The 57319-nt window shown below is 58.4% G+C and carries 53 protein-coding genes and 2 pseudogenes; 37 read left to right on the forward strand and 18 right to left on the reverse strand.

The window, feature by feature from the left end:
• The first annotated feature begins 125 nt into the window (after positions 1-125).
• The 7 genes from ACOZK4_RS03835 (at position 126) to ACOZK4_RS03865 (ending at position 6006) form a co-directional block, all read left to right on the forward strand.
• Positions 126-437: a DUF736 domain-containing protein gene (locus ACOZK4_RS03835; protein ID WP_421590518.1), complete on the forward strand. Its 312-nt coding sequence runs from the start codon at positions 126-128 to the stop codon at positions 435-437.
• 316 nt (positions 438-753) lie between these two features.
• Positions 754-921 (forward strand): hypothetical protein, encoded by a 168-nt coding sequence (locus ACOZK4_RS03840; protein WP_421590519.1) that lies wholly within the window; start codon positions 754-756, stop codon positions 919-921.
• A 279-nt stretch (positions 922-1200) separates the two neighbouring features.
• Positions 1201-2397, forward strand: coding sequence for a plasmid partitioning protein RepA (gene repA, locus ACOZK4_RS03845; RefSeq protein WP_421590521.1), 1197 nt, complete (start codon positions 1201-1203; stop codon positions 2395-2397).
• A 75-nt stretch (positions 2398-2472) separates the two neighbouring features.
• On the forward strand, positions 2473-3453 hold the full coding sequence (gene repB / locus ACOZK4_RS03850; protein WP_313523036.1) for a plasmid partitioning protein RepB: 981 nt from the start codon (positions 2473-2475) through the stop codon (positions 3451-3453).
• A 158-nt stretch (positions 3454-3611) separates the two neighbouring features.
• The gene (gene repC / locus ACOZK4_RS03855; protein WP_421590522.1) at positions 3612-4922 is read left to right on the forward strand and encodes a plasmid replication protein RepC; all 1311 of its coding nucleotides are present in this window, start codon (positions 3612-3614) and stop codon (positions 4920-4922) included.
• Positions 4923-4992: 70 nt separating this feature from the next.
• On the forward strand, positions 4993-5409 hold the full coding sequence (locus ACOZK4_RS03860) for a hypothetical protein (RefSeq protein WP_421590523.1): 417 nt from the start codon (positions 4993-4995) through the stop codon (positions 5407-5409).
• A gap of 87 nt (positions 5410-5496) precedes the next feature.
• Complete coding sequence (locus ACOZK4_RS03865; protein WP_421590524.1) at positions 5497-6006, forward strand: hypothetical protein; 510 nt, start codon at positions 5497-5499, stop codon at positions 6004-6006.
• Positions 6007-6052: 46 nt separating this feature from the next.
• On the opposite strand, the gene ACOZK4_RS03870 is transcribed toward ACOZK4_RS03865, so the two are convergent.
• Both ACOZK4_RS03870 and ACOZK4_RS03875 read right to left on the reverse strand, forming a co-directional pair.
• The gene (locus ACOZK4_RS03870; protein ID WP_421590526.1) at positions 6053-6433 is read right to left on the reverse strand and encodes a hypothetical protein; all 381 of its coding nucleotides are present in this window, start codon (positions 6431-6433) and stop codon (positions 6053-6055) included.
• The gene (locus ACOZK4_RS03875) at positions 6430-7113 is read right to left on the reverse strand and encodes a ParA family protein (RefSeq protein ID WP_313523045.1); all 684 of its coding nucleotides are present in this window, start codon (positions 7111-7113) and stop codon (positions 6430-6432) included. The genes ACOZK4_RS03870 and ACOZK4_RS03875 overlap by 4 nt, the downstream gene beginning before the upstream one ends.
• A gap of 488 nt (positions 7114-7601) precedes the next feature.
• On the opposite strand from ACOZK4_RS03875, the gene mobC reads away from it, so the two are divergent.
• Entirely contained in the window at positions 7602-7970 is a 369-nt protein-coding gene (gene mobC / locus ACOZK4_RS03880) for a plasmid mobilization relaxosome protein MobC (protein ID WP_313523047.1), read from the forward strand.
• The gene (locus tag ACOZK4_RS03885; RefSeq protein WP_421590528.1) at positions 7960-10533 is read left to right on the forward strand and encodes a relaxase/mobilization nuclease domain-containing protein; all 2574 of its coding nucleotides are present in this window, start codon (positions 7960-7962) and stop codon (positions 10531-10533) included. The genes mobC and ACOZK4_RS03885 overlap by 11 nt, the downstream gene beginning before the upstream one ends.
• Before the next feature lie 8 nt (positions 10534-10541).
• Here the strand turns inward: ACOZK4_RS03885 and ACOZK4_RS03890 are convergent, their stop codons facing one another.
• Entirely contained in the window at positions 10542-10748 is a 207-nt protein-coding gene (locus tag ACOZK4_RS03890) for a hypothetical protein (RefSeq protein ID WP_313523051.1), read from the reverse strand.
• 227 nt (positions 10749-10975) lie between these two features.
• On the opposite strand from ACOZK4_RS03890, the gene ACOZK4_RS03895 reads away from it, so the two are divergent.
• Entirely contained in the window at positions 10976-11194 is a 219-nt protein-coding gene (locus ACOZK4_RS03895) for a hypothetical protein (RefSeq protein WP_313523156.1), read from the forward strand.
• A gap of 21 nt (positions 11195-11215) precedes the next feature.
• Here the strand turns inward: ACOZK4_RS03895 and ACOZK4_RS03900 are convergent, their stop codons facing one another.
• The 3 genes from ACOZK4_RS03900 to ACOZK4_RS03910 all read right to left on the reverse strand — a co-directional run bounded on the left by ACOZK4_RS03900 (position 11216) and on the right by ACOZK4_RS03910 (position 13066).
• Positions 11216-11497, reverse strand: a complete 282-nt coding sequence (locus ACOZK4_RS03900) for a hypothetical protein (protein ID WP_313523052.1) — start codon at positions 11495-11497, stop codon at positions 11216-11218.
• A 12-nt stretch (positions 11498-11509) separates the two neighbouring features.
• Positions 11510-12061 (reverse strand): hypothetical protein, encoded by a 552-nt coding sequence (locus ACOZK4_RS03905; RefSeq protein WP_313523053.1) that lies wholly within the window; start codon positions 12059-12061, stop codon positions 11510-11512.
• A 510-nt stretch (positions 12062-12571) separates the two neighbouring features.
• Positions 12572-13066 (reverse strand): GyrI-like domain-containing protein, encoded by a 495-nt coding sequence (locus tag ACOZK4_RS03910; RefSeq protein WP_313523055.1) that lies wholly within the window; start codon positions 13064-13066, stop codon positions 12572-12574.
• A 169-nt stretch (positions 13067-13235) separates the two neighbouring features.
• On the opposite strand from ACOZK4_RS03910, the gene ACOZK4_RS03915 reads away from it, so the two are divergent.
• On the forward strand, positions 13236-13496 hold the full coding sequence (locus ACOZK4_RS03915) for a hypothetical protein (RefSeq protein ID WP_313523057.1): 261 nt from the start codon (positions 13236-13238) through the stop codon (positions 13494-13496).
• 319 nt (positions 13497-13815) lie between these two features.
• On the opposite strand, the gene ACOZK4_RS03920 is transcribed toward ACOZK4_RS03915, so the two are convergent.
• On the reverse strand, positions 13816-14958 hold the full coding sequence (locus ACOZK4_RS03920; RefSeq protein ID WP_313523059.1) for a site-specific integrase: 1143 nt from the start codon (positions 14956-14958) through the stop codon (positions 13816-13818).
• Between the two features lie 190 nt (positions 14959-15148).
• On the opposite strand from ACOZK4_RS03920, the gene ACOZK4_RS03925 reads away from it, so the two are divergent.
• The 4 genes from ACOZK4_RS03925 (at position 15149) to ACOZK4_RS03940 (ending at position 20132) form a co-directional block, all read left to right on the forward strand.
• Positions 15149-16288 carry an RHE_PE00001 family protein gene (locus ACOZK4_RS03925; RefSeq protein ID WP_421590531.1) on the forward strand — a complete coding sequence of 380 codons (1140 nt, stop codon included), beginning with the start codon at positions 15149-15151 and terminating at the stop codon, positions 16286-16288.
• A 72-nt stretch (positions 16289-16360) separates the two neighbouring features.
• Positions 16361-16633, forward strand: a complete 273-nt coding sequence (locus tag ACOZK4_RS03930; RefSeq protein WP_421590533.1) for a hypothetical protein — start codon at positions 16361-16363, stop codon at positions 16631-16633.
• A gap of 58 nt (positions 16634-16691) precedes the next feature.
• The gene (locus tag ACOZK4_RS03935) at positions 16692-18830 is read left to right on the forward strand and encodes an ATP-binding protein (RefSeq protein WP_421590534.1); all 2139 of its coding nucleotides are present in this window, start codon (positions 16692-16694) and stop codon (positions 18828-18830) included.
• The gene (locus ACOZK4_RS03940) at positions 18831-20132 is read left to right on the forward strand and encodes a hypothetical protein (protein WP_421590536.1); all 1302 of its coding nucleotides are present in this window, start codon (positions 18831-18833) and stop codon (positions 20130-20132) included.
• Positions 20133-20135: 3 nt separating this feature from the next.
• Here the strand turns inward: ACOZK4_RS03940 and ACOZK4_RS03945 are convergent, their stop codons facing one another.
• From ACOZK4_RS03945 to ACOZK4_RS03955, 3 genes are all read right to left on the reverse strand, one after another.
• Positions 20136-21017, reverse strand: a complete 882-nt coding sequence (locus ACOZK4_RS03945) for a nucleotidyl transferase AbiEii/AbiGii toxin family protein (protein WP_421590538.1) — start codon at positions 21015-21017, stop codon at positions 20136-20138.
• Complete coding sequence (locus ACOZK4_RS03950; RefSeq protein WP_421590540.1) at positions 21010-21624, reverse strand: type IV toxin-antitoxin system AbiEi family antitoxin domain-containing protein; 615 nt, start codon at positions 21622-21624, stop codon at positions 21010-21012. Before ACOZK4_RS03950 ends, ACOZK4_RS03945 begins: the two co-directional genes overlap by 8 nt.
• Before the next feature lie 82 nt (positions 21625-21706).
• Positions 21707-22204 carry a very short patch repair endonuclease gene (locus ACOZK4_RS03955; RefSeq protein WP_421590541.1) on the reverse strand — a complete coding sequence of 166 codons (498 nt, stop codon included), beginning with the start codon at positions 22202-22204 and terminating at the stop codon, positions 21707-21709.
• A 76-nt stretch (positions 22205-22280) separates the two neighbouring features.
• On the opposite strand from ACOZK4_RS03955, the gene ACOZK4_RS03960 reads away from it, so the two are divergent.
• The 7 genes from ACOZK4_RS03960 to ACOZK4_RS03990 are packed head-to-tail and all read left to right on the forward strand — an operon-like array spanning position 22281 to position 33955.
• On the forward strand, positions 22281-23891 hold the full coding sequence (locus tag ACOZK4_RS03960; RefSeq protein ID WP_421590543.1) for a DNA cytosine methyltransferase: 1611 nt from the start codon (positions 22281-22283) through the stop codon (positions 23889-23891).
• A complete protein-coding gene (locus ACOZK4_RS03965; RefSeq protein ID WP_421590545.1) occupies positions 23881-25392 on the forward strand; it encodes an ATP-binding protein in 1512 nt (503 codons plus the stop codon). Before ACOZK4_RS03960 ends, ACOZK4_RS03965 begins: the two co-directional genes overlap by 11 nt.
• 18 nt (positions 25393-25410) lie before the next feature.
• The gene (locus ACOZK4_RS03970) at positions 25411-28152 is read left to right on the forward strand and encodes a Z1 domain-containing protein (RefSeq protein ID WP_421590547.1); all 2742 of its coding nucleotides are present in this window, start codon (positions 25411-25413) and stop codon (positions 28150-28152) included.
• Positions 28149-29162 carry a PD-(D/E)XK motif protein gene (locus ACOZK4_RS03975; protein WP_421590548.1) on the forward strand — a complete coding sequence of 338 codons (1014 nt, stop codon included), beginning with the start codon at positions 28149-28151 and terminating at the stop codon, positions 29160-29162. The genes ACOZK4_RS03970 and ACOZK4_RS03975 overlap by 4 nt, the downstream gene beginning before the upstream one ends.
• Entirely contained in the window at positions 29155-31200 is a 2046-nt protein-coding gene (locus ACOZK4_RS03980; protein WP_421590550.1) for an AIPR family protein, read from the forward strand. Before ACOZK4_RS03975 ends, ACOZK4_RS03980 begins: the two co-directional genes overlap by 8 nt.
• A gap of 44 nt (positions 31201-31244) precedes the next feature.
• Entirely contained in the window at positions 31245-32765 is a 1521-nt protein-coding gene (locus ACOZK4_RS03985) for a hypothetical protein (protein ID WP_421590551.1), read from the forward strand.
• The gene (locus ACOZK4_RS03990; RefSeq protein ID WP_421590552.1) at positions 32762-33955 is read left to right on the forward strand and encodes a hypothetical protein; all 1194 of its coding nucleotides are present in this window, start codon (positions 32762-32764) and stop codon (positions 33953-33955) included. The genes ACOZK4_RS03985 and ACOZK4_RS03990 overlap by 4 nt, the downstream gene beginning before the upstream one ends.
• 99 nt (positions 33956-34054) lie before the next feature.
• Here ACOZK4_RS03990 and ACOZK4_RS03995 read toward each other — a convergent pair whose 3' ends face one another.
• The 3 genes from ACOZK4_RS03995 to ACOZK4_RS04005 all read right to left on the reverse strand — a co-directional run bounded on the left by ACOZK4_RS03995 (position 34055) and on the right by ACOZK4_RS04005 (position 37216).
• The gene (locus ACOZK4_RS03995; RefSeq protein ID WP_421590553.1) at positions 34055-34411 is read right to left on the reverse strand and encodes a hypothetical protein; all 357 of its coding nucleotides are present in this window, start codon (positions 34409-34411) and stop codon (positions 34055-34057) included.
• Between the two features lie 312 nt (positions 34412-34723).
• The gene (locus tag ACOZK4_RS04000) at positions 34724-34933 is read right to left on the reverse strand and encodes a cold-shock protein (RefSeq protein ID WP_421590661.1); all 210 of its coding nucleotides are present in this window, start codon (positions 34931-34933) and stop codon (positions 34724-34726) included.
• Positions 34934-36226: 1293 nt separating this feature from the next.
• The gene (locus tag ACOZK4_RS04005) at positions 36227-37216 is read right to left on the reverse strand and encodes a hypothetical protein (RefSeq protein ID WP_421590554.1); all 990 of its coding nucleotides are present in this window, start codon (positions 37214-37216) and stop codon (positions 36227-36229) included.
• A gap of 198 nt (positions 37217-37414) precedes the next feature.
• Between ACOZK4_RS04005 and ACOZK4_RS04010 the strand changes: the two genes are divergently transcribed.
• The 4 genes and pseudogenes from ACOZK4_RS04010 (at position 37415) to ACOZK4_RS04025 (ending at position 42578) form a co-directional block, all read left to right on the forward strand.
• A complete protein-coding gene (locus tag ACOZK4_RS04010) occupies positions 37415-37612 on the forward strand; it encodes a hypothetical protein (protein WP_421590555.1) in 198 nt (65 codons plus the stop codon).
• A 27-nt stretch (positions 37613-37639) separates the two neighbouring features.
• Positions 37640-37983: pseudogene (locus ACOZK4_RS04015) on the forward strand (IS6 family transposase); the annotation flags it as partial.
• A gap of 501 nt (positions 37984-38484) precedes the next feature.
• Positions 38485-40257 (forward strand): DUF262 domain-containing protein, encoded by a 1773-nt coding sequence (locus tag ACOZK4_RS04020; RefSeq protein WP_421590556.1) that lies wholly within the window; start codon positions 38485-38487, stop codon positions 40255-40257.
• Entirely contained in the window at positions 40254-42578 is a 2325-nt protein-coding gene (locus tag ACOZK4_RS04025) for a GmrSD restriction endonuclease domain-containing protein (protein WP_421590557.1), read from the forward strand. The genes ACOZK4_RS04020 and ACOZK4_RS04025 overlap by 4 nt, the downstream gene beginning before the upstream one ends.
• A gap of 119 nt (positions 42579-42697) precedes the next feature.
• On the opposite strand, the pseudogene ACOZK4_RS04030 reads toward ACOZK4_RS04025, so the two are convergent.
• Positions 42698-43459, reverse strand: a pseudogene (locus ACOZK4_RS04030) (IS5 family transposase).
• 184 nt (positions 43460-43643) lie between these two features.
• Between ACOZK4_RS04030 and ACOZK4_RS04035 the strand changes: the two are divergent.
• Positions 43644-43826 carry a hypothetical protein gene (locus ACOZK4_RS04035; RefSeq protein ID WP_421590559.1) on the forward strand — a complete coding sequence of 61 codons (183 nt, stop codon included), beginning with the start codon at positions 43644-43646 and terminating at the stop codon, positions 43824-43826.
• A gap of 235 nt (positions 43827-44061) precedes the next feature.
• Complete coding sequence (locus tag ACOZK4_RS04040; RefSeq protein ID WP_421590561.1) at positions 44062-44394, forward strand: hypothetical protein; 333 nt, start codon at positions 44062-44064, stop codon at positions 44392-44394.
• Between the two features lie 74 nt (positions 44395-44468).
• Here the strand turns inward: ACOZK4_RS04040 and ACOZK4_RS04045 are convergent, their stop codons facing one another.
• Together ACOZK4_RS04045 and ACOZK4_RS04050 are read right to left on the reverse strand one after the other, a co-directional pair.
• Complete coding sequence (locus ACOZK4_RS04045) at positions 44469-45086, reverse strand: 4-carboxy-4-hydroxy-2-oxoadipate aldolase/oxaloacetate decarboxylase (protein WP_421590562.1); 618 nt, start codon at positions 45084-45086, stop codon at positions 44469-44471.
• Positions 45086-45481 carry a VOC family protein gene (locus tag ACOZK4_RS04050; protein WP_421590563.1) on the reverse strand — a complete coding sequence of 132 codons (396 nt, stop codon included), beginning with the start codon at positions 45479-45481 and terminating at the stop codon, positions 45086-45088. The genes ACOZK4_RS04045 and ACOZK4_RS04050 overlap by 1 nt, the downstream gene beginning before the upstream one ends.
• Before the next feature lie 232 nt (positions 45482-45713).
• On the opposite strand from ACOZK4_RS04050, the gene ACOZK4_RS04055 reads away from it, so the two are divergent.
• From ACOZK4_RS04055 to ACOZK4_RS04075, 5 genes are all read left to right on the forward strand, one after another.
• Positions 45714-46757 (forward strand): ABC transporter substrate-binding protein, encoded by a 1044-nt coding sequence (locus tag ACOZK4_RS04055; protein ID WP_421590564.1) that lies wholly within the window; start codon positions 45714-45716, stop codon positions 46755-46757.
• A 53-nt stretch (positions 46758-46810) separates the two neighbouring features.
• A complete protein-coding gene (locus ACOZK4_RS04060) occupies positions 46811-47857 on the forward strand; it encodes an ABC transporter ATP-binding protein (protein WP_421590565.1) in 1047 nt (348 codons plus the stop codon).
• 8 nt (positions 47858-47865) lie between these two features.
• Positions 47866-48780 carry an ABC transporter permease gene (locus tag ACOZK4_RS04065; protein WP_421590567.1) on the forward strand — a complete coding sequence of 305 codons (915 nt, stop codon included), beginning with the start codon at positions 47866-47868 and terminating at the stop codon, positions 48778-48780.
• The gene (locus ACOZK4_RS04070; protein ID WP_421590569.1) at positions 48773-49570 is read left to right on the forward strand and encodes an ABC transporter permease; all 798 of its coding nucleotides are present in this window, start codon (positions 48773-48775) and stop codon (positions 49568-49570) included. Before ACOZK4_RS04065 ends, ACOZK4_RS04070 begins: the two co-directional genes overlap by 8 nt.
• 331 nt (positions 49571-49901) lie before the next feature.
• On the forward strand, positions 49902-50702 hold the full coding sequence (locus ACOZK4_RS04075; protein WP_421590570.1) for an IclR family transcriptional regulator: 801 nt from the start codon (positions 49902-49904) through the stop codon (positions 50700-50702).
• Between the two features lie 25 nt (positions 50703-50727).
• Here the strand turns inward: ACOZK4_RS04075 and ACOZK4_RS04080 are convergent, their stop codons facing one another.
• Entirely contained in the window at positions 50728-51243 is a 516-nt protein-coding gene (locus tag ACOZK4_RS04080; protein WP_421590571.1) for a VOC family protein, read from the reverse strand.
• A 156-nt stretch (positions 51244-51399) separates the two neighbouring features.
• On the opposite strand from ACOZK4_RS04080, the gene ACOZK4_RS04085 reads away from it, so the two are divergent.
• Genes ACOZK4_RS04085 through ACOZK4_RS04095 form a run of 3 tightly spaced genes read left to right on the forward strand, consistent with a single transcriptional unit; the run spans position 51400 to position 54940 of the window.
• Positions 51400-52047: a ThuA domain-containing protein gene (locus tag ACOZK4_RS04085; protein ID WP_421590572.1), complete on the forward strand. Its 648-nt coding sequence runs from the start codon at positions 51400-51402 to the stop codon at positions 52045-52047.
• A gap of 40 nt (positions 52048-52087) precedes the next feature.
• Entirely contained in the window at positions 52088-53722 is a 1635-nt protein-coding gene (locus ACOZK4_RS04090; RefSeq protein WP_421590573.1) for a GMC family oxidoreductase, read from the forward strand.
• 33 nt (positions 53723-53755) lie between these two features.
• The gene (locus tag ACOZK4_RS04095; protein WP_421590574.1) at positions 53756-54940 is read left to right on the forward strand and encodes a serine hydrolase domain-containing protein; all 1185 of its coding nucleotides are present in this window, start codon (positions 53756-53758) and stop codon (positions 54938-54940) included.
• 825 nt (positions 54941-55765) lie between these two features.
• Here the strand turns inward: ACOZK4_RS04095 and ACOZK4_RS04100 are convergent.
• Positions 55766-56164, reverse strand: a complete 399-nt coding sequence (locus tag ACOZK4_RS04100; RefSeq protein WP_421590576.1) for a hypothetical protein — start codon at positions 56162-56164, stop codon at positions 55766-55768.
• A 416-nt stretch (positions 56165-56580) separates the two neighbouring features.
• Between ACOZK4_RS04100 and ACOZK4_RS04105 the strand changes: the two genes are divergently transcribed.
• Positions 56581-57213 (forward strand): CatB-related O-acetyltransferase, encoded by a 633-nt coding sequence (locus ACOZK4_RS04105; protein ID WP_421590663.1) that lies wholly within the window; start codon positions 56581-56583, stop codon positions 57211-57213.
• Positions 57214-57319: the final 106 nt, after the last annotated feature.

Genomic DNA, 57319 nt, shown 5'->3' on the forward strand with positions numbered 1-57319 from the left:
CCCCGACTCCGGCCGCCCTCCACTTCGTTCCGGCCCAAAGGGTGCGGTCCGATCGTCCCCGATCCTTTCGACAGCCATCGAGGTCGCGATGGACGCGACCCGAGCAACCCGAAAGGATCTCGAAAATGGCTATCATCGGCAACTTCTCCACCAACGGCAACGCAATCAGCGGCGCAGTCCGCACCCTGACGGTCTCGATGAAGGCCCGCCTGGTTCCGATCGAGCGCACCTCCCGCGACGCTCCCGACTTCCGCGTGATGGCGGGCATGGCCGAGGTCGGCGCAGGCTGGAACGCCACCTCCACCGACGGCGAACCCTACATCTCGGTCAAGCTCGACGACCCGAGCTTCAACGCCCCGATCAACGCGGCCCTGTGGCCGAGCCAGACCGACGGCGACTACGACCTGGTCTGGAACCGCCCGAAGCGCGACGCCTGATCCCGAAAGCCCCGCCTGCCAAGGTGGGGCGCTCCCTCCATAGATGAAGCGGGAAACGGGCATCGAGCCCGCATCCCGCTTTCCGGGTGCCATACGGAGAGGAGAAGTCTGCTCAGTCCGTCCGAGGGTGCCATGGCGACAGCCAGGCCTCAAGGACGAGCGGTCCCCCCAAATTTCAGTCCCGTCCCTTGCGGGCCGCGCCAGAAATTCGGCTCCCCCACTCGCCGGGTCCGCCGGTCGCGTTCCGCGATCCTTGACCCCCGCCTGCCACCATGACCGCGCGCGTCGTCTTTCACAAAACGTCAAGGAGACGACGATGACCTACGACCTCGACCGCACGATCCTCGAACTCGAAGCTGAAGCCCGCAACGCCGATCCGGCCGAGCGCCGCCAGATCGAGGCCGAACTCGGCCTGGCGCGGGCCGAACGGGAAACGATCCTGGCCGAACAGAATGGCCGCATCAGCGCCGAGCCGCCCTTTTAAGGCAGGCCGTGCTCATCCCGCCGGGATAGGACCTGTCGCCTAAAGTTCTGCAAATAAAGCAGATTTCGTTAGTTTTGACGGCAGTCAACGTAACGGTGCAAAACACTTCTCTCCCTATTCCTATGTCATCAGAATCGGCTTCATGTGCTCTCTCGCAATGGGCCAACATACGTTAACCTTTTGTTAACCCTATTTTCCTTGCCGGATTGCGAGAATCGGAGATAATGACGGCATATTATCAAAATCGGTAATTTTACCGGCAGAATGGCCCGAGGCATCATGAACGCGTTCAGTCCGCTCCCGTCTTTTGAGCTCGACGATAAAATTTTGAGGCAGGGTGCCGAAATCTCGCGCAAGCTCAATCAACTGCGCCTTGAGAACTTTCCGCCCTCCGCGAAGAAGACCCTCCGCCAGTTTTCGGTAGCGGAAGTGGCGCACTATCTCGGTGTCACTCCGAGCAATCTGAAACGCTTGTATCTTGATCGCAAGGGGCCGATTCCGACCACCATGTCTGGGAACCGGAAATTCTACACGGCCGAGCAGATGTGGGAGCTACGGCACTACCTCGCTGAAACCGGGAAGAGCGAGGCTAAGAAATACGTCCCGCAGCGAAAACCCGGCGACAAGCTTCAAGTAATTGCCGTCGTTAACTTCAAAGGCGGCTCGGGCAAGACGACCACGGCCGCCCATCTTGCGCAACACTTGGCTCTCACAGGTCATCGCGTCCTCGCAATCGATCTCGATCCGCAAGCTTCGCTTTCGGCTCTTCACGGCTTTCAACCGGAGCTGGATGAGAACCCATCGCTCTACGATACGATCCGCTACGACGATCAGCGGAAGCCCATCGCGGATATCATTCTGCAGACCAACTTCCCCGGCCTCGACATCATCCCGGCCAATTTGGAACTGCAAGAATACGAGTACGACACCCCGCTCGCCATGCAGGCAGGCAGCGAAGGCAAGCGGTTCTTCACCCGCCTCGGCAAAGCCCTCTTGGATGTCAATGACCGCTACGATGTCGTGATCATCGACTGCCCGCCGCAGCTTGGCTATCTTTCCTTGACTGCGTTAACGGCCTCGACGTCGGTCCTGATCACGGTTCACCCGCAGATGCTCGACCTGATGAGCATGTCGCAGTTCCTGCTCATGCTCGGCAACATCACGAAGACGATCAAACAGGCTGGCGCAGACGTCCGCTTGGACTGGCTCCGCTATTTGATCACCCGCTTCGAGCCGCAGGACGTCCCGCAGGTGCAGATGGTCGGCTTCATGCAGTCGATGCTTGCGGAGGAAATTCTGAAGACGCCGATGCTTAAAACCACAGCGATCTCTGACGCGGGCCTGACTAAGCGCAGCCTGTATGAATTGGACCGCTCGAACTTCAACAGGGACACCTACGACCGCGCCATAGAATGCATGGACGGCGTGAATTTCGAGATCCAAGGCCTGATCCATCGGGCATGGGGGAGGATGTGATGGTTTTGACTGCCGTAAAAATCTACTTTCAGCCCAAGACTATCAACCATTTAACTCAATTTCGAGGATAGCGATATGGCTCGGAAAAACCCCTTCATGAACATCATGGGCGACGCAGCGCCCGATGACGACAAGGCAATCCTTCAGTACACGAACAAGGGAGCTTCTAAGTCGCTCATCCACTCTCTCGACGAATTGGCCGCGCAAGCGGATAGGTTGCTCGAAGGGGAGGCGGTGGTCGATCTCGCCCCCGAGATCATCGACGGCTCATTCGTTCGCGACCGTCTCGAAGATGACGAGCAAGACTTCGAAGAGCTCGTCACGGCAATTCGGGATCGGGGACAGGACACGCCGATCTTGGTCCGGCCGCACCCGACGACCACGGGCCGCTACATGGTGGTCTTCGGCCACCGCCGACTACGGGCGGCCAAGGCACTTGGTCGGAAGGTCCGAGCGGTCGTGAAAGACCTCAAGGACAGTGATCACCTGGTTGCGCAGGGCCAAGAGAACTCCGCGCGGGCCAACCTGTCGTTTCTCGAGAAGGCACTATTCGCCGCCGAGATTGCCCGCCGCCAGTTCGATGGCGACAATGCGATTGCGCTTTCCGCTCTCTCCATCGATCGGGCGACCTTCTCGAAAATGCTGGCCGTGGCGACCATACCTAAGCACGTCCTCGATGTCGTCGGCGCGGCTAAGGGCATCGGGCGCGACCGTTGGTATGAGCTGAAGAACCTCTTGGAGAAGCCTTCGTCGCTCGAACAGGCGTCAGCCTTCATCCAGTCCGAAGGCTTTAAGGCAAAAGCCGGGGACGACCGATTCAATTCGCTTCTGGCTTTCGTGAAGAGCCTTGGGAAACAGTCCCGGCCGAAAACCGCCAAGACCAAGAAGTGGGCGTCGGATGACAAGGCCGTGTCGGCCGATATTCGGAACGACGGCAAGACATACACCTTCGCTCTTAAGGCAAAGGATGCAGGAGGCTTTGGCGATTACATCGCAGAGAACCTTGCCGACTTGTATCAGGCCTACCGGAGCAAACAGGATCAACAAGGAGTGTAGCCCGCAAAAGAAAAAGGCCCCCCAAACGTTTCCGTCGTGGAAGCCTTCCTCAGATTTCTAGCAAGATCGAGAATCGCATTTCCACGAATCCCAGTCAAGAGTCTTTGGCACCGTTTTGGTGAGCGGATTTCTTTTGCCTAAACATAGGTGAGAGAACCATGGAGAATGCGTACGTTACGACGCCCTTTGGGCGGCGGGCGATGTCGCTCGGCATGTTGGCAAGCCAACAGATTGCCGAAAACATCGAGCCCGGAATTTCGCGAAACAAGTGGAAGCTGTTCAGGGCGATTTGCGAAGCACGGCCATCGCTGGGGGTGACGGATCGCGCTCTGACCGTCCTCGACGCGCTGCTGACCTTTTATCCAGCCGACGAGCTATCCGAGGAGCGCGGCCTGATCGTCTTCCCGTCGAATGCCCAGCTGTCGATCCGCGCAAGAGGGATGACCCCCGCGACGTTACGGCGGCACTTGGCCGGGCTCGTGGACGCCGGATTGATCCTGAGGAAGGACAGCGCCAACGGAAAGCGTTACGCGCGCCGGGGGAGGGCAGGGGAGGTCGAGGAGGCCTTCGGTTTCTCGCTTGCCCCACTGCTGGCAAGGGCGGCCGAGATCGAGGCCTTGGCGGCCCTTGCAGTAGCCGGCCGCGAGCAGCTGCGGATCACCAAGCAGCGCCTGACGATTTGCCGTCGTGACATTGCCAAGCTGATCGCCGCAGCGATCGGCGAGGGGGTTAGGGGCGAATGGGAGAGGATTTCGCTCATGTTCCGCGAGATGGTCGGCCGACTTCCTCGGACGCCAGGTATTGCAGAGTTGGCTTCCGCGCTCGAAGAGATGGAGATGCTGCGCGAGGAGATCGTCAACCAGCTGGATGCAAACACGAAAACACGAAAAATCGACTCCAATGAGTCTCAAATTGAGCGCCACAAACAGAATTCAAATCCGGATCTCAATCATGAATCTGAACCGGGCTTCGAAACGAAGCTTGGGGCAAACTCGGCGGATACCATCGGGCGGCAGGGTGTGCCGATGACAGACGACAGGGATATCTCGAATTCCGCCGGCGGCGGTGCAGACGAGCAACGCCAGAGACGGAAGGCATCGACCTCTTCTGAGAACGGCCCGTTAAAATCGTTCCCACTTGGACTGGTCCTGAAGGCTTGCCCGGATATTGCCGACTATGCCCCCGGTGGCAAGATTGCCAACTGGCGCGACCTCATGTCGGCCGCCGTCGTCGTCAGATCGATGCTCGGCGTTAGCCCGTCGGCATACGAGGCCGCATGCGTGGCCATGGGACCGGAGAACGCGGCGACCGTCATCGCCTGCATCCTCGAAAGGGGAGGGCATATCAACTCGGCGGGCGGTTACCTCCGCGATCTCACGCGGCGGACCGAGGCCGGGGAGTTCGCAATCGGTCCCATGCTCATGGCGCTTGTTCGAGCCAACAGTTCCGTCAACCGTAAGGCGGGTTGAGAGGGCTTGTTAAACCAAGGCGTTCGGGCCAAATCTTGTCGATAAAACCGGGATCTTATGCAGGGCGGACATGACGCACACGACTTCCGACGGAGAAAACGCGAGGGCATTCCTCGAGAGCCTGAGACGGGGCGACCTGTCGGCGCTGCTTCTGCATGCCCAGATAGACATCGGTGTAACAAGCGAAGGCTACCTGGGAAATCGCATCGTCGTCGTTGTTCGCGCCCCTCAACCGTTTGCCGAGGCGTTGGATAAGCTCGCGCCTCACGACCGGAAGCGTATTGCCGAGGCGGCTCTAAGCAATCGGTCTTATGATGCGATGCCCGCGTCGGATATCAAAGTTAAAGCAGTCGGGGAGACGATGAGCGGTCCTGCGACCATTCTGCCCGATCTCATCATCCATCGGGAAATGATGGTTGCTGTCGCGACGGGCAAACAGCAGATTCAGGAAGTTGACGATCACTACGTCGCTCGGAAGCTCCGATAGACCGAAGGCTGTGCCGCCGCTGGCATCAAATACGATAACCCACACCTATCTCCGTGGGACTGGTTCCATTTTTGGAAGGCGCAGGGCATGGATTCCTATGCCGAGCGCCGGAATTACGTTCGACAGCTTTTCAACGCCCCCGTGCTGTCTGCTGTCGGACGAGTTCACAACCCCAGCCCTGTGGCCGAACGCGAGCCGACAGGGTGGGAGCGCGTGGACCGATCAATGGGCAAGGCGAAGGCGCAGTTCAACGCCGCTTCCACGGTTGAGGAATGGCAGACCGTTGGTCTACTGGGGCGCGAAATCCTGATCAGTCTTGGTCAGGCCGTATACGATCCTGATGTCCACGGCGATACCGACATGGACGGCAAAAAGATCGGCTCGACGGATGCCCGCAGGCAGCTCTTCGCTTGGCTTCATCATCAAATGCCCGGTGGCGACAACAAGGAAATCCGCGCCCACATCAAGGCAGCAATCGATCTTGCGGTCCACCTTCAGCACCGCCCGACTGCCACACGTCAGCTCGCCGCGTTGTGTCTCGAGGCGACTTCTTCAGCGGTGAGCGTGGTGGCGATCATTGCGGGGAGGCCTGCGTAGGGCAGGGGCGAGAACGGAAGCGCGTGATGGCCCTCCCTTTCCCCGCTCAGGAAATATCGGGGATCCGCTCGGCGATTTTTCCGAGATAGTCGTCGATCGCCTCCTCGATGTAGGAGTTGAACTTCCGCCGCTCGATCGCGGCGAGGATCTTCAGCTTCTTGTGGACCTCGGCGCGGATATGGATGCCGGTCGTGACTTTTTCCGTGTCACGGAAGCGTTTGCCGGCGATCGGGTCGCGGCTTTCGCCCTTGGCCACCATGTCGCGGAGCTGGCCGCGCGCCAATGGCAGCTTCGCTGATGGCGCGGACGCCTGGTCGTCGTCAGTGGATTTTGCGGGAGGCACCATCTTTTCGCGAACCGACGGGCGGTCGCGGCCTGTGGAGATAAGTCCGAGGACGAGGTTCTTGCTGTCTGCGCCCTCGCTCATTGCTTTGCCTCACTGGCCTTCGACCGATAGAGGGCGAGCAGCTCGCCAAGGAGCGTTTCCATTTCGGCGATCGCCTTCGGATCAGGCTTTGCTGATGTCTGGAGCGTGCCGGCGGCGCCAATCGATTGATAGGACGCGCGCCGTGCGATCGGATGGCTGGCGAGAGCGACACCGCTTTCGCGCAAAATTTCCCGGAGCGGCTCATGCGCCTTAGCGCGGCCGGTCACCAGATCGTGCTGGTTGATGACGATCATCGTCGGGAGCTCGCGCTTCTGATCCTCCTCGACCACCGGAACATGATTCAGCGCCAGCTGCATGCCGGCAACGACGTCGTCCTGGGTCGTCTGCAGCGGGATCAGGACGATGTCGGCACAGTAGAGGCCAGCGAAGAGGTTTTCGTTGGTCGTGCCCTCGACATCAACGAAGACGATTTTGCCCTCCTGCTGGTGTTGGAGAGCGAGCTTGTAGATCTGGTTGGGATCGAGGCAGCTTTCGGCCTCCAGCCGGTCGGGCCAGACGTGCATCTGCTTCGACATCGTGACCCAGCGCATCGTATTGGCGCGGCTGTCCGCATCGATCAGGAACACGTCGTTACCGGCATGGGCGGCCGTGCCGGAGAGAGCGCGGACGAGAGTGGTCTTGCCGGTTCCGCCCTTCGGGTTGGCGATGGTGACGATCATATTGGCTCCTTCATTCTGCAAATAAACTATAGTTATTTCCTCGCCCCTCTTTTCGCAATGCATTCGTTGCCCATTGCTCGTTCACCGTTGATGATTGTCGATTGATGATTGACCGCCGACAACGGGCAATGACCAACGGGCAATTGCCAATTGCCCGTTGGTAGTGAGCAATAACAACGCGGTTAACTGTCAGTGGTTAATGGGTAATTGGTGATTGCCAGTGATATTGCTGGCAATGGTCGCACGAACAATGGGCAACTGTTAACGGGATCGGGTGGCGTTGGAGGTGAGACCTTGTAGCGGGAGCTTGGGCGAGGCAGTTTGTGTTGCGATGATGGAACTAGAATAAAATATAGTGTAGTTTTAGGTGGCAGGATAGTCAGGTTTGTGGTACAAACTCGACGTCGTCCCGCCTCTGGCAGGCCTCAGGTTCGCGCCGGTGGCGCTCTGGGGTCGCCTCCGGCAACCTGGCAAGAGGAAGGAAAGCGATGCGCAGCGAAGTGGTCAGGGTCCGTCTAAGGCCGGAGGAGCGGCAAGCTCTGGCGGATCTTTGCGGCGACGATCGCACCGCCAGCGACGTGATCCGGCTGTTGTTTCGCGACCAGGCCGGTTTGCCGCTCCCCGTCGGACCGGCCGAAGCTCTGGCCTTGCGCGGCACCAATGAGGAGCTTCGGCGCATCGGCATCAATCTCAACCAGGCCGTCCGCGCGATGAATGAAGGGCGCGTCGGCTATGAACCGCATCTCGATGCCGCGCTGCGCCGCCTTCTCGAAGATGTGTTTCGGCTGCGGGCGGACGTCGATCTGATGCTGCGGATCAGCCGGCAGGAGCGCAGGAGGGGCAGCCATGGTCTATGACTGGTCCGGCCTGCTCGGGGATATAGAGGGCTTTACGGTGCGGCGGGCAAAATCCCTTCTCGACGAGGAAGACGAGCGCCGCCGGCGGGCAGGAGCGATGAGGATCACCTTGACCGCTGAGGCTCCAACACGGCCGTCCATGCCGTCCGGTATCTCCACCAAGCGCCGAAGGTCGTCCATCTCTGCCCGTGAAACGACCATCAACGCCATCCTGCGGCCAGCGCAGGGCGCACCTCGGGAAATCATTGCTTTGGTCGGCGTTCTTGGTGCGGGCGCGAACCCGGAGACCGATGACGAGCTCCGAAGGTCGGGCGGCGGGGGAGGGGGAACGACCAAGGGGGTTGGTATCGTCCCGTCGCTTGCTGTTCGGCCGTCCGCCGCAAAACAGGCGTTGCCCGAGAGCACAAGCCGTGCTGCGATCGCGGCCGGCGCGCAGCCCGTGGTGATCAAGGTCACGTCGACGGTTTCGAGCAGGGCGTCGGCCGCCGGCCTGATGACCTATCTGGGAACGCGCGAGATCGAAAAGGAGAACGGTGAGAAGGGCAAGGCGGATATTCCGATCTTCGACCAGGACGGGGGCGCAATTGCCAGCCGCGAGGAACGCGCCGCCGTCCTTCAGGGCTGGCTATCGGAGTTTCGCGAACCCTATGCCCTGGACGCCGTCGCCACTCTGTCGATCAAACTGGCGGATGCGGCCGGCGACGAGGAACTGCACGACGCCTTGAATGTGGCCTTCGGCGCCAAGCCCTTTCTCTATTCTCGCCATCAGGACGGAAGTGTCTCCGTCTATGCCGTCACAAACTTGCCCGCGAAGAAGATCGCTGGCGCGCTCAGGGCGCGCGAAAAGGATGAAGGGCCGGCCCGCACGCTCGATAAGGCCGAGGCGGATATCGCAAGCAAAATGTCGGACGCCGGTGTCCTGGCCGAGGTGCGGATTGTCGGCGCCGCGGTCTCCGACAAATCGGGCCGGTATTTTCTTGAAAAGTTTCTCCGAACCGAGAAGCATGTGGTCACCAGCGTCGGCGAGGCGGTCAAGCGTGGCGCGGCGGTGAAGGATGTCGCCGACGGGATATGGCGGGGCTGGTCGGCCGATATCCGCACGGTCGAACCGCGCAACGCCTTCCATGTGATTTTCTCCGCCCGAGCCGGCACGGATGCGGATGCCATGAAGCGCGCCGTGCGTGATTTCCTCAGCGAGCAGGTTGCGGGCCATCGCTGGATCACCGCTCATCACCCCGATACCGGTCATGTCCATGTCCACGCGATAATCTCGGCGCGAGACGATGTCGGCAAAGCCCTGCGCCTCACGAAGCCGGAACTTTACGCATGGCGGGAGCGGTTCGCGGCGAAGGCGCGGGAGCATGGAATTGCCATGGTTGCCACACGCCGCGCCGATGTGGCGGCCACGCGGCCTTATAGCCAGGCACAGGCCGGCGCCTATGAGCGCGGCCGATCCGATCCACGCTATCTGAAATCCGCGGCGGTCAATCAGCGTGTCGAGCGCAAGCGGGCAGGCGTTGCAGATCGAGCGACGCTCGCCAACGGCAATCTTGCGCTCGCCCCGAAATGGTGGGCGACGGCCATAGCTCTGAAGCAGTGTGGGGCGAAGCCATCGGTGATCGAAGCCGCAGATCGTTTTGCAGCTGCTGCAGCAGGCCATGCTCAGGAGGCCGCGGCCCGACCCTCAAAGGGGTTCGTCGTCCTGCGGGTCACGGTCAAGCAACCTGCGGATCAGGAAAAGATGGTGGCGGCGATCCAGAGCGCCATCGGTGTTGGTCGAGACGCTATCTCGGTTGATGGCAGCGCGATGACTGTTCTCATGCCGACATTGGCGAGCGTCAGCAAGATCGAGCGGGAGCTGGTGCGGCAGAACGATGAGTTCGGCCCCGGCGCCGAGATGCAGGCGGTGTCTCGTGAGGCTGAAGCACGGCTGTTTCAGGCGGGTCTGAGGGCGGCAGTGACTGTGGAAGCCGCAGGCTCGGGAAAAGATGGAGCGCCGACGGCGTGGTTGCAGAACCGTTTCGATGGGCATCGGCGACAGGCGCAGGTCAAATCGGCGACGCCTTTTGCGGACCTGATGACGACACTGACAGACCTCAAACAGCAGAAGGAAAATGCTATGCCCCTATCGCTCGAACAGTTCGACGAGCGCGTCGCACGCGCCAACAAGTCGATGGATCGCCTCGAAGGGATGGTCGACAGTGGCCCCGAGCGCCAGGCGGTCGAGGAGATGCGCAAGGAAATCTCCGCGCTCTTTGAAGAGCAGCGGCGTGACATCCAAATGCAGCAGATGCCGTCAACCATGCAGGCCGGCGGGGGAGGGGGCACGCCGACAGCGGCGCGCTCCGATGACAACCAGGCACTGGATCGGCCGGCGCCTTCGAATGTCGATCCTGCGATTGCCGCACAGCAGCAGGCGATCGCCGCCGGCCGCGCCGCGCGCGCTGCCCGGGAACAGGCCGGCGCTGCCAAGAATGCACAGGATGAACAGCGCCAGCAGGTTCTCCGGCAAGCCGAGCAGGAACGCCAGCGCGGCAATGACCGGGATGGCGCTGAGCGATAGACCCCGCTTTACTCTTGCGTCAGGCCGTCGAAAACTTCCAGCAGGGCGTCAACGATGGCCTGGCCAAGGGCATTGGCCGCAGCAGCGATCTGCTCGTCACCTTGGTCGCGCGCCGCAAGACAAAGGTTGCCCCCTTCCTCCGCGACGATCGCTTTTGCCCGCTCGATTGCCCATTGTGCCAGATCACTGCGATTTTCGATCGTGACAGTTTCCATTCGGTGGCCTCGTTTACAGTTTGTTGGATACGCTGCGATAGGGTCTGGCGAGCGCATTGAGTTTTGCGTATGCGCTTGTCTCAATCGTCTCTTTCCAGTCGCTAACGGTCTGAGACGATTGGTACCATAGCGATCGGCAGACGATTGTCGTATCCAATGACCTTAAGTCGCTATCGCAGCTGATTTCCATGCCAACAGTCGCTGCCAACGTGACACCTTGTGCCCGAGTGTCCCCCGCGCGCTTCGTTGAATGTCTTATCCTGATCCGCCGGACGCCGATCAATCTCGCCTCGGCCCTGCAATGCGAGCTTTCATGGATTGAGACCATGGAAGCCGGAAACGAGCCGATCCCCGACGAGCTTGAAACCTGGCTCGAGGCGCTGGCTGACGTTCACACGCAATTGCCGCCGCTTCGAAGCTTTCGCGGACGTCGATCGGAGGCATAACCACGCTCGCGGGATCGTAGGCTACCAGTCCATATCCGGATCGATGAGGTAGCCTGGGATACTGGCGTCCGTTCCGCCGGCAGCCTGCAACAAGGCAACGCAGCGGCCACGCTCGTGCTCGATCGCTTCAACGATCATCTTGACCGGATCCTTCTGGCCGCTGGCCAGATGCCTGGCCGCAATCGACCAGGCGGTCCGCTCGGTGCTTGAACCAAATAGGCGCGTTTCCGGATCCAACCGTTTCTCCTCGGCGACATGGGCCGGGACAATGGCAAGCTTGCCTTGCGTCAGCGTTTCCTGCACGCGTCTATACGCTTACGAGAATGGTACGGCATCGACAGCGAGGCAAATGGGACGTGGCGCCATATTGCCGTGGCCATATGGCGTGTAAGTCCCGTCTTCCTGAAAGGGTGGATGAAACCGTGCGCGCTCGAACCTCTGCGCCGCGACCCGAGAGGCTTTTCCGTAAAGATCACGCAGAAGACGACGATCGACTGCTACGCGATCAAACAAGCGGTCGAGACGCGATTGGCACCACCCGTCGTATATGGCTTCCTGACCCAGTACGTTGACTGGTGTGACAGAGATCCGCGCACCGACATCATGCTGGTATTGTGCGAGCAGAGATCCCTGTACCATAAGGTTCCCTCGCGTTTCCGCCCTCGGCTCGGTGGCGATCACCAGTCGGAACGCGCTTACGATCGCGGACTTCGCAAAAAGTAGCGCCGCATCATCGATGATGTCCTCGCCCGGCGGTTCGGCGATGAAAAACTCTCGGATGCTAGAAACGATCTGGTAAGCAGCGTCCAGCACCTCAGCATCTGTTGGTTCGGCAGTCCGCGAGTTGTCTGGATATCCTTTGATCATCGCCACCTCCGCCAGGGAAATGCGAAGCCGGAGATTTCGTTGCAGGCCGCGGCCAAAATCTAGATTCGTGGAAGTCGCCAGAACGAAAAAGCGAGTGTCCGAGGGGGAGGGGACACTCGCTTTTGCACTCACGTAGGGGGCGTTGAGGGCGTCATCATAACTTCCAATATGGATAGTTGTTCCATCGTATCGGCTTTATTTTCGCGTTCAGCACGCGCTTCACGCCGGCGCTGTTCATCTCGCATACCTCGTCTCAACGGCCAGCCAACCAGAGCTTAGGCGAGTTTGGCAAACTCCACTTACATTCTCCAATTACTGCTTGTCGTCCCGGCACATTCGAATACGCTGCGGGCCCCCCGTCTCCGATTGAATCCGGCTATTTGAGCGGGGAGGGGGATGCATTCTTGACCTGTATCTACCTGTTGAGGGTATGGGCCTTGTGCCCTGCTATTCGAGGTGGATGGAAGGACGCGGTTTACGAGGAACCGCGTCCTTTTTCCCACGCCATGTTCACGACACCGCGAGTTTAAACAGCAGGGTCGTGACCAATTTCTCGGGATCTGGCTCGGTGGACGGATTGTTGTCGTGGACCTCGAGCCGGGAAGCGAACACGTCGCCATTCTCCGTGCTCCGGGCGTCCCACTGCAGACCCTTTTCTTTCGCCCATCCGACAAGCATAGCCGTTGCGTCGTAAAGTCCGTCATAGGGACCGGTATATGTCATGCTCACATAGCGGCCGGCGGGAAGCACGCCGTTCACTAGGCGGCCCGATAGAGGGACAGCGGCATCCGTCGTCATTCCCACCTCGATCTCAAGGCGTGGCATGTCGACAACGTTGAATTTGATGAATTCGACACCGTCAGGTTCAACGCCGGCTTGCGCGAACGCCTCGAATAGCTCTTCGAAAGCGGGGTCCACCTCCTGGCCAAATGGGATAACCACGGGCAGCCGGACCGCAACGTAGCTCTTCGGTCCCCACTCAACAGTTTCTGGCATCGTCAGCATGATTGTCTCCTTTCGTCAGCTAAGGACGAAGGCGTGCCCTCTCATCCGACATGGGCGCCGAATTTATCTCATGGCATCTTGGCGCCGTTTGGAGCGGTAGCGCACAATCTCATCTTGCCCTGCATCTTTTTGCCGGTCTGTGCGTTCCGGTGCTTCAAGTAGGGGGAACATGTTCAGCAACCAGATCGCATCAACACACCAGCGTTCCGTGCAAAACGAAACCAATAAGCAGGAGCCGGTAGAAACTGCTCAGGATCGGCCGCCGACTGTCCGTGTCATTCGCACCGCTTCAGAGCGAGAAGCGGTGTTTGAACGAACCTCGGAAATCGCGCGGAAATCCATGGCCGAGGAGCGTCGCCGGTGTCACGAAAGATATGAACGCCTGCGCTTAGCAAGATTGCAGGCCGAGCAACAGCAACGTCAGCTGTGAGCATTCTCTTTGAATGCAAAAGGTTGGGAAAGCAGCCACTGGAGGCCTCAAGGGCCCGCAGCCTTCGAAAGGTTGAAACGGAAGCGGTCACGCCGGCGCTGGTAGTGGCGGTATTTAGACGGAAACATCCACTATCTCAGAACTGTGGCGGCTGGTTTCCCCTCCACACCCATCCGTGACAAAGCCGAGGGTGTCGTGACGTAGGGAGTCCTCGGCTTTTTATTCCCGAAATTCGAATGCCACCATGGGTGGGCGCGATCTGCGTTGAGCGCCTCTAGATATGAGGGTTCATAACGAGCTGAGGGTCTCTTGAAAGATCTTATAACATCCTGGCAGCTCGCCCGGTCCGCCGTGTGGCGCTGTTATAATAGCTGGAAGCCTGCTGCACGGAGCGATGGCGAGACTGCTCCATCGCTTCAGGCAGGGGAACACCGCGGTTCGCCGCCTCGGTCAGGTACCCTGATCGGAGCCCATGCGCCGAGTAGTCTTCCGGCTCCAGTCCTGCCATGGCGACACGCTGCTTAATGATCGCATTGATCGACTGCGGATCGAGCGTGTGGCGCGATACGGTTCCCCATCGGCCAATCGCCCGAAACACGCTGCCACTCTCGATCTTCGCAGCCGCCATCCAGGCATCGAGCGCCTCCACGGGGCGGCCGGTGAGATAGACGATCTCGTCCTCTTCGCCCGTCGTCGTCTTGGTGCGGCCGAGATGGATGGCGAGAGAGGACAGGGGAGGGCCATCGGGCACCACAATCGGCGGTTCGACGGTCAGCTGCTCCCGGCGAAGGCCGGCGATTTCGCTGCGCCGGCGGCCGCCGGACGCGAAGGCGACCATCAGCAGCGCCCGGTCGCGCAGATCGCGCAAGCTGCCGGAAGTGCAGGTCGCCAGTAAGCTGGCCAGCACATCGCCGGTGACCGCCTTGGCACTCTTGCGCCGCCGCGGCCGCGGCACGGCGCGAACGGCGAGACGAATGGCGGATTTCAGGGCAGGGGAGGCGAAGGTGCCGTCGAGGCCGCGCCAATGTGTCAGGGTTGACCAGTTGGCCAGCCGGCGGCGAACGGTCGCCGGCGCGTGCGGACCGACGGCCCTGAGAAACCCTTGGCTCCGAAGGCCTTCGTCGATGTCGGCCGGCATGCCGTGATTGGGATCGGCTTCGCGCCGTTGCGGATCCCACAGATGATGGGCAACGAATTTCAGGAGCAGCGCTTCAGGTGCTGGCCATGGCAGCGATTTTCCCGTCGCCGCCAGCGACCAGGCCTGCAGATAGGCGAGATCAGATGTCAGTGCCCGAAGGGTATTGTCGCCCATGCCCTGATTGACGAGATGGCGCAGCGTCTCGACGTCCTGATCGCTCAACAGCTCGGCGAGCTCGTCGCGGCGCTCGATCGGCAGCACGGCGGCAATCGTGTCAAGTTCTTCTGCGCGCCGTTCGACGGCGGATTTTTGCACAGGCGGCATTTTGGCTCCAAAAACGGGCGGTTCTGTCGTGTTTCACGCCCGTGGCGAAGGCCACTTTCGATGATTTGCGGCTCCAAATCAATCTACCATCGATAATTGGTACTTATCGGGGGTTAGAAAGCCAGCCGCCAATCATACCATGTGGCGAACTCAAATATTCATATAGAGTTCTTTTAAGAAATCATTTACCATGATTTCAATGGCTTACGATATCGCGAAAATCAGCATATCCACCATGATGCGGCCGGCTTTCGACGCCGGCATCGCGCTCGCCCGTCTCGACGAGCGCATTGCGCGATCGCCGGTTGGTGCCGGCTTCCTCGAACGCATGCAATTCGCCGACGCCTGCGCCTCGCTGTGGATCGACGGCGAACTCGTCCACCTTGAAGATCTCGTTCTCCATGACGCCACCCGCGATATTCGCACGCCTAGCCACGAGCTGACAATCGCCCGAGACGTATTGCGCACCCGCCGGCGCATCGCCGCGCAGTCGGCTGACTGGGCCTTGTCCGCAGAGGGTATCCGGTCATTGCGACAGACGTCGGACACCAATTCGGTCGGCGCCGCGGCGTTGGAGCCGGCCAGCGGTGTTCGGCCTGCGGTCGCCATCGATCTGGAAGGGGACGGGGAGGAGGGTGACGACGCCAAAGATCTGCCCGGCGTCGACTATGCCGCCATCGATGCGGTGCTGGCCCGATCGGAGGCCGCGATCGAAAACGCGACGCGGTCCGGCCGCGCCAGCGCGGTAGACAGAGACGCACTGGTCTATGATCTCGACTGGGACGAGGATGCCCGGCTCGACGAATGGCGAGGCGTGCTGCGCCAGGCCGAACACCTGCCGGCGGTGCTGCAGGCCATCATCACCCTCGATGCCTGGAACGAGCTTTCCGTCCTGCAGCATGCGCCCTGGCTCGGCCGGCTGTTCTCCGCCTCCATTTTGCGCCAGGCCGGCATCACCACGGGTGCGCATCTCGCGGCAATCAATCTCGGTCTTAAAACCATCCCCGTCGATCGGCGCCGGCATCGCCATCGCGAAACGCGGCTGCTCGCCATCGCCCAGGGGTTGCTGGCAGCCGCTGAGATCGGCATGAAAGAACATGACCGGCTAGCACTTGCCCGGCAGATGATGGAACGCAAGCTGGCGGGAAGACGAACGTCTTCGAAATTGCCGGAGCTGATCGAGCTCGTCATGGCAAAACCGCTCGTGTCGGCCGGGATGGTGGCCAAGACGCTCGAGGTGACGCCGCAGGCGGCGCGGCGGATCGTTTTGGAACTGGGCTTGCGCGAGATGACGGGGAGGGGGAGGTTTCGGGCATGGGGGATCTTTTGATGTGCGCCACGCTTGACTCTCTGTCGCTCCAAGGTTGAAACCAGTGTCCTCATGGATTTGGGAGGTAGTGTGATGGAGTTTGATCTGCCCGACGGACTTTATCCTTTTATAGATCAACGTCTCCCGCTTGCAGACCTCGCGATGATCGAAGTGCCGCCGGCCCTGGAGCACCTGTTGCGAACTCAGGCTAAGGTGAATGGCGTCGATATACATCGAGGCGCTCCGATCGAGCTCAGATGTCAGTCGGCGGATTTTCCAGATGCTACCTTTCTCGTCTATTGGCCCTACGGAGAAGATCGGCTTCACATGCTGGCCCCGAAACAGTTCGGGGTTGGGCTGGCTTGAATCTCTGCACGCGAGCTGCGGTAACCGATAGACAAGGTCATTCGACTGGGGATCTGATTTGACGGACGAACGGATTTTACAACGCGCTTTCAGGCCACGAGCTCGACTGCTCCAGCTGCTCGGCGACCAGCTGATCGGATCGCCGAGACTGGCGCTCTTCGAACTTGTGAAGAATGCATACGATGCCGATGCGAGCGAGGTGACGATCACCTTTTCTAAGCTGGGGACGCCCGATGCTGCCATCTCGATCAGGGATGATGGCCAAGGCATGTCCCTGGACGTCATCGAGAACATCTGGCTTGTTCCAGGCGACGACCATCGCGAGCGGGAACGTGAGAGTGCCGTCAGATCTCCGAGGTTCAAACGTCTTCCGCTTGGTGAAAAAGGAGTTGGCCGTTTTGCGGTCCACAAGCTCGGCGATACGATTAGGCTCGTGACCAGAGCCGAAGGAGAGCCCGAGTGCGTGGCGGAATTTGACTGGGACAGACTACTTCAGGAAACCTATCTGACCGATGCGGAGATCACTGTCCGCGAGCGGGCACCGCAAGTGTTCTCCTCAGGTACGGGTACACTGATCGAGGTCACGCGACTGAGAAGCGAAGACTGGACGAGGGGCACGATCCGCGACCTCTATCGTCAGGTTACGTCCATTGCCTCGCCGTTCGGAGATCGGGGTGGCAATTTCGAGGTCAAGCTCGAGGTGCCGGAACATCCCGAGTGGCTTGCAACACTCCCTGGACTTCGCCAGCTGCTCGATATGGCCCCGTACCGCTTCGAGTTCGACTTCGACGGCTCGCGCCTTCATTATCGTTACGAGTTCGTCGGCATCCCCGGGGTTAAGCTGGAACGACGCATCTCGGAGCGAGAGGAATTCCACTTTCAGATCCCGCCTGCGGACGAGCCGGACGACCTTGACCCGATCGATGAACCGAGACCTAAACGCCGGGCCCGCATGACCGCCGATTCTTTGACGCTCGAAGGCATTGGCAGGATCTCCGGAAAGTTCCACATCTTCGACCGCGACAAGAAGGTTCTGCCGAACTACGGCGATACCCGCTTTCTCGAGCGATTCTTGAATCAGAATGGCGGTGTGCGTGTCTATCGCGATGGTGTGCGCGTGTACAACTATGGTGAACCCAGTGACGACTGGCTTGGCCTCGATCTGCGTCGCGTCAACGAGCCGACCAAACGCCTCAGTCGGAACATAACGATCGGTGTTGTCGATCTCGGCCTAGCGGAAAGCCAGGGATTGCAGGAAAAGACGAACCGCGAGGGTTTTGTCGAGACGGCTGCTTACGAGCGCCTGCGCCGCGTCGTTCTTGGCGCACTCTGGATACTGCAGGTCGAGCGCAACCTCGACAAGGAGCGGATCCGTGAAGTGACAGGGGGCACAAGCGACGTACCACAGGGACTGGCAGGCCCTCTGACCGAACTTCGCCGTCTTGCACGCGAGAACAGCGTCGGTGACGTTCTTGAGCCGACCATCCGCAGGATCGAGGAAGACTACCAGACCCTGCGAGAAAACTTCGCACGCTCCGGCGTATCGCACGCAGGTCTTGCTGTCATCTTCCACGAGGTCGAGCGTGGTGTGAGAGTTCTGACAGGTTCGATCAATGACCCCAGCATGACGATCGAAAGCCTTCGCGATCAAGCGGGTCAGCTGCAGGGGGTGTTGGAGACCTCCTCGCAGCTGCTTAGAAACACGACGACGAAACCGGGGTCTCTGAGAGACATGGTCCGCACGGCACGCGATCTGAGCCTCCTGCGCTTTCGACTGCATGGCATCAAGCTCGAATGCCCTGCCCTCGAGGACCACGGCCCCGACGCAACCGCAACCTTTGCCTCGGGTCTTGTCCTGGGCGCCCTGACCAACCTGATCGACAATGCGGTGCACTGGGTCAAGGTGCGTCATCCCGAACCAGGCGAACGCAGGATCTACGTCAATGTGATCCCCGACTATGAGGGTGGACCGGCGATTGTGGTGGCCGACAATGGTACCGGTTTCCTTGATGATCCTGCAACGATGGTCAGCCCGTTCTTTACCCGGCGACCGGGGGGCAGCGGTCTTGGGTTGTATTTTGCAAATCTGGTGATGGATCTGAACGAAGGCAGACTTGTATTTCCGACCATGGATCAGGCAGAGGTGCCTGATGGCTATGACGGGGCAGTTGCGGCGCTCGTGTTCGGGAGAGTTTGATTGTTTACCCCTGCACGCTACATCGTCCTTGACGACGAGGTTACGGAGCTCGCAACTCTTGTTGACGCTCTTCATGTTCTGGGCGCGCCCTGCGTCGGAATCCGCTTCGATCCACTGGATCTCCCGAAACCTGAGCACTTCACGGGTCTGCGTGTGCTTTTCAGTGACCTGCACCTCGTGAAGGCTCAGCCAGCCGGCGTGCAGCACTACAACACTCTCGCGAGCCTTCTCGATCGTTGTGTCCCGGAAAGTCACGGCCCCTATCTGCTTGTCCTCTGGACATCGCATGAGCATGAAAGGGCGGCACTTGCAGACCGCTTGGAAGAGATACTGCCGGCCCCCAAGAGGCCGATCGCTGTGCTTGCACTCGACAAGGTTCAGTTTCGACACGGCGCAACATGGGACGCTGCGGGACTGCGTGAGGCAATCGGGGCACGGATTGCCTCCATGCCTCAGCTCCAGGCACTTCTGAACTGGGAACGTGATGTTCTTGCGGCGGCAAACGAGACACTTGCGATCATCGGCGGCCTCGTGCCTGATGATCAGCGGACAATCGCTCAATTTCCCGGCGCGCTTGACAGGGTCCTCAGTCTTGTCGCCATCGCCTCGGCGGGGAGCTCCAATGCGCAAAATGATCGAAAAGGGGCAGTGACCGCTGCCTTGGCACCGTTGCTTTCCGATCGGATATCAAATCGGCCCCAGGATGCCGATGCGAACGCCCTGTGGGAGCAGGCGGTGACCTTCCCTCAGGGACCGGAACTTCAGCCTGCCCAGAAGGCGCGAATGAACAGGATGCTCCATCTCGCCGTGTCGCAGGCGGAACCCGTCAGTCGGCTCGACTGGGGTGCGATCATTCCCCTTGGCGACGCGCAGCTGAACGATGTTGCCATGAATGCGAGGTTTGGCGTCACGGCGGACCTCCTCCGTGATCGGGAATTCAAGCTGAGACATGAACGTAGGACGGAGGGACAACTGGTTGTGGTTCGTGCCGGTGCTGCATGCGACCAGGCCCAGAGTCAGAGTGGACCCATTCCATTGCTTCTCGGTCTTCTGGCTCCGAGCACGGCGCTTTCCCAGAACAAGCGCTCGCCGGCGATCCACGTCTGCGACGAGAAGTTCGAACTCGACGGATATCAGGAGCCGGTCAGTCTTCTGATCCACGCGCGTTTCAGCACGACAACCGTGGCGCAGGAGCTTCAGACCTGGCCGGCGGCCACGCTTCGGCTGCGCGAACAGCTGCTGGCAACGATCCTTGTTCACGTCGCATCGCATGCGATGCGACCGGGGACACTTCGCTTCTAGCAATCAGGGCTCTTTGCCGGAGCCCGATTCAGCAAGGAGGCGGGCGCAGCATGGGCCGACCAAGGCCCAGATCGCGTCCGTGACTTCGCCAAGCGCCAGGTCCGGGACCTGGATCGACCGGGCATAGTTTCGCCACTGCGTCTGCTTGCCGGCGTCCTCGAAGAAAATACTGGACAGACCAAGCGGTCGCGATGACGGGATCGGCGTTCGTCTGCGCTCGAACGTTGCCCTGATCGCTGCATCAAGCTCCCTATCCGGGATGCTGACGACCTGGGGGATCGCCCAGATGTCGAAATAGTCCTTCAACCGGCCGTTGATGACGCCGAGCTGAACCATTGCCTGGAATTTCTCGGCAATGACGACGGCTGGAGGATAGCTGCGGATGCGCGGAGATTCCATGCCGAGCAGGGACGGATAGGAGGTCATCTCGGGTCCCGTCAGAGCATCGCCGAACCCGATGTCGATCGTAACCGGTATTCGTGTGCGCTCCAGCAGGGCCACCGTGCGAAGCCGCACCCCGTTGTATTCCATCTCCTCCCGGATGACCTCCGCCTGCAGCCCGCCGACATCGAACATTAGCCCGTCATCGTATTGAGCTGCCATGATGTCTGCGAAGATCGATTTCAGCGTCTCTCCGTCTGCTTGACCGTATCCAAGGAAATCGACGTCGCGGGTTTCGCGGTTGTCTCCCTCCAGCCAGAGTGTGACGAGCATGCCACCCTTGAGGATGAAACGATCGGCCTTGTCGGATGCCGACAGCCGAAAGAGCAGTCGCTCGAGGGCATATCGAACCATGACAATTTCAAAGACACGCCCTTCACGGCGGGCAAGGTTGCTGAGCTGCTGCTTTATTGAAGCCGCCCTGTTTCTGATTTCCCTAGCCATTCGAGGTCAAAGCCTCCAGATAGGGTTTCATCTTCCTCCAGGCGCCATTCGCCATGGCGGTCTCGGTTATCGCCGCCGGGCTCGCCTTTCGCTTCTGGAGTGCCGCCCGGAGTGCCTCTATCGCGACCGCTCGGTCGACCACCTTGCTTCTGAATACGTCTGCAAGTGTCTTGGTCACTGAGAATATGGGGACCGATACACCGGAAATCCGGTGGTGTTCGATGCCGGTGGTCATGTAGCTGTCTCGGAATTCAATGATCCTGATAAGTGAATTGGCAGGAGCGACAGCCCAATCCTTTTGACTTACGGCCACCCATATCTCGCGAGGGATCTGGTCCGTCAGATCGTGAAATGCCAATGCTGATACCAGTGCAACCACACCTCTGGGTGCAAGCTTGGCTGCCTCCGCCAAGGCCTGAGACGAGTCCATATCACCGACGACATGCTGATACAGGCCTCGGGATATCCGGATCAGTTCCCCGGATTCGACAGCTCTGGATATCGTCGAGGGGGTTATTCCAGCGGCGCGCAATTCGTATGCCCGGGCAATGGGGTGTAAGGCAAGGAAGGCGAGCAGACGCTCACGCTGAGATGTCTCCGGAGTCATTTTTGGTACAGATCCTGGGTGTAACGTAATTTTCTACCCAGGTTCTGTACCATATGCCATGATACATATCCTGGGTAAAATTTCATTTTGTACCCAGGATATGTACCAGCTTCTCCTGATCCGTCGAGCGTGGCCGCACCAGAGCGCTCTCGAAATTTTCAGTTCCCTCCTTGATCCAGCAGGTGACCTCTTCCAGCGTCAGCGAGAGCCACGGGGAGCGTAGGCCGCATTCCCAGACGGTACCCACCCGCCAGCCGGATACGTTCAGCGCATTACGAACCTCCAGGTCGCGGATTATGTTGCGTGCAAACTTCGCGGCCCAGAACTCGGGGTTGGACGCTGGGGTAGTGCACCAATGGCAGCCCTCGTGCCGATGCCAGAAGCAGCCGTGGACAAACACAGCTGCCTTTCGCGACTTGAACAGAAGGTCAGGCCGACCTGTCACATCTGGATCGTGGAGGCGAAATCGAAGGCCGACCGCATGAAGATGACGTCTAAGTGTAAGCTCTGGCTTCGTATTCTTGCCGCGGATGCCAGACATCATCTGCGACCGTTTTTCCGGACTCACCACGTCGATCATGACGTTTTGCCTGTCATTTCCACACGAAGATGATATGCATTGCGAATACTGTCTACAACTGAGAAGTGCGTGATTCTTGTCATCATATTCTGTCGTCGACATCTTTGCAGGACCGGGCGGGCTCGCGGAAGGCTTTTCGAGCGTTCCCGGCACAGGGGATGATCGTGCCTATCAAATTGCTCTTTCCATTGAGAAGGAAAGGGCTGCGCATTCCACTCTTCGTCTAAGAAGTTTCCTGCGACAGTTCAACGGCGAACTCCCTCAGCGATACTATGACTTTCTGACCCGCGGCGGTGATGAACCAGACTGGGCATCCGAATATCCGCGCGAATGGGCAAAGGCCGTAGACGAAGCGTGGCAGCTGGAACTCGGAAAGGAAGATCCACAGAAGCGGCTCAATGGACGCATCGACGAAATCCGCGAGCAAAGCGGCGGGAACTCGATCCTGATCGGCGGTCCACCATGCCAGGCCTATTCGCTCGTTGGCCGCGCTCGAAATCAGGGGAAGAAGGACTACATCGCCAGCGATGACGAGAAGCACTTCCTCTACAAGGAATATATCCGGATTCTCGATCGCCTGCAGCCGGCCGCGTTCGTCATGGAGAACGTCAAGGGTATGCTGTCGTCATCCGTGGATGGCGAGAACCGGATCTTCGACCAGGTCCTTCGCGACCTTCGGGGTGACAGGCCGGGAGCGACTCGATACCGCCTCGTTGCCCTTGACCCCAGATCCCGCCGCCAGCTGGATCTAGACGCCTTCGAACCTCGGGCCTCGGATTTCATCGTCCGAGCAGAGGACTTCGGCGTCCCGCAGGCCCGTCATCGGGTCATTGTCGTAGGATTGCGAGCCGATGTTGCCGAGGGCCTTCCGACGGCAGCCCTCGCCGATCTCATGGTGCGGCATAATCTTAAGACGACCGTACAGCATGTCCTCGACGGAATGCCAAGGCTTAGGAGCGGGCTGAGCCGTGGTATCGATGGTGATGAGGAATGGCGTTCCGTGGTTGAGGACGCCATGGCCCTTGTAGCAGATCTTGACATCGGACTTCCCGATGACCTCCAACTGTCTTTCACCGTCCAGGCACACAAATGCCTTGCCGCCCTCAGAGGAATGAACCAGCTTCCCGGCCGCGAATCCTGGGGGAACGGGATCGCTGTCGAATGCCCCGTCGAACTGCGGGACTGGCTCGTTGACGAAAGACTGTCCAATCTTCCGAACCACGCGACAAGAAGCCATATGCCGAGCGACCTTGCGCGTTACTTTTTTGCGGCAGTGTTTGCGAAGGTGGTCGGTCGGTCGCCCAAGGCGACAGATTTTCCCGAAGCGCTTTCTCCGAACCATGAGAACTGGAAGACCGGCAAGTTTGCAGATCGCTTTCGTGTTCAGATTTCCGGTGGACCCTCGACGACGGTTACAAGCCATATTTCCAAGGACGGCCACTATTTCATCCATCCGGATCCGCTTCAGTGCCGCAGCCTTTCGGTACGAGAAGCAGCCAGACTGCAGACTTTTCCCGACAACTACTTCTTCAAAGGAAATCGGACAGAACAGTACATCCAGGTTGGCAACGCGGTTCCTCCCCTGCTCGCTCGCTGGATCGGCGAGGCGCTTTATTCGATTCTCACCGCACATGCGGGCGCTGCAGAGGAACAGATTGAAAGGACCAGGCTGTCGAATGTCGCTTGACTACGACATTGCCAGTCCAGGAGCAGGGGAACTCTTCGAGTCTCTGCGAGCGTTCGGCTATGATCTTCCAACAGCGCTGGCCGACATCGTTGACAACAGCATCACGGCTCAGGCGCGCAACGTCTGGATCGATATGCTGTGGGCGGGCCGCGCATCGCGCATCGTCGTTCGCGACGACGGACGAGGCATGTCGGAAGGCGAGCTCCGGCAGGCCATGAGGCCGGGAAGCCGCAATCCGCTCGCAATCCGCGACGCGAACGATCTCGGTCGTTTCGGCCTCGGGATGAAGACCGCCTCGATCTCCCAGTGTCGCTGCCTGACTGTCCTTTCCAAGACCCTGCAGTCGCCCGCGGCCCTCCGGCGCTGGGACCTTGACTATATCGAGGGAACGGGCACCAGCGAGTGGCGGCTACTCAAAAGCATGGATCTTCTTGCGGAGAGCGACCACCTGCTGCTCGCGGGTCAGAAGAGCGGAACGATCCTCTTCTGGGACAGACTTGATGCTCTGGTCGGAGACGTCGAGATCTATGACGAGCCCGCCCAGAGGCACTTCCGTGAACGCGCTGAAGCCGTCAAGCTGCATCTTGCGATGGTGTTTCACAGGTTTCTGAAGGGGCGCAATTCCATTCAGCTGCACATCAACGGACGCCCGATCGAGCCGTGGGACCCATTCATGGAGGACACTTCCTTCACGGATCCGATGGCCGCCGAAGAGCTTTTCTGTGAAGGCGAACGCGCGGAAATCAAGCCATTCATACTGCCGCATCACAGTCGCATCAGCGCCGAACAGCACGCATCAGCCGCAGGGCCGCGCGGCTGGAATGCTCACCAAGGCTTCTACATCTATCGGAACAAACGTCTTCTGGTCGCCGGTGACTGGCTGGGTCTGGGAATGCAGAAGGAGGAGCATTTCAAGCTCGCTCGTATCCGCATCGACCTTGACAACACCGCCGATCTTCTCTGGCAGATCGATGTCAAGAAGTCTCGCGCACGGCCGCCAGCTGCACTGCGCCGAGATCTTCAGCGGATTGCGCGCGCGGCGCGAGGACGCGCTTCGAGCATCTACCGGCATCGCGGAAAGGTCATCCAGCGCGCGCTGGGCGACAAGGAGACTTTCCTGTGGACGCACTATACGAAGCACGGGAAGTCCTTCTACCGCATCAATCGCGATCATCCACTTGTCAAGAAGGTGCTGGCCACGGCCGAGGATCGCGGACCGATCCGATCGCTGTTCGACCTTATCGAACAGACGGTTCCTGCGCCTTTGATCGTGATCAACAATGCGGAGACACCGGATGCCTTCAGCCAGCCGTTCGAACACTCTCCAACCGAACTTCGAACGGCGATGGCGGAAGTGTTCGACGCTCTGGTCGAGGAGGGTCGCGAGCATGTAGAGGCCGCAAAGTCGCTGCTGCTGATGGAGCCATTCAACAATTATCCGGAGCTGGTCTCGGCATTTCTTGACGAAGTGGCGCGGAAGGGTCCCGTTCGAAAACGGTAGCGCAAGGGGGGAGAACATATGGCCGGGGGGCTATCGTCCGAAGCACTTCTGAAGAGTGCGTATGGTGTCGCGAACTCACTTCTGGAACTTGAGCCAAGAATCACGCAGGAAGCGCTGGAGTCCGCTGTTGATACAGTCCTCGCCATGCCACGTTTTCTCGGCGTCGACCGTACGCGACTGCTGCGAGACCTCGAGGCGAGAAACAACACACTGGTCAGCGGCTATTCGGTAATCGACGACAAGGATTTCAGTGCGTGGGTCGCAAGGGCGCGGGAGAACCGTCCCTTTGCATTCTGGGATCGCTATCGTCACTGGATGGATCGCGGCAAGCGCTGGGCAGACGGTCCGCTGAGGCAGATGGACCGCCTGACCGATGACATCCTCGATCGCCTGCGAAATCCCGAAACGGCTGGCGCATGGGATCGACGTGGACTTGTCGTCGGGGATGTCCAGTCGGGCAAGACATCCAACTACACCGCGCTGATCTGCAAGGCAGTCGATGCGGGGTTTCCGCTCGTCATCGTGCTCGCGGGCGTTCATAACAGCCTCCGAAGCCAGACGCAGCAGCGCCTCGACGAGGGCTTTCTCGGCTTCGACACCAGGCTCGGTCTCCTTGCCGACGAGCAGGAAAACCAGCGGATCGGTGCAGGCCGAATGCCAAGTGCACCCTTCCTCGTTGCTCACTCGCTGACAAGCAGCTCCGACGGCGGGGATTTCAAGACTGCGACGGCAAACGGAACCCGCCTCATACCGGGCGGCCGTGACCCGATCATCCTTGTGGTCAAGAAGCGGGTCAGCATCCTCGAAAATCTGCTCGCCTGGGTGCTTTCGGTGCGCGCGGTGGAGGATCCCACGGTTCCAGGCGGGAAGATTGTCCGCGACGTGCCCATGCTTGTCATCGATGACGAGGCCGACAACGCCTCCGCGAACACCAATGAATATCGCGACGATGACGGCAGGATTGACGAGGATGCCGATCCGACCAGGACAAACTTCCTCATCCGGCGCCTGCTTACGTCGTTCGAGAAGAGCGCGTATGTCGGCTACACCGCGACGCCGTTTGCGAACGTTTTCATGCACCACGAGGCAAGGCACAAGGTGGCTGGGGAGGACCTGTTTCCTCGCAGCTTTATCATCAATCTTCCCGCGCCATCAAACTACATCGGACCCGAGCGGGTCTTTGGGCTGAACAGACCCGGTCCCGACGGGGAAGCCAGAGGCTTGCCAATGACGAGGCAGGTTCGTGACGCCGAGGCAATCTTCCCGCCAGGTCACAAGAAGGATCTCCAGGTCAGCAAGCTGCCCGAGACACTGAAGGAAGCAATGCTTGCCTTCATCCTTGCCTGTGCCGCACGCCGCGTCCGTGGTGATGTCGATGTTCACAATTCCATGCTGATCCACGTCACAAGGCTGACGGCCGTGCAGGAGAGGGTGGCCACGCTTGTCGACGAGCATCTTGTCGATATCGTCCGTCAGCTGGAATTTCCTGGCACCGGTGGAACCGCTGTTTCCGAACTGGAGGCGCTGTGGCGGCGGGAATTTGCTTCGAAGGCGGAGGAACTGCAAAGCCTTCTGACCGATCATGACCTGCCGCCTGTCAGCTGGGACGAGGTCAGGCCTCAGCTCTTCGATGCCGCCAAGCGAATAGGTGTCCGTCAGGTCAACGGGTCGGCAAAGGATGCTCTGGACTATGTGACCCATCCCGAGGGTCTCTCAGTGATTGCGGTGGGCGGTGACAAGCTGGCGCGCGGACTGACACTGGAAGGCCTCTCAGTCAGCTATTTCATACGCACATCGCGCATGTATGACACGCTCATGCAGATGGGGAGATGGTTTGGCTATCGCCCTCGCTATGCCGATCTGTGCCGTCTCTACACATCGCCGGTACTGGTTCGCTGGTACCGCCATATCGCGACGGCAACGGCCGAACTTCGCGAAGAATTCGACCTGACGTTCGACAAGGGAGAATCTCCGCTCGAGTTCGGACACCGGGTTCGCACTCATCCCGATGGCATGCTGATCACAGCTGCCAACAAAATGCGGGCGGGTACGCGGGTCAGAGCTGGTTTTTCCGGGACGATTTCGGAAACAGTCGCGTTTGATGTCGGGAGCGCCAAGAAGAACATCGACGCCTTCGGTCAGTTTCTCATATCACTTCCCGGCAATGGCGGCACAGGTCGGCAGCGTTGGGTTGACGTGGACGGGTCAAGCGTCCTCGGTCTTCTTCAGCGGCTCGAGACCTCTCGGGAATCATGGAAGGCAAACGCGCGAGCGCTCGCGGACTACGTGGCTGACCGACTTGCCAATGGACGGCTTGCAAAGTGGACGGTCGTGCTTGTCGGCGAGGGTGATTCCGGAATCAAGAGGAAGATTGGCCCTTACGAGGTAACTCTGGCAGATCGAAAAAGTCAGGTGCACGGTGATGGTTCGAGAGTAACAATCGGCCGGCTTGTCAGCCCCTCCGATGAAGTCAGCGATCTCGACAGGCAAGCTCAGGAACGGGCAATGGCGCAGACCGTGGCAGCCTGGGAGAAGAAGGCCGAGCCGAAGCGCGACCGTCCGAAAGCACCCAGCGGTCCTTTCATCCGTCGTCAACGCAGTCCTGACCGCGGGCTGCTGCTGATCTATCCACTCAATGCCGGACCGCCTTCGGTGACACCGCTCGTGGGTTTCGCCGTCAGCTTTCCTTTCGATGAACATGCGCCGCTGATAGATTACGCCGAAAACAGCGTGAAGCAGCTCGAAAGCATCTTCGAATGACGCCCGAGCGCCTGCTTCATATCTGGCAGGAGCTGGGCGAGCAGACGCCGAGCCCAGGCGGCATGCATCGTCGCAGACTCGATACAGTCTCACCGGTCGACATATTTGCATGTGTGTTCTGGCCAGGTCGCCAACCCGGCCTTCTTGTCGAAGGCGCAGGTGTATTCCGCCCTCCAGGCAACAGAATTCCTGCCTGTCACGGGGTTCGGACAGTGCATGAAGTCGCGTCCGTTCCCCGCCCGCGAACCGTCCTGCGCATCCTGCTCGACGATAACGCCCTGCTTGAAATCTTTGCAGTACTCTCTGCAGACCTTGTCCAGGTGATTACGGCAGAAAGCACGACTGGCGCCGGCCTGACGCGATGCATTGATCGGCTCTGCATGTGGCAGATCCTCTTCGATCGGATCCCTGCCGAGGGTCTCTCGGACGAGAGACAGCGCGGTCTCTTCGGAGAGCTCGCCGTGATGGATTCTCTCATGCTCGAAGCTCTGAGTCCTTTTTCAGCCGTAACCTCCTGGGTCGGGCCGGATCCGGCAAATCAGGATTTCATACACGCCGGAACGGCAATTGAGGTCAAGACGAGCCTGGCAAAGCGACACGCGCGTGTCGCGATCAGCAACGAGAAGCAGCTCGACGAGCGACCTCACCAGGCACTTTACCTTGCGCATCTCAGGATGGATGAAAGTGCTGCCCTTGGCTTGTCGCTCGCCTCGATGGTCAGCCGCGTTCGCGCAAGGGCCGAAGTCGATCCGGCGGCTGCGCGGGAGCTGGATGACAGGCTGACGCTGGCCGGCTACCTCGATCTGCACACTCCGATCTACAACAGCAGGAAATGGCTCGTCACATCAACGCGCTTCTTTCGCGTCGAAGGAGCCTTTCCGCGTCTTACGGAGCACAATCTCCCGGTGGGCGTCGGCGACATACGCTATTCCATCATCGCAGATGATCTGGCGCAGTTCGAAGCCAGTGCGGAGCAGGTGTCCAGGCAGCTTGAGGATGACAATGTCTGAAACAGAAGATCTCCAGAGGTTTGCCCGGAACATACAGCAGGACGTCATCGCACGCGCTGACGCGATCGCCGATGGCGGGCTTCGGGCAGAAGTCTTCGCCGAAATGATGTTCGAGCATCTTGCAGATGCGGCCGAGATCGACGACGGCATTGCCTGCAACTTCGAAGCGCGCGGGATGCGCTGCTCGGGCTACTATCTCTCCGAGGACAATGATCGCCTCGATCTGTTTCTTGTGCTGCCGCGTCTCGATGGTCTCGCTGCGAACATTTCGAAGACAGATATCGACACTGGCTTCCGCCGGCTGACGGCCTACCTGGAGAAGGCTGTCGCCGGCCTGTACCGCGAACAGGAAGAGGCGCTTCCTGCCTATGACATGTCGCGCGCCATCTGGGATGCTCGAGATGATCTCAGCCATGTTCGGCTGTTCATCATCACCGATGGTCTCGCCAATGTTGAACAGATGGAGGGTTCTGCTATTGGAACGGTCGAAGTGTCTCGCCATCTCTGGGACCTGCGTCGACTTTATCGGACCGGATCATCCGGTGCGAGCCGGGAACCGATTCATGTGGACTTCGCCGCGATGGGGGGATCTCCACTTCGCTGCATCGTATCAAGCCCTGCGGGAGGAGGCTATCGTTCGCTTCTGACAATGATCCCCGGCAACGTGCTCGTTGAAATGTACAGACTGCACGGTCCGCGGCTTCTGGAACGAAATGTCCGAAGCTTTCTCCAACTGAAGGGCAAGGTCAATCAGAGCATCCGAAGGACGATCATTGACGAACCCCAGATGTTTCTCGCATTCAACAACGGCCTGTCCGTCACTGCAACCAATCTGAGTGTTCGTGATCATGGCGATGGAACGGTCGACCTTCTGACAGCCGGTGACTTCCAGATCGTCAATGGCGGGCAGACCACCGGGTCGATCTTCCGAGCCTCGCGAAAGGACAAGGTGGACGCAAGTCGCCTGCAGGTTCCGGTGAAGATCACCGAGATCCTAGCCGACGGCGATATCGAACAGATCGCGCCGCGAATATCCCAGTCGGCGAACAATCAGAACAAGGTCAACATGGCCGATTTCTCGTCGAACCACGCCTTTCACCGCAAGATGCAGGAGCTTTCGCGATCGATCTGGGCCCCGCCCGCCAGCGGAATGCAGCGGCAGTCGCGCTGGTTCTACGAGCGCGCCAGAGGGCAATATCATGATGCCCTTGCCGAAAATCGGACCGACGGCGAGCGCAAGGCCTGGGAAGCCACCAATCCCCGTAGCCAGCTCATTACCAAGACCGATCTGGCCAAGTTCGAACAGACATGGTCCCAGCTGCCACATATCGTGAGCCGTCATGGCCAGAAGTGCTATCTGGATTTCATGGATCGGCTCGATCAGCGCGGAGGGTTCGAGCCGGATGAAGCATATTTCAAGCGTTGTGTGGCACGAGCTCTTCTCTTCAAGAGGTCTGAACGGATCGTATCGAAACAGGAGTTTGGTGGCTACCGTGCCAATATCGTAACCTACAGCCTCGCCTGGCTTTCCCATCACACGGCGAAGCGCGTTGATCTGGACGCGATCTGGGCCGCGCAGGAGCTCTCACCGAACCTGGCGGAATATATCGCGACGATCAGCGTTCACGCGCACGAGCACATCACGTCTCCTCCTGGCGGACAGGATGTCAAGGAGTGGTGCAAGAAGGACGCCTGCTGGGAGAAGTTTCGCGAACGATCAATTCCCATGCCGGCGTCGGTCGAAGCGGAGCTTGTTTCGCGTGAGAAGGCACACACCAGCGGTTCGGCTCATGCTCTGGAGGAGCAGACAAGCGAGGAAGAGGCCGAGCAGGTCGAACGTATTGCTGCTCTGCCTGCACAGATCTGGTTCGATCTGGCGGCCTGGGCAAAGGATACACAATCGCTGCAGCCATGGCAGCGTTCGCTTTCCTTCAGTCTGGGGAAGCTTGCTGGAAGTGGAAAGCGTCCAAGCCGCAAGCAGGCCATGCACGGAGAAAAGATCATTGGCGAAGCGCGTTCACTTGGCTTTCGAGGCTAGAACCGCGGCATGAAGGGCCGATTTGACGGTCAGCAGGAGAATTTGTGAAACCCCTCGACAACAACGGCCACGAGCTTCGCTCGACCTTCAGTGTAGCCGGCACATATCCGATTTTCAAAATCACCTTTGAATCAGGGGACGGACGCGGACGAAACTCCCAGTATGCGGCCGGTGTCGAAATCGTTCTGGAGAGACTTTCGAACGTTGACGCGACGCTGACGCGAGCGCAGATCACCAGTGACCGGGTAATTAAACTCGTGCTTGAGAAGGGTATCGATCCGAGCTTCGAGCCCCGCGCCTTCCCGTTTCCCTTGCGCCTTCAGAGCGTGGACAGTGTCAAGCTGCGCAAGGCGCTGGGAACGGCGGGTGGCCGGATTGAGAGTGACCAGGCAAGTGGGGGAAACAACACCAGAAAAATGACGCTTTCCGTGACTTTGCCAGGTCCGGTGCGAGGAGCTGCCGATCTGGAGCTGGCCCTGGCAGGCCGCCTCGCAGTTCGGCGTCTTGAAATGATGCCAGAGCTGTCTGATGTCGACGCAGCTCTTGTTGAATGGCTCGAGGCGTTGAGGCAGGGATCACGTCGGGACAGGGGCAACCGGCTTTGGATGAGTGAAGAGATGGTGATGTTGAAGGCATCGGCATCGGCCAAGCGAGCGGGCGTATTCGACGTGCAGCTGGGGGTTCACAGTTCTGGAAAGCCCTGGTCGGTCGAGATCAATGCACCTGCGGAAGCGGCCGATCCCAACGGTCTCGTCAGCGTTGCTACCGACAGGCAGGGCCGCCGCTTTGTCCTCCGTCAGGGTCGGCTTCGTCCAAACCCGGATTCCGGCGGCGAGGTCGAAGGCGCGAAGTTCAGAACGTTGAGCGGACTTGAGCCGGTAATCGTTACCGGCGCGGTCAGCAAGGTCGCACGCGACTGGTATGTGGTTGCAGACATCGACGGTAGCGCCGAGGATATCAGACGGCAGACGGGTGAGTTCGTTCACGCCTGCGCCAGAGCTCGCCTTCTCTCGAAGGGCCTCGTTCTCCCCCACCCCGCGCCTCCGACCTTGGCGTCCGATGAAAAGGGCGGCGTATTCGTCAAGCCGGCGAAGGATGCCACTCCCGAAAAGGAAGTACTGAGACTTCAAGGAGAAGTGTGGCTCGCGCTGCGCCGTGTCGTCGAAAAGGCGGGCCTTGATCTACTGAAACTGAGGCACGAGGCCGGTTACGAAGTTGACGGCATCATCGTTGGCGGATCATCCAGGATTCTGGTGGAAATCAAGACCGGCGCCTCGGCTGCGGATATCTACGAGGGGGTCGGCCAGCTCGTTCTCTACAGCCGCATGCTTGATCTTTCCGATTGCAGGCGGATCCTTCTCCTTCCCGGAGAGCCGAGTGCAACTCTCGTCTCTGCGGTCGAGGCGGAGGGGCTGATGATCTCGACATACAAAGCGACGAAGAGAGGAAAGGGTCTGGATGTGGAGTTTTCGCAGGCATTTGTGTCGCAATGCGGCCCCTCGCCTGCGGCTACGCCTGTAGCTGCCAAACCCCTTGTTTCCACGCTGGCTCTCGGTGTCCTGTGATCGAGGTCGACCAGCTCAACCTATCCTCTCTGAGGGATTCAAACCTTTTTCTGCGTGCCCTCTGGGCAAGCCTGCGCGAACGATTTGGACGCCTCGGGTGGCAGTATACGCCCCGTCGAACCGGGTCGCAGCAGCTGATCCGTTTTGGCTGGATATCCCTTGGCACGAGCGCTCCAACCGGTATTGAGGTGAGCATACGCTACAGACAGGTTGGTGTGATAAGGGCGGTCCAGTTCGATCTTCAGCACGGGGTACAGGACACATACCCCGACATCGAACAGATACTCCGGACCTGCGTGAAGGAGGCTGTCGAACGAAAGGGGCAGCCCGGCGAGCGCCTTCTTTCGACCCAGGTCAGAACACTCCCTCGGATTCCGCTTGCCCACTACCGCGGCAGAAACTGGTACTGCGGGCCGCTCACCAGCGGAGAGACTGAAATCGGCATCTCTGTCAGGGGGTTCGATGACGCCGACATTCGGCACGAATTCGCTGTCCGCCTTGTCCCGTTGATCGATGCGCTCTCGTGCATGACCAATGCAGCGTTCGAACAGGTCCACGACAGGGAGGGTGAAGCGAGCGCAGGGCACGACGATGCAAACCAGTTTCTGGTTGAGGAAGACTCGCTCGATGACTCTCCAGTGCAGGATCATCGGCTTCTGCTCAGCGCAGCTCAACTGCGATACTGCGAGGACCTTCTGGAAGATGAAATCCATGACGAACGCCTGGTACGCGCGGCCAGCATCTTCCACAGGGGCCTTGGCATATACAGGAAGTTACCTGATGCCCATGACCTCGCTCTGGCCCTCTTTGTCTCGTCACTCGAAGCCGTTGATCTTCCCCTGAGCAAGCCTGCCAGTTGCCCGACGTGCAATCAGCCACAGCACAAGATTTCGCAGCGTGTGGTGGATCTGGGCAGGAGGCACCTGGGACATGGTGTGGAGGGCATGTTCAAGGAGAGCTATCAGCGGCGGTCGAAGTATCTGCACGTCGGCAAGGACGTCGCGTCACAGCCCGTGACGGCTCCCTTCATCCCGCAGCTTGACCCAGATGGCATCGAAGGCTGTGCAATGCCATCAGCCGGCAACCCGAAGAACATGATGGAATTCACAAGCTTCGTTATCAGGCGAGAAATGCTCTTGAGCGATCAATCCGTTCACGGCCATGCAGCTGAATCGAACCCGCTCCCCTAGCGAGCGGCGTTCGGCAGACCGGACGCAGACGCCGCGGCTCCTGCTTCATGGGTTCACGCTTTCAATGGCGCCATGCCTTGCTCCCGGCATAATTCATCCTCAGTCTGTCGACGAGCGTCGCTCGGTGCAGATCCGGTCGAGCTGGTCTTCCACCGCCTTCATGTGCGTTTCGAAGCTTTCAGGTGACTGGAGTGCCTCGAATGTTTTCGTGGTGAATTCCGGATTTTCCTTTTCGTAGGTCTGAAGCGCCTTGCACGACTCCTTTCTAAGGATGAGGGCGTTTCGAACCTTTGGCATTATCTGAGCTTCAAGGTAGGCGGCATTGCCTAGGTGGACCGTCTGAAAGCGTCGATAGAGCCTGGAGAAGGCCCGGAAAAGTCCTGCGTGAATGAATTCCGTAAGCTGATCCAGCGTGGCGCCCTGCGACGGCTTCCGCGTCGGCCGGTCGTCGAGCATGCAAGGCCAGGATTCATTTGGAAGGGCATCTGGAGCTTGCGTTCTGGTGGGCTGTCTCACGACAGTTATGCTTGTCGAGGTCTGCAGCCGAGCTCGCGTCTTTGAATCCTCAGGAGCTGGTGTCTCTGTGCGAGGCCCGATCCTCTACGGAAAACCCGTTCGATTCTCTTCCCAAGGCCGCAGGCCCAACTATGCCGGGTGCAAGCCCGGCATTTTTTGGTTTTCCCCGCGGGCGTTGGTTGCGCTGGTATCCTGAGGTTGACGCGAGGTGGCAGCTGCATATGAACTGCGGCAGTGCGGAAGCATCGTCTGTCAGGACCCGATCAGGATGATGTGGCCGGCTTGCTGCTTTCCATTCCGGTCGGCAATCATCTGGAATGACAAACGCTGATTATCTTTCAATCGAGCCAAGCCGATTTCCTCGATCGCACGGATACCAACAAAGATGTCTTTGTCCTGGTTGTCAGGCTTGATAAAGCCATACCCTTTCTTCTGATCGAACCACTTCACGGTCCCGATCAGGCGACTGGTATGAAAATGCCGCCATCGGTCCTCGAGGCAGTGCGCGGCGAAAGTGATCTTTTTCTCACGAATATTCTCTCTCACAATTCCGGACCGGAGCAGGTGCTCCAACGCAGCGAGCAGAGGTTTGGCACGAATGCCTTCGCCAACGATCTGATCGCGCGAGAGAGAAGAGTCTTTCCGGCTTGTCAGGCGATTCAGGATGTCCTGCCGATCTTCCATCGCGCCTTCAGCCTTCGACTTGTCTGCTATAATTGACATCACCAGACGATCGAGGTGAGCGCTGATGTCGTTTCTCTTGAGGGACGTCGCAACCTCTATGGCGAGTTCATAGCCTAGACCTTCCAATGCTTTGCCAGCAGAGTAACAGGTGGCCTTGTCATGACCGAAGACGGCAAGAACATCGCTCACCGCTTCAGCATCAAGAGGGTAGAGATCGACCAGGCATAAGTTTCCCTTGCGCACCTCCGAAGCCAGCGCGGGTGAGGCGTCGAGGCGGAACTTGTTCGTACCGGCTGTCATGACCAGCTGAACTCTGTTTCTACGGGCAGCCCGGAGCAGAAGTGCCATGTCCGACAAACGGAATTGCGAAAGATCATCGATCGCAAGAATGCCACCCTGGTTATTGATGGCGAATGCCTTGATCATCGCGTTTACAAGAGCGCGCTCTGCTTTGCCGGGAACCTCATCGAAGTTCCCGTTCAACTCCTCGCGGCTGGCATATCTTTCCAGCCTGCGCTGATCCACGCCCTCCCAGCCGTGGGACAGTGCCTCCCGACACAGTGTCGCCGCGAGGCCGCCCCTTGATGACCGACGACGCCAATTCTCCCCTATCACGCGCACACACTGGGCACTCTTCGTCAGGAACTGCAGTGCGAAGGTCTTTCCCGAACCCGGCGGTCCAATCAGTACGATACTCTTTCTTGCTCTCAGGAAATCAGCGGCACGCAGCACTTCCGGACGTATCAAGCCGTGTTCCACACGGTAGTCGCGATCGGATAACGGGTGCTCATCCTCTTTAACCTCCACGACGCCCTTTGCCGATCGAGCGGCCTTGCGCTGTTCACGCGAAAGATGGCCGGCGCGGAACCTTGCGCCGTCGAGGACCGCGCCGCGGAAGGAAATTCCCCGCATGTCGGACATGGAGAAATCTACGCTTCTCCAATCGCTGTGCTCGAAGAAGGTATGGGGATCTTCACCAATCTCCAGGAGGCAGGAGATCCAGTCATCGCACCTGGAAGCTTCAAGTCTGCGAAGTTTGGTCTTGAACCGGGTCGGGATATCCATGTCAGGTCAGTCCCAAAGTTTTGCCTGGCAAAGCACGGTGTCTGCGCCATCCTCTGCTTCCAGGCTTCTGCGCAGCGCCTTTTCGAGAAGTCGCCTCCTGATCTGCGACCTGATTTCGTTCGGACCATCGACTGCGCCATGGTCCACCCTTACATTCACGACATCCAGCCCGTTCGGCTGCACACAGATCGTGACCTTGTCCTCAGGATGCATTCTGCCTTCGACATGGCATATTTCTCCAAGCCGCAATTTACCGGCAAGAGTTGCTCCGGGCTCTTCGGCGTTTATGTTCCATGCACACGCGACTCCTTCGCTCCCGGGGCCCATGCAGTTGATCGTCTTTCCGTTGATGGTGGCGATGCCGAGATCGCCGAGGAAGTCGGTCCCATCGACGATCGCGGAGTCCGCGAGATGCAGCTGAAGTGAAGCCGATCTCACCTGCACGCTGCCGGAGTAAGTCCGGCCGTCGGCGGAGTCGGTCCAGTCGTTCAGCGAAGGTCCAAAATAAGCCGTCGTCTCGATCGAGATGGTTTGCTCGACATCGGGGCTGGTAGACAGGGAATTTGACTTTCGCGGATACATCGCCACCTGGAGGTTCGCGAGGTTTCGGGCGAGCGCGGTTGACGTGGCGATTCTACGTGTGGCCTCGTCTGAATGAAACGAACGGGCCAAATGGAAGCACAAGGAATTCTCCGGGACGCCGAGCAGTGTCTCGATGAAATTCCAAATATCCCGAGGGACTCCTTTCTTCGTATCACCCTGAAACCAGCGTTGAAGCGTTGAACGGTCCTGAGGAGGGGACTTGGCGAATGGCGTCCTGGCGTGCCGGCGCTTGACGAGCACGACGATTGCATCGAGGGCGATCGTCTTCTTTCCGTTTGCCTTGATAAAATGCTCGGAGGCGCTGAGCGCCACACGAGCAGCGTCGACCTTAACCTGTACGAACCTATTTTCCATCATCGCGGCCTCCGACGGTTTTTCTACCATGTCGAGCAAGGAGCGCAATCTTTCTCGGTTTCGCACAGTTCTGTAGTTCCTGCACAAAATACGTGGAAAATGCACACAGACGCGGGGATCTGCAGAATTGCATATTTTCAATACTTTGCGAAACCGGAATGCGTGGAAGAGCACACTGATCGCGTGCAGGCTCCTAGAACCGAAGCGGATGGACCGCTGAGTGAACCAGGAGTTCTCATGAAATACGATGAATTCATCCGCCGCCTGAAAGCGATCGCAGGCCTGATCCTCATCCTCGTCAAGATCTGGATTGCCTTGGTCCCCGCCAACGCTGACGAAGAGGTATGCCCGTGGCGATCGCCGCCGACGACCGAGCACTTGTTCGCTATGGAGGCCCAGGTGACTACGCTTGCGGGGTATTGCCAAGTTGTTTGAGGCATGCGTTGCAGGTATCGAGGCACGATGAAATTGCCGAGCGCTTTTCCCCGTCTGAGGGTTTTCGTTTTCCGCGTGAGATCGTCGCTTATGCGGTTTGGGCCTACCATCGCTTTGCCCTGAGCACGGCCGATGTGGAGGATCTGCTAGCGGAGCGCGGCGTGATCGTCAGCCGGGAGACCGTTCGTCTTTGGATCAATCGTTTTGGCCGCCATTTTGCCACCTGCATTCGCCGGAACCGGCCAAAGCCGAATGACAAGTGGCACATGGATGAGGCTGCCATTGTGATCGGCGGCAAGAAATTCTGGCTCTGGCGGGCAATCGACGCTGACGGCGATGTACTCGACATCCTGGTTCAGCCACATCGCAACACAGATCGGTACTCCTGCCGCCGCTGTCACAAGGGGCGACGTGTCTTAGTAACCGCGCCGCTAGGTGAAATAGGGCATCACTCGGTGAGCAACTTCAGAGGGTTAGCGTAGGTAGAACAACAAGTCGTTAGTTCGAGTCCGTTCAAGAGCGTGGGCTACGGCAGCTTTGGCCAATTCCGGACTGCCGTATCAGGTGTCTGCATTCGCAGTTGGGCCAGAATCGGGGAGCAGCCGGCCTGCCAGTACCAGATCTTCCATTCCTGCAGCCTAAGCGTTTAACTGAAACCGTCCGCCGAAATATTTACGGATAAAACCCGCCTCACATCGTCGGTGCCGTAGCGGTTCTAGATTTGAACCACTTGAACGCTCGATACTTCCAACTGCGCGCATCGGCCACGCTGTTGATTTATGCTGACGCTTTTACCTAAGATTGTAAAAAGTCTTCGAACCCGTATGGTTACCCGATCGCTCGAATCAAGCTTATGCTGCCCGAGGTTTTTAGTGCTAGCCGACACATACGAACTTACACAAACCGCCGTACGAAGCCCACGCCTTCAGAAAGTCGGAGGAAAAGGCGGGATCGAAGGCGAGTATTTCGTTCCTGCCTATCAACGGGGTTACCGCTGGGGGGGACATGAAGTTGAAGCTCTGCTCAGCGACATTTACGCAGACGGCAGCCGCGCGCCAACCGACAACTACTGTCTGCAGCCGATAGTGGTGAAACGGCGTGCTGGCGAAGGAGCTTACGAGCTGATCGACGGCCAGCAACGTCTAACGACGCTTTATTTGATCTACCGCTATCTCAACACCGAAGTCGGGGTGGACACAGGTCACCGGTTTTCCCTCTTGTACGAAACGCGGCCAGCCAGCCGGGAGTATCTGCGGTCTCTCGATGCTGAGCGGATGAACGACAACATTGATTTCTACCATATGCACGCGGCCTACGAGTGCATCAGGAGCTGGTTTGCGGAGACGGCGGCTCGCCTTGCTACGCCCTCTAAACTCCTAGCGTTCAAGGTCTTAGATTATCTCGAGAACCTCGTTTACGTTATCTGGTACGAACCCGATAACATCGATGCGACCACTCTCTTCATTCGCCTTAACGTCGGACGTATTCCCCTTACCAATGCAGAACTGGTCAAGGCGCTGCTGCTTTCGAAGGATCTTGACGCCCACAATTTTCAGCGGCGAGTAGAAATCGGGTCGCAATGGGACGCTATCGAACAGGACCTTCAGCAGCCGGAGTTCTGGGCTTTTCTCAGCAATAGCGATGGTGCGGACTATCCGACTCGTATCGAACTCTTGTTCGATCTCATGGCGAAACGCCGGCCAGATGAGAAAGACCGCTTTTTCACGTTCCTGCATTTCAAGAACGCATTGGACGGAAGAGCCAAAGCGAAGTCAACGAGTGTGTGGGCGACAATCGTCCAGTGCTACCAAGTCCTCCGAGAATGGTTCGAGGACCGCGATCTCTATCACAAGCTGGGCTATCTGATAACGACCGGGACTTCTCTGCGTCAGCTGCTGGATCTTTCTGAGCTGGAGAAGACGAAGTCGGCCTTCGGCCGCGCCGTCGATCAGTTGATAATCCGCTCAGTCGGGCTCTCTCCGGCAGCCGTCATGGAGTTGAACTATGAAACCGGGTCCCGGAAATGCGAGAGCGTGCTGCTCCTGTTCAACGTCGAGACTGTAAGGCGGCTCAAGCATTCGACCGAGCGGTATCCTTTCCACGCTCACAAGTCTGAGAAATGGTCTTTGGAACACATTCATGCTCAAAATGCCGAACTGCTGACCACCGCCGAGGAATGGCGTCATTGGCTAATAGATGGCAAAGCGGCGCTGGAGAAGGTGCGCTTTGAAGACCCAGTTTCTGAGTCCGAAAGACAAAATGTTATCTCAGAAGTAGAGAAATCGCTCTCCTCCCAACTGACCGAAAGCAGATTCACGAGGCTTTCGCGGAGGGTGACCACTCTGCTCAGCCCGGAGGGCGATGACGACTCTATTCAAGGGATCGCCAACCTTGCTCTTCTTTCCAGGCCCATCAACAGCAGTCTTGGCAACCGAGCATTCGCCGTGAAAAGATTGAAGGTTATTGATTATGACCGCAGCGGGGCGTTCATACCGATCTGCACAAGGCAGGTTTTCCTAAAGTATTTCGTCGACGCTGGAAGCGAACAAATGCATTTGTGGAGCCGGGAAGACAGGCAAAGTTATTTGGAGGCATTGATCTCGAAGGATCGGGGCGTAGGACAGTATCTGGTTGGTGCCCAATGACCAAAACCTCGTTTCGCAACATGCTTCGTTCTTCGGATATCGAGATCATCGAGATCCCTATAATCCAACGAGACTTCGCCCAAGGACGGCAGAACATCGAGGTCAAGCGGATACGGCGATCCTTCCTTGATGTCCTCAAGCAGGCACTGACGAGCGAGGAAGAAATCAGCTTGGACTTCGTTTACGGAGACACCAAGGGTGGGCGCTTTATTCCGCTAGACGGGCAACAGCGGCTGACATCGCTGTACCTGTTGCATTGGTATTTGGCAGTCCGCTGTCGAGTCTCCGATGAAGAGCGGGATTTTATCAAGCGATTCACCTATCACACGCGCTTTTCGTCGCGCGACTTTTGCGCGAAGCTCGCAACGATCTGCCCCTTACTGAACGACTGTCGGATCTCTGAATGGCTTCAGGACCAGCATTGGTTTGCCGGCTCGTGGAGGAAGGACCCCACGATCCAATCCATGCTGGTGGTTCTCGACGACATCCAGGCATTGTTCGCCGATGTCAGTGATGGATCCTGCCTTGTCGCATGGACCCGCCTGACGTCCGAGAGCAACCCTAGTATCACGTTCGAACTCCTCTCGCTCGAGGAGATGGGACTTACCGACGAGCTCTACATCAAGATGAATTCGCGCGGGAAGCCACTCACGGAATTCGAGCACTTTAAAGCGCAGTTCGAACAGGTGTTGAAAGAGTTTGAGGAAGCATTGCCTCCGGCCCGCGAGCAAACTGGTCGCTACGCAAAGTTCGCTAAGAAGATAGATCAGGACTGGGCGGATCTGATCTGGCCTTTTCGAGGTGCGAACGACAATGCCGACGAAGAGTTCCTGCGCCTTTTTAGGTTCATTACCGACATCACGATTTGGCGTCAGGGCCTTGATGGCCGTCCCGCGGACGAGGATCTAGAAGCGACTGCCAAGGCGATCTACGGAGGTCCCGAAACAGAAGTCACGCTTGCTGCCCAGGATGGCCTGTTCTCAGTGCTGGACGGCCTCCATGCGGAGTTCGCTTTTGCGACGACGATGTCGGACATCGATAATTGGTTTCAAAAGCTGTTCGCGAATGACGAACACAGGGCAGGCACCGTCACTATCTTCGGCGACGTTAATCTCCTCGAGGACTGCTGCAGAAGCTACGGGCTAACCCAAGGACGTAACCGAGCTTTCAGCTTGCCGAGAACTCTCCTGCTTCATGCGGTCATCGAGTACATCGTCACCGATTCCAGGCCTTCGCGAGACGAACTAAACGAGAGGATGCGTTGCCTACGGAACGTAATCTTCGCATCCCAAAACGAAATTCGCGTCGAGATTATCCGCCCGCTTCTCGACGAAGTCTCTGCCTATATTGTCAGCGGACATCTGGCGGCGCTCAAGAGCTTCAATCGAGCGCAGGTCGAGGAAGAAGTCGCAAAAGCTTCTTTTCTGTCGGCAAATCGATCGGTCGAACTAGGTGAGACAATGTACCGATTGGAGGATCATGATCTTCTTCGAGGCAATCTCGCGATGTTTGACTTGAATGTAGACGAGCGGGTATTCATTCGACGCGCCCGCGCGTTCGACGCTATTTTTTCGGGAAAAACGTCGTACGAGCAGGTATCGCAAGCATTTCTGGCGTGCGGTGACTACTCGCAGAAGATTGCTGGCGACCGTTTTCAGTTCGCAAGTCCATCTCTTACGAGCGTCTGGCGCGACCTCTTCGTTGCGCGGAGCAGACCGGGGGTCGATAATACCAAGGCTACGCTTACGAAACTGTTAGACGCAGTTCACGACGAAGGGCTCGTCGATATTGAAGCGGCCCTCCGCAAGATTTCGGAAGATTATCTGCGGGAGGCTGTGGCGTCGAAGAAATACGATTGGCGCTACTATATGACGAAATACCCGGTCATGCGCTCGGGGAAGAGCGGCATTTTTATTTCGTCGAGCTACAAGATGGGCTTCGACCTTTGTATGATGGAGCAAACGCGGCTGAGCAGTTACTACTCCGACCCTTATGTCCGCGCAGTCTTGGAACTGGCTGGGGTGCCGCAAGATAAGTACTTTTTGGTCTGGCATTACGGTTATGCCGGATATGAAGCGGATAGTCGCTGGAGTCTTTACTCGACCAACAATCGGCACTTCGTGCGGGTTACTCAGGAGGGTTTCGAGATCAAATCCGGCCGTAAGTTGAGGATACAGACCATCTTGGACGAACACGGTGTTGACGGCGACGGGAGGCTGAACGTTCGTCAATCCACCATCGCTGGTATCGTGTTCGACAGAAAGGACCGCATTGTGAAGGCGGCCGAATTAGTGACGGAAATAGTCGAAGGCGAAGACTAGGCCCGGTGCGAGAGTCGCAGCGAACAGATTCCTGTACGAGCAGTGCGATCCATTCGTTTCCGCAAGCGTCATCTGCACTGTGTCAGTTAACTATCTACCCTAGGCTCAGGACTCGTTGATCAGAGCCAGAAGATAACGGTTGCAGCGAGAGCGATGGCGGAGAGGAAGGCCATTGGGCACCTGTCATAGCGCGTCGCGACACGCCGCCAGTCTTTGAGACGCCCGAACATGATCTCGATCCGGTTGCGCCGTTTGTAACGCCGTTTGTCGTATTTGATGGTCTTGTTGCGGGATTTCCTACCCGGAATGCAGGGAGTGATCCCCTTCGCCTGTAAAGCGTCACGATACCAGTCGGCATCATAGCCACGGTCGGCCAGTAGCCATTTGGCCTGGGGAAGCTCATCAAGCAAGGCGGCAGCACCGGTGTAATCGCTGACCTGACCGGCCGTTATGAAGAAACGGATCGGGCGGCCACTCGCATCCGTTACGGCATGAAGCTTGGTGTTCATGCCGCCTTTCGTGCGCCCAATCAGGCGGCCCGCGCCCCCTTTTTTACCCGCAGGCTGGAAGCCGTGCGGTGGGCCTTCAGATAGGTCGCGTCGATCATGATCGTCTTGTGCTCTGCAGCTTCGGGCACGGCCAGGCCGTCCATCATCTGGATAAAGATGCCTTTATCGCCCCAGCGTTTCCAGCGGTTATAAAGCGTCTTCGCCGGGCCATACTCCTTCGGCGCATCGCACCACCTGAGCCCGTTGCGGTTGACGAAGATGATGCCGCTCAGAACGCGTCGATCATCAACGCGCTGGCGACCATGGCTCTTGGGAAAATAGGGCTGAAGACGAGCCATTTGCTCGTCGGTCAGCCAAAAACAAATTGCTCATCAGTCAGACTCCTATACGCCAGCCTGAATCACAGCCGTTTCTGCAAATCAATGGGTCCTGAGCCTAGAGAACTCCATGGTTGCGACGGCCGCCGAGCCGGGCCTCAAATGGGCGCAGCCTCACTTATCCGCGAGGAAAAGTGCTAGGCGGCTGCACCGCCTATATCGATAATGCAGAGGCCTGCATGGCCGAGGCCGGCGAGATCGTGACGGCGCTTCGCTCGGGAATTCTGAAGGCCGCTAATCTCATCCCCCTTGGTAAAGGTGTGCTTGCGCCACCGCGGCGAACGGATAGATCGGTTTTCAAGTCCGTGGGTGTTGCCGTGCAGGACTGGGCGGTGATGAAGGTTCTCAGCGACGCAGTGTGAAATCGAAGGCGTGATTCTATCGACGGTCTGAACGGTTCTTCCTTCGGGAAAACCGCTGATTTGCAGGACAAAGATCGCGAAATACCTGTTCCCCGCCTCTGGGGGGCCTTGCTGCCGTCGAGCTGGTCTCGACGGCAGCCTTTTTGTTTTGGGGCGCGCGACACTCTTGAGCCCAATGGTTTTGCCTGTGCCGCTCGAGCGAGCCGCTCCACCTGGCGAGAGCCGGCTAGTCGGGTTGCGGGAGTCGATTGAGGTTGGCGGCCCGCGAGGCGAGGATCTCCGCAACGCGATCGGTCGCCAGCCGCGCGTCGTCATGTCTGTTCGCCGTGCTCTCGACGGCTTCATCGGGCGGGCGACCGATAGCTTTCCGGCGCGTAGTGAACCGGACCAGAAGGGAACTGTCATGCGAGACATTTCGAAGAACTATATCAGCGGCGCTTGGGTCAATCCGTCCACTGACGACACACAGGATATCGTCAATCCCGCGACAGGATTGGTATCGGGCCGGTTGGCGCTCAGCACGGCGGAGGACGTGGATCTCGCGGTATCTGCGCACGGATGGCCTTGAGCCGTTTCGAGTACAGGTTCCACAATCTGGATACAGATGCTTTCTGCGAACTGAGTTGGTCTGCGCGGAGAGGATCAGCAATATTTCCGCAGATCGAGGAGATCGAGCGTTAACGCCCCCAGCCTAAGTTTGGAGCGGACGTCGATCTCCTGCTCAAGCCGCTGCTGCACACCCCCAATTACTGTAGGCACATCAGATTTTGCAACGCAGGTGACGCCGTCGTCATCGGCGACGATCAGGTCTCCCTGTTCGATCCTCACGCCTGCGCAATCCATGGCGATGCCGATTTGGCCGGGACTGGTTTTCGTTGCGCCCTTTATCGACAGGCCGCGAGCCCAGACGGGGAAATCCAGCTTTTGCAGTTCGGCGCGGTCGCGGACGAACCCGTCGACAACAATACCTGCAATGCCGCGGACGGCGGCGGCTTCGGCAAGGATGTCGCCGAGGTAACCGCAACAATCTCCATGGCCCGCCACCACTAGAATATCACCCTCGTGCGCCTCGGCCACGGCACGATGCAAAGCAAGATTGTCGCCGCGTGTACAGACCACACAGAAAGCGGGACCTGCGATTTGACGCGATGAGCTTATGCGGGAAACCGTAGGGTCGAGATTGCCCTTTCGACCGTAGGCTTCGTACACGGTGGCAGCACCGGCCGTTGCAAGGCGCCGGACGATGTCTTCGTTCCACATCACATTTCCTCCATAAGTTCTATACGGCAGCCGGGCAGGGGTTCGAAGAAAGCTATCTTGCGCGTTCCAAAGCCACCGCTGATGACTTGCGGTCCCCAGATCAACGCCTTCGACCAGGCATCTTCTTCGAGCATGCTTGCAAGGTCAGGAACGCCATAGCTTACATGAAGAAAGCCCAGCGCGGGCAGTACTGAAGGTGTGTCGTAAAGGGCCGCCTTGAAGAAGTTGACCTTCACACCACCAAAGCTGGCCTCAAAAAAGATGTCGCCGTCGATCTCGTGGCGCGCGTTCATGGTCCAACCGGGCGTTTGTTCGATGAACACTTCAGCTTCGGCCAGATCGTCTACCCGAAATGCCAGATTAACCAGCGCTGCCTCTTTCCCGCGATTGTTCATGAATATTCAGCCCTCACATCCTGATGAGACGAGTAAGGCCAAACGCGGGCACAAGCAAGCGTGTTGTTCTATGCGATACAAAAATTTCTATATGAGGAAATAAATATGAAGTTTGCGCTTGACCTCGCCAAAATCCCAGCGTTTAGTGTGCGATAAATAAAAATGTTGTTTTTAGGACAACTCGGGGAATTCCATTGCCAGTGCTCTGCTGGCCCAAACGCGGGAGACTTTAATGCGCCGTACCATTTATCTGACCAGCGCCCTGATCGCCTTTGCCAGCGCTGCATTTGCTCAGGATGTGACTCTCGTCATCAACAGTCCTGGGGGTGCGGTGCAGGAGGGCGGTCGGGCGGTTCTCTGGGGGCCGGCTGCCAAGAAGCTCAGTTTCGCGGTCAAGGAAGAAACCGCCGATAAGGCTCTGGATGTGCTGCGGCTGGAAGTCGGCGCAAATGCGTTGAAAACCGATATCATCATGATGAGTGGTTACGAGGCTGCCATCGCGGGTGCGGAAGGCATGCTCGAGCCGCTGGACTACAAGACCATTGATTCCTCGAAATTCCTGCCCGGCACGGCCGCGCCGTTTTGTGTCGGCGCGTATGGTTATGCCGCCGTGATGGCGTGGAACACAAAGACCTACAAGGAGCCGTCGCCAGCGAGCTGGGCGGATTTCTGGGATACGTCCAAATTCCCCGGACGCCGCGCGATGCGGTCCAACGCGGAGGCGCAGGTTGAAATGGCGCTTCTGGCGGACGGCGTGGCAGCAAAGGATCTTTACGCGGTTCTTGCCACTGACGAAGGCATGACGCGCGCTATCGACAAGATCGCGACGCTCAAGCCGAACATCGCCGTCTGGTGGTCTTCGGGTGCCCAGCACGGCCAGCTGATGAGAGACGGCGAGGTCGATATGACGACGGGGTGGAACGGGCGCTTCGAAACCGCCAAGAAGGACGGTGGCAGTGTCGACTTCACCTACAACCAGGCCATTCTCGCTTATGATTGCTTCGCCATCCCAAAAGGTTCCCCGAACAAGGATGCTGCGATGCAGATGCTTAAGGAGATGTCCAGCGCGGAGTCCCAGGCGGGCTTGACGAAATTCGTGTCCTATGGCCCGGTCAATATGGGTGCTTATGAAACGGGATTGATCGAGCCGGCGACGGCCGCGGTTCTGCCGACCAACCCGAAGAATGCGCAAAGCATGATTGTGCAGGATGTGGACTGGTGGGCGAAGAACAACGACAAGATCCAGACCTTGTTCGAGGATATGATGACGGAGTGAATCTTCACCCGCGAAAACCTGCCAATTCTTCAATGGATGACCGAACAGCCGACATGACCCATCGTTCTGCCAAACCTATGGAAATTAACAGTATTTCGAAGAGCTATGGCAACTTTCGGGCGCTGGACAATGTCAGTGTTTCTGTGAAGGCCGGCGAACTGATCAGCATTCTCGGCCCTTCTGGGTCGGGAAAGAGCACTCTTCTGATGGCAGTTGCGGGATTCATTCGTCCGGAAAAGGGCAGCATCCATTTTGCCGGAGAGGACATTGTTCGCTTCCCGGCAAACAAGCGTGGTTTTGGCGTGGTGTTTCAAAGCTACGCGCTGTTCCCGCATCTCGATGTGCTTTCCAATGTCATGTTCCCGCTCAATGTCCGGGGCATTGCCGTGGCGGACTCGCGGGCGCGAGCGGAGGCGGCGCTGGAGACCGTCAAACTTGCCGGGTTTGGCGACCGCAAGATCAGTGCGCTGTCTGGCGGACAGCGGCAGCGCGTAGCGCTGGCGCGTGCGATCGTCTTCGAGCCGAACGTACTGCTGATGGACGAGCCGCTTTCGGCACTGGACAAGACGTTGCGCGAAGAAATGCAAATAGAAATTCGCGAGTTGCATACCAAGCTTTCCATCACCACGCTTTATGTCACGCATGATCAGCGGGAGGCGATGACGATTGCCGACCGTGTCGCGGTCATGGACAAGGGCCATATCGTTCAGCTCGATACGCCGGAAATGATCTACCGTCGCCCGAAGACGGAATTCGTGGCCCGGTTCATCGGCGAAGCTGTGATCGTCAGACTGGACGAGCCGTCGAACGGGATCATCAGTGAGATAGGATCGCTGGGTGGCTCAGGGTCGATGCTCATGATCCGCAGCGAAGACCTTTGCCTCGCCTCTACGGGCGATCCTGCAGCTTGGCTTTCCCTGTCTGGATTGTTGCGGGGCATCGTGTTTCAAGGCGATAGCTGGCTCCTGCAGGTGGCCCTGCCGAACGGCGAGCAAATCTTGGCTCGGGCTCAGAAACATTTCATAGATGCGGTGCATGCCCTGTCCGTCGGCAGCGACGTGAAGTTGCACGTACGCCGAGATCTCTTGCACGTCCTTTAGGAGGGTTCATGTCGACGGCTTCGCAAAACACCCCGGCCTTTGACGACAACACCGTAAGGCTTGCACGCGACGCGCAACAGGAACGCTTGGTGTCGTTCGGCTTTGTCCTACCCTGCCTCCTGATCGTGCTGATCTGTGTGATCATTCCCTGTGCGTGGCTGTTCTGGCTGTCCGCTTTTGGCGCGGACGGAACGCTTAGCCTGGAAAATTATGAACGGCTGACCGCAAGCGCCAGTTATACGCGAATCTTCATCACGACCTTCCAGGTGAGCCTCGCAACCGTTGTTCTCTGCGTGCTGATCGGCGTTCCTTTCGGCGCATTTATCAATCAACTACCTGCACGGCAGCAGACCTGGTTTCTGGTCGCAATCCTTCTGCCGTTCTGGACGTCCCTTCTGGTTCGCGCCTATGCTTGGTTAGTCCTCCTGCAGCGAACCGGAATGGTCAATTCCACGCTGATATCGCTTGGTATAATCGAGTCGCCATTGCCCCTGGCCTTCAACGCGTTTGCCACGGTTCTCGGCATGGTCCACATCATGCTACCGATCTTCCTTCTGCCTGTTCTCGGCGCGATGCGCAGTATCGACCCTGCTGTTATGCGGGCATCGGCTAGTATGGGCGCCTCCCGCAGCTATACGTTTCGCAGGGTTTTCCTGCCCCTGGCGGCGCCGGGGATCACCGCGGGTGCAATCCTCGTCTTCGTCATGAGCCTTGGCTTCTATGTCACGCCTGCAATTCTCGGCGGTGGCAATGTGACTGTCGTTTCCATGCGAATAGCCAGAAGCTTGTCGAACTATGCCAATTGGGGGGCAGCTAGCGCTCTTGGCGTCGTGCTGCTCGTGTTCACGGCGCTTTTGTTTGCATTCAGTTATGCTCTGCAGGCCTGGCTGCGGGCTCCAGGAAAGGCGGTGGCAAATGCTTGACGGTTTTGGAACCAGCCGTTGGCTGACGCTGCTGAAATGGACCGGGGCGATTGCGCTTGCCGTGTTCATGTCGGGGCCATCGCTCATCGTCGTGCCGATGTCATTTTCAGCATCGGACTTTCTCCAGTTCCCGCCTACCGAACTGTCCCTTCGCTGGTATCAGCATTTCTTTTCCTCGCTGACATGGATGGATGCCAGCCGGGCTTCACTGGTGGTGGGTGTGTTGACGACCGCGCTTTCCGTGCCGATCGGCATCGCCGCCGCATATGGCGTGATGTCGCTCAGCGCGCGAATGCGCATCATGGTCAGCGCGCTGATCGTACTGCCCGCAATCATTCCGGCAATCCTCATCGCCATCGGCTTGTTCTTCGTGCTTGCGCGCATTGGCATGGTCGGGAGCCTTTCAGGTCTCGTCCTCGGCCATGTCGCGCTTGCCATACCGGTCGTTTTCGTCGTCATGAGTGCAGCCTTCAGCCAGTTCGACTTCACTCAGCAGAAAGCAGCCCGTAGCCTGGGCGCGACGGGCTGGCAAGCTTGGCGGAAGGTCGTGCTACCGCAGGTTTCGGGTTCAATCGCTGCGGCCTCCCTGCTTGCCTTCGTTACGTCGCTGGATGAAGTTGTGGTGGCAATGTTCGTCGCCAGCGGCGAGTACACGACGTTGCCCAAAGTGATGTTCACGTTGTTGCGCGACCAGATCGACCCAACCATAGCCGTCGTCTCGACCCTTCTCTTGCTAATCGCCACGCTCGCTGTTCTGGTGGTGCTCAAGAAGGGCAAGCCGGTAATCTAACGCCAGCGAACATGCTCGCTCTCACCCTCGCAACCGGAACACGCGCTCCATTTCGATTGGCGAATGGAAGGGCACTGGGCCCATAGGCTGGCGCGCAGGTGAAGGCGTTAAGGACCCAAACGACCGTAATTGCGGAGATCACACGCGGCAGCCCCGCAACCTGATGTCGGCCGAAGGGGTCGTCGATCGCCTCTAAGAACGGCTTCAAATTCGCAGAGACGCTGGATTTGTCTCGCGAGCACACGTGCCGCCTATAAGACTATGCCGTTTGACAATGCGGCGCTAAAGTCATATTTGTTTTCACATTAAACAACAGTGTGGAGATGGATGCTTGGATACGGCCGTGAAAGTTGCGCGCGAAGGCGAAACACTACCGGGCCATATCCAGAGTCTTGAAAAGGGCTTGCGTATTCTCGACGAGATCATCGAGTCTCCCGGTCCCTTGAAGCTTTCCGATATCATTCGTCGGTTCGATATGGACCGTGCCTCTGCCTTCCGCTTTCTCCAGACACTCGAACATGCCGGGTTTTTACGCAAGGACGCTACGACCAAGGAATATGATGTGGGCGGGCGGGTCTATTACTGGGCGTCGCGCCTGCGGGAAAAGACACGCATTATCGATTCCTTTCATGAGCAGTTGCAGCGCCTGGCAAGCATAACCCGGCAGACGACGCATCTCGGTCTTTTCGTCAATGACCGCGTCCTGCTGGCGGATTTTGCGTTGTCGGACTCGATCATCTCCATTCGCCACGTCATAGGCGTGCTGGAACCCCTCTATAGCTCGGCCGTCGGCAAGGCCATCCTTGCTTTCCTGCCGCAGGAACAGCGGGAATCCCTCATCAAGAACCTCGAATTCGTCCAGCATACCAAAAGCACGATTACGAATGCCGACGATCTTCGGATTAACCTAACGGTAACCCGCCAGCGCGGTTATGCGATCGACGCTAACGAGACCCATGAAGGGTTGACATGCGTGGCGAGGCCGATTTTCAACACGGACGGTGTTCCCGTCGCGTCGATCGGCATTACCTGCGTGACCGCTCTTGTCAGCGCCGATCCGGGCAAGTTCGAGCACATTATCGAGTCCATTCAGGCGATCGGAAGCGAACTGACCACGAAGCTAGCCACTTGAGCTTAAAGTTCGAACCGTCGATCGGTCAGTCCCGAGCTGCGAAGAGATCGCCGCGCAGGAACAGAGTTGCACGCAGGTGCCCTTCTGACTGCACCTCTTCGTCTGCAAGCCGGCGGAGCGGCTGGGTGAACACAGAGGGATCGATGGCGTTCACATCGGGGTGGTCGATCTCGAAGAGATTGTCAGAGGGATCGCGAACGAACATCTGCACTTCGCCGCCGGGCAAGATCCATAAATCTGCGTAACGTGTGTTCTCCTCGAAGGCGCCGCGTGCCCTCAGCACATGATAAGCGCTGGCGAAATCGGCGACCTGAACGGCGAAATGCTGGTATGTGCGCAACTCCGGCGACGGACCGACCTGTTGCAGGTGCAATTGTAGATCTCCGAGCCGCATCCAGCAGACGGGGAAACCGAAATTCGGTGCTTGGATGCGCTCGCAACCCAAAACTTCGCGATAGAACGCTTCGGATTCAGCAAGGTCGCGCGCAGGTATACTGACGTGATTGAGCTTGGCCTGTTGCGGTACGGATGCCTTGATCATGACGACTCCTATCATTCGATAAAGGCTGCATAGGACATAATTTCTCTATAATCAAATATAATTGTTTTAATAAGCACTTTTTGCTTTATATCGCTTGACGGTCTGCCGTGGGCGTGGGATTTTGTGTAAATCGTTGAGCAATGAGAAACTAATGGGATGGAAATGAAGCGGTGTTTGATTGTCTCCGGCGGTTATGCTCCCCACCAGGCCCCGGCGGCTGCAGATCGGGTGGCACGCTTGCTGGAGCCTGAAGGTTTCCAGGTTACATTGCGCGACGATCTTTCGGCCTACGACATAGAGGATCTGACGAGCTACGACCTGATCGTCCCGAACTGGACGGTTGGCGATATGAGCGTCGATACCGCCAAGCGTTTATGGGCCGCCATTTCCTCCGGAGTCGGACTGGGCGGATTTCACGGAGGAATGGTAGATGGCTTTCGCGGCAGCGATCGTTTCCGCTATATGATCGGCGGCTCCTACGTTGCCGAGCCTGGTGGCATCCGCGATTACTGCGTCGAAATCACCCGGCCGGATGACCCCGTCGTCGCGGGTATCGCGGATTTCGCCTATCGGTCGGAACAGTATTACATGCATGTCGATCCTGCGGTCGAGGTTTTGGCGGTTACCCGATTCGACGATGCGCATCATCCATGGATCAAGGGCGTGGTCATGCCATCCATCTGGAAGAAGTCTTTTGGCGCGGGCCGCGTCTTTTTCTCCGCCTTGGGCCACGTCCCCGAGGAATTCGACGATCCGTCAATGTCTACCATTCTGAAGCGCGGCCTCGTCTGGGCCAGCCGCTAACCTCGTTTTCAAACCCCGCTTTTAATCCGGAACCACCACTATGAACGACATCTCCGGTGCCAGCCCTCTGGATGGCAATCCATATGATTTTATCATCGTCGGTGCAGGTTCTGCCGGATGTGTGCTGGCCGCGCGGTTGAGCGAGGACGGCAAGCACAAGGTCCTGCTCCTGGAAGCCGGGCCGCGGGACCGCAATCCCTGGATCCACTTGCCGATGGGATATTCTAAGCTCTTTGCCGACCGCCGCTACAACTGGATGTACGACAGCGAGCCCGAGCCTGGTCTCAACGATCGCGTCATGTATCAGCCGCGTGGCAAGGTGCTGGGCGGATCGAGTTCGATTAACGGCATGATGTATGTGAGGGGCAATGCGCGAGACTTCGACGACTGGGCAAGCGCCGGGTGTGCCGGCTGGTCCTATGAAGATGTCTTGCCCTATTTCCGCAAGTCGGAGGACCAGTCGCGCGGAGCTGACCGATGGCACGGGGCAGGAGGCCCCCTCAAGGTCTCCGACCAGTCTTTCGATCGGGAATTGCCGAAGGCGCTTTGCCGTGCGGCAGAGCAGGCGGGCCTCGAACGGAACGACGACTTCAACGGCGCAAAACAGGATGGTTTTGGCTACTACCAGATGAATATTCACAAAGGGCGCCGATGGAGCGCTGCAAAGGGCTACCTTGCACCGGCAAGGAACCGCGCTAATCTGCGTATCGTCACGGACGCTTCGGTCCAGCGCGTCATGACGGAAAACGGAAGGGCGACCGGCGTGGTCTTCACGCGGGGTGGGAGGAAGCTCTGTGCCACAGCGCATGAGACAATCCTGTGCGCCGGAACGATTGCGTCGCCGCAGCTACTGATGGTGTCCGGCGTCGGGCCGGTCGAGCAGCTGCGCCAACACGGCATCGAGGCGATCGTGGACGCGCCGGAAGTCGGCTCCAATCTGCAGGACCACACCTGCATCCAGCTGATGTTCCGCTGCACCAAGCCGATTACGGTGAACGATGTCGCCAACAGCGTACTGCGCAAGATTGGCGTCGGTATGCAATACGCCTTTCTGCGATCTGGCTATCTCGCCGAAACCGGGATCTATGTCGGCGGCTTTGCACGCAGCGACGAAACACAGGACAGGCCGGACATACAGATGGCGATGGCGGCCTGGAGCGTTGCGGAGCGTTCCAGCGCCGGGGCAAAACCGCACCCTTTCTCGGGCTTCAGCTTCAGTCCCGAACATGTCAATCCTGATGCGCGCGGTTCCGTGACGCTACGTTCTTCCGACCCAGCGCTCACACCGCGGATCGCCTTCAATTTCTTCCAGTCGGAATATGATATCCGGGCCATGATATACGGCATCCGGTTGGTGCGCCGGATCGTCGGACAGCCGGCGATGCAGCCCTATGTCCAATCCGAGTTGCAGCCCGGCAGAGACTTACAGACCGATGCCGACATGCTCGACTTCATACGGGCAAAGGGTGGTTCCGATATTCATGCGGTAGGGACGTGCCGCATGGGCGCCGATGCGACCGCCGTCGTCGATCCGCGTCTCCGCGTTAAGAGTATCAAAGGTCTGAGGGTCGTCGACGCCTCTGTCATGCCGCGCGTGGTGCGCGGTAATACGCATGCAGCAACTGTCATGATCGGCGAGAAGGCGGCGGACATGATCCGCGAGGATGCCCGCTAGAACCTGACCTCAGCGGGAAAAGGAAACTGGATCATGACACCTGCCACCACAGCTTCTGCGAATGTCAGGCCGAAGGACCTCACGCTGTCAAACTGGGACCGGCCGCCATTCAATCGCTGGTCCTTTCAGCATGTGCGGGATATCGTGCCGACTGCACCAGTCGCGCGTGGTTTGCCGCAGGCTCTTCTTCACACATCGCAAGACTTCGATCTTGCACGCTTTACCTTCGCTGATAGCGGAGGTACGCAGATCACTGCGCAATCTTTGCTGGATCGCTCCTACACAGACGGGTTCCTTGTGCTTCACGGCGGGAAAATCGTTTGCGAGCACTACCACAACGGCATGCAGTCACACACTCTTCACCTTACGCAGTCCGTGTCGAAATCGGTCGTCGCGGCGCTGGCGGGTATTCTCGATGCACGGGGAGATTTTCCCCTAGAGCGCTCGGTAGCGGCCTATGTGCCGCAATTCTCCGGGAGCGCCTATCACGACGTGACGATGCGACACCTCCTCGATATGACCAGCGGCGTGCATTTTCCCGAAGACATTGCCGATCCTGAAACAGGCTTCGGACTCATGGATATTGCCGTCGGCTGGAAGCCCGCCCCGGCAACCAATACCAGCCCGCGTAGTGTGCGCGCGTTGATCGCATCCATGGGGCAGATTGTGCGCCCACATGGGTTGCAATTCGAATATCGCTCCATGGAAACCGAGGTCTTGGGCTATTGCATCGAGGCGGCCACCGGCGCCAAACTGCCGACGCTGGTTTCCGAACTGATCTGGCAGCCCATGGGCGCAGAGTGCGACGCCAGTTTCGGCATCGATGCGGAGGGCTTTGCGATCGCTGACGGAGGCCTTTCGGCGAGCCTGCGAGATCTTGGACGTTTCGGACTGATCTATGCGCAGAACGGATACGCCAACGGCCGGCAAATTGTGCCGGAAGCCTGGGTGCGCGAGACGCGTATCGGCGATCCGTCCTTGTTCACCACCGCGCAGAAGGCGAGCCGGCCGAATGGCGCCTATCGCAACAAGTTCTGGATCGAAGACGTGGAAAAAAGCGCCATCATGGCACTCGGCATCTTTGGTCAGATTGTCTACATCGATCATGCCCGAGATTTCGTCGGCGTCAAGTTGTCGTCATGGGCAACAGCATTGGATGTGCCGATGCGAAAGGATGTGCAAAACCTGATGGGTGCGATGGCTAGCTCATTAACTTAGTCAGGTTGCCGGAAGTGCACGAAATCAAGTTGACCGAAGGCAGCCACATATTGGTTACTTGAGCGACGCCAGAATACGCTGCCGCTGCCATGTCCGCACGTGTCATTTAACAATTCATACCGTCCGGTGCGTAGTCGTGGTGACGCGACGGTCCTACGAGAGCACTATCACATACAAGCACGGAATAGGGGGGCGACGGTTCGAACTGTTTCAAGGCGAAATAAGAATCTGGCTACGGCAGCTTTGCGCCTTCATTTCGGCCGTTGAGACAACTCGGGCTGACGCCTGAGAGCAGCCAGTCTGCTTATCACTTCCGCAAAGCGCCAAGACCGGTAACTCGCCTCATCGAAATGCTGGGTCCTTGCAATTGTGCGAGGCCGAAAACACCGCCGGCACTCGCTCCATACCCCATATTTTTCTTCCTGCCTTTTTCGGGTTATCTCGGAAATGATCATTCCTATCGAGAAAGTAACGATCAATTGCCCGGATGGCATCATCGGTCGAACTGTAGTCGCTATTATGGATAATCGCTCTGGCCATTCCGCTAAACACCGACTCAATCACGTTAAGGAACTGAGCTGAGGCTGGAAGCGGAACAAGCTCAACCGTCGGATAACGCCGCAAATCCGCATCGTGATTATGGGTCTCTATCGCTTCATTTAATCTCCTCGACACATGCCAGGAGGCGGCATCCCAAGACATAAAGATGCGGGACTTATCTCGGTATTCCTCGATAAGAAGGCTCGTGGACCTGACGGTCAGTATCGAAGGCAGGACTGCTCAGGGCCGGTTGCAGTCATAGCGCCGAAGCGCTGATAGTGGCCGTCAGGCGAACCCGCTGAATGCATCGGCCTCGCTTTGAGTAGTAAAGGTGAACGTGACCAGCTCACTCTCATCGTCCTGACGGATGCCGATCGCAGTCACGATCAATCGAGCGATCTCGTCCTGCGCCTCATGTCCTGAGCGGGCTGATTTCACAGCCTTCTCGATGGCCGCTGTGAAGACTTCGCTGATCAGGCCAAGGCGCATATTGTGTTTCATGATGATATCCCGGTCCTCGATGATCGCCGCCTGTTCTTCCTTCGGGATTGCGGCATTGTCCATCGCGGTGATCGTGGCATTGGTCGCGAGCTTGATCGGACCTTCCTGAAGCCACCGCTCGACCATCTGGTGAAACTGATGCATTCGCGCAGCGGGGATTGTTTTCTGGACCGTGATCGACATCTGCATTCCTATGTCAGCTTCCATTCAAACCGATACTCGCTCCGAGGACAGAGGATCGGCTGCCGCAATGAAAAAAATTGCCCAGCAGGGTTTATGGGGCTGAGCCACAAGCTTCAATGCATTTATGCTGGAGATCGACCAGTCGAGAGACACGGGGGGCGATCGGGTGGGCGGTTTGATGGCCGCATTAGGCAATGGGTCTCCTGGCGCAGAAGGGCCATAAGTAGTCATTGGATGCTCGCACTCTGTGAAACCTCTGATGAAAACATTTGATGGAAGCGATAGACGCGGCGAGATGGATTTGACAGGTTGGTAGCAATATCGTCGCTCCGCTCAGATCGATCAAGTTTTTCCAACGCGCCGGGCGCTTCCGGTTGTCCTACAGTCGGTCAGTCGGTCAGTCGAAAAGGTTCTTGATGTCGCTCCTCAATGCGGACGTAATCCACCCAATCACCCTGCCTGACGGCAGGGTGTATACGGACACAGTTTACCTGAAGAACGTCATCGACCACCCGCGGATCGAAGTCGGCGACTTCAGCTACTTTACGCATTCTGGAGCACTGCAAGAAACGGCCCAGATGCTGGCCCCCTATCTCGGCCACGGATGTCGCGAGCGACTGGTGATCGGTAAATTTGTGCAAATTGCTCGGGGAAGCTATTTCATAACCAGTTCAGCCAATCATCCGATGACTGGTTTCACAACATATCCATTTCGGGTCTTCCAGCCCGAGACTTTTGGCTACAAAGACCTGCCTGTCAGAGATACGGTGGTCGGCCATGACGTTTGGATCGGCCACAACGCGGCAATCATGCCCGGCGTGCGTATTGGTGCGGGTGCGATCGTGGCCGCAGCCTCGGTCGTCGCTCGCGATGTCCCACCTTATGCCGTGGTTGGCGGCAATCCGGCGGCCGTCATCAGGATGCGTTATCCCGCCGAGGTGATAAACGACCTTCTCGATATTGCCTGGTGGGATTGGTCGATCGAGAAGATCGAAGCCAATTTGACATCCTTGAGCAATGGTGACTTGGCCGCTCTCAAAATCGCCTAGCCTGGGATTACCGCCTCGCCACGTCTGCTTCGGGCCGACAACTGATGCCGGCAAATTGCGGCGGCAAGGCCGCTTTCGTCTCTTGCGTTCGGGAAGCAGTCAGACT

It is taken from the genome of Shinella sp. M27 (assembly GCF_049199905.1).
Classification (GTDB): Bacteria; Pseudomonadota; Alphaproteobacteria; order Rhizobiales; family Rhizobiaceae; genus Shinella.

Bases quoted from the DNA above. Each gene is read 5' to 3' on its own strand.
- ACOZK4_RS03890 (WP_313523051.1), bottom strand. From the start codon at position 10,748: ATGGAAACTGTCACGATCGAAAATCGCAGTGATCTGGCACAATGGGCA.
- ACOZK4_RS03915 (WP_313523057.1), top strand. From the start codon at position 13,236: ATGTTCAGCAACCAGATCGCATCAACACACCAGCGTTCCGTGCAAAAC.
- ACOZK4_RS04090 (WP_421590573.1), top strand. From the start codon at position 52,088: ATGAACGACATCTCCGGTGCCAGCCCTCTGGATGGCAATCCATATGAT.
- ACOZK4_RS03920 (WP_313523059.1), bottom strand. From the start codon at position 14,958: ATGCCGCCTGTGCAAAAATCCGCCGTCGAACGGCGCGCAGAAGAACTT.
- ACOZK4_RS03840 (WP_421590519.1), top strand. From the start codon at position 754: ATGACCTACGACCTCGACCGCACGATCCTCGAACTCGAAGCTGAAGCC.
- ACOZK4_RS04095 (WP_421590574.1), top strand. From the start codon at position 53,756: ATGACACCTGCCACCACAGCTTCTGCGAATGTCAGGCCGAAGGACCTC.
- ACOZK4_RS04025 (WP_421590557.1), top strand. From the start codon at position 40,254: ATGACCAAAACCTCGTTTCGCAACATGCTTCGTTCTTCGGATATCGAG.
- ACOZK4_RS03995 (WP_421590553.1), bottom strand. From the start codon at position 34,411: ATGCTCGACGACCGGCCGACGCGGAAGCCGTCGCAGGGCGCCACGCTG.
- ACOZK4_RS04035 (WP_421590559.1), top strand. From the start codon at position 43,644: ATGGCCGAGGCCGGCGAGATCGTGACGGCGCTTCGCTCGGGAATTCTG.
- ACOZK4_RS04080 (WP_421590571.1), bottom strand. From the start codon at position 51,243: ATGATCAAGGCATCCGTACCGCAACAGGCCAAGCTCAATCACGTCAGT.
- ACOZK4_RS04100 (WP_421590576.1), bottom strand. From the start codon at position 56,164: ATGTCGATCACGGTCCAGAAAACAATCCCCGCTGCGCGAATGCATCAG.
- ACOZK4_RS04070 (WP_421590569.1), top strand. From the start codon at position 48,773: ATGCTTGACGGTTTTGGAACCAGCCGTTGGCTGACGCTGCTGAAATGG.
- ACOZK4_RS03865 (WP_421590524.1), top strand. From the start codon at position 5,497: ATGGATTCCTATGCCGAGCGCCGGAATTACGTTCGACAGCTTTTCAAC.
- ACOZK4_RS03965 (WP_421590545.1), top strand. From the start codon at position 23,881: ATGTCGCTTGACTACGACATTGCCAGTCCAGGAGCAGGGGAACTCTTC.
- ACOZK4_RS04105 (WP_421590663.1), top strand. From the start codon at position 56,581: ATGTCGCTCCTCAATGCGGACGTAATCCACCCAATCACCCTGCCTGAC.
- ACOZK4_RS03925 (WP_421590531.1), top strand. From the start codon at position 15,149: ATGATTTCAATGGCTTACGATATCGCGAAAATCAGCATATCCACCATG.
- ACOZK4_RS04045 (WP_421590562.1), bottom strand. From the start codon at position 45,086: ATGTGGAACGAAGACATCGTCCGGCGCCTTGCAACGGCCGGTGCTGCC.
- ACOZK4_RS03835 (WP_421590518.1), top strand. From the start codon at position 126: ATGGCTATCATCGGCAACTTCTCCACCAACGGCAACGCAATCAGCGGC.
- ACOZK4_RS03905 (WP_313523053.1), bottom strand. From the start codon at position 12,061: ATGATCAAAGGATATCCAGACAACTCGCGGACTGCCGAACCAACAGAT.
- repB (WP_313523036.1), top strand. From the start codon at position 2,473: ATGGCTCGGAAAAACCCCTTCATGAACATCATGGGCGACGCAGCGCCC.
- ACOZK4_RS04065 (WP_421590567.1), top strand. From the start codon at position 47,866: ATGTCGACGGCTTCGCAAAACACCCCGGCCTTTGACGACAACACCGTA.
- ACOZK4_RS03950 (WP_421590540.1), bottom strand. From the start codon at position 21,624: ATGACTCCGGAGACATCTCAGCGTGAGCGTCTGCTCGCCTTCCTTGCC.
- ACOZK4_RS04055 (WP_421590564.1), top strand. From the start codon at position 45,714: ATGCGCCGTACCATTTATCTGACCAGCGCCCTGATCGCCTTTGCCAGC.
- ACOZK4_RS03860 (WP_421590523.1), top strand. From the start codon at position 4,993: ATGACGCACACGACTTCCGACGGAGAAAACGCGAGGGCATTCCTCGAG.
- ACOZK4_RS04050 (WP_421590563.1), bottom strand. From the start codon at position 45,481: ATGAACAATCGCGGGAAAGAGGCAGCGCTGGTTAATCTGGCATTTCGG.
- ACOZK4_RS03980 (WP_421590550.1), top strand. From the start codon at position 29,155: ATGTCTGAAACAGAAGATCTCCAGAGGTTTGCCCGGAACATACAGCAG.
- ACOZK4_RS03970 (WP_421590547.1), top strand. From the start codon at position 25,411: ATGGCCGGGGGGCTATCGTCCGAAGCACTTCTGAAGAGTGCGTATGGT.
- ACOZK4_RS04010 (WP_421590555.1), top strand. From the start codon at position 37,415: ATGAAATACGATGAATTCATCCGCCGCCTGAAAGCGATCGCAGGCCTG.
- ACOZK4_RS03930 (WP_421590533.1), top strand. From the start codon at position 16,361: ATGGAGTTTGATCTGCCCGACGGACTTTATCCTTTTATAGATCAACGT.
- ACOZK4_RS03910 (WP_313523055.1), bottom strand. From the start codon at position 13,066: ATGCTGACGATGCCAGAAACTGTTGAGTGGGGACCGAAGAGCTACGTT.
- ACOZK4_RS03945 (WP_421590538.1), bottom strand. From the start codon at position 21,017: ATGGCTAGGGAAATCAGAAACAGGGCGGCTTCAATAAAGCAGCAGCTC.
- ACOZK4_RS03870 (WP_421590526.1), bottom strand. From the start codon at position 6,433: ATGAGCGAGGGCGCAGACAGCAAGAACCTCGTCCTCGGACTTATCTCC.
- mobC (WP_313523047.1), top strand. From the start codon at position 7,602: ATGCGCAGCGAAGTGGTCAGGGTCCGTCTAAGGCCGGAGGAGCGGCAA.
- repA (WP_421590521.1), top strand. From the start codon at position 1,201: ATGAACGCGTTCAGTCCGCTCCCGTCTTTTGAGCTCGACGATAAAATT.
- ACOZK4_RS03885 (WP_421590528.1), top strand. From the start codon at position 7,960: ATGGTCTATGACTGGTCCGGCCTGCTCGGGGATATAGAGGGCTTTACG.
- ACOZK4_RS03975 (WP_421590548.1), top strand. From the start codon at position 28,149: ATGACGCCCGAGCGCCTGCTTCATATCTGGCAGGAGCTGGGCGAGCAG.
- repC (WP_421590522.1), top strand. From the start codon at position 3,612: ATGGAGAATGCGTACGTTACGACGCCCTTTGGGCGGCGGGCGATGTCG.
- ACOZK4_RS03875 (WP_313523045.1), bottom strand. From the start codon at position 7,113: ATGATCGTCACCATCGCCAACCCGAAGGGCGGAACCGGCAAGACCACT.
- ACOZK4_RS03955 (WP_421590541.1), bottom strand. From the start codon at position 22,204: ATGATCGACGTGGTGAGTCCGGAAAAACGGTCGCAGATGATGTCTGGC.
- ACOZK4_RS04060 (WP_421590565.1), top strand. From the start codon at position 46,811: ATGACCCATCGTTCTGCCAAACCTATGGAAATTAACAGTATTTCGAAG.
- ACOZK4_RS04085 (WP_421590572.1), top strand. From the start codon at position 51,400: ATGGAAATGAAGCGGTGTTTGATTGTCTCCGGCGGTTATGCTCCCCAC.